Origin of the sequence: Chryseobacterium sp. G0162 (genome assembly GCF_003815715.1) — a bacterium.
Taxonomy (GTDB): Bacteria; Bacteroidota; Bacteroidia; order Flavobacteriales; family Weeksellaceae; genus Chryseobacterium.
This window is the reverse complement of sequence record NZ_CP033922.1, coordinates 5,148,038-5,205,708: the sequence shown is the minus strand read 5'-3', so window position 1 is coordinate 5,205,708 and position 57,671 is coordinate 5,148,038. Positions and strand designations below refer to the sequence as shown.

General features: G+C 35.0%; 49 protein-coding genes and 1 tRNA gene (1 of these 50 cut by a window edge). 21 read left to right on the top strand and 29 right to left on the bottom strand.

Translation table 11 applies throughout. From position 1 onward, the window contains the following. Positions 1–499 precede the first annotated feature (499 nt). Positions 500–1,495, bottom strand: a complete 996-nt coding sequence (locus EG344_RS23360) for a YhcG family protein (RefSeq protein WP_123911667.1) — start codon at positions 1,493–1,495, stop codon at positions 500–502. A 28-nt stretch (positions 1,496–1,523) separates the two neighbouring features. Between EG344_RS23360 and EG344_RS23355 the strand changes: the two genes are divergently transcribed. Together EG344_RS23355 and EG344_RS24570 are read left to right on the top strand one after the other, a co-directional pair. Then, positions 1,524–1,883 (top strand): hypothetical protein, encoded by a 360-nt coding sequence (locus EG344_RS23355; protein WP_123911666.1) that lies wholly within the window; start codon positions 1,524–1,526, stop codon positions 1,881–1,883. Between the two features lie 95 nt (positions 1,884–1,978). Further along, on the top strand, positions 1,979–3,550 hold the full coding sequence (locus EG344_RS24570) for a recombinase family protein (RefSeq protein WP_123911885.1): 1,572 nt from the start codon (positions 1,979–1,981) through the stop codon (positions 3,548–3,550). On the opposite strand, the gene EG344_RS23345 is transcribed toward EG344_RS24570, so the two are convergent. The 3 genes from EG344_RS23345 to EG344_RS23335 all read right to left on the bottom strand — a co-directional run bounded on the left by EG344_RS23345 (position 3,510) and on the right by EG344_RS23335 (position 5,175). Then, positions 3,510–3,584 (bottom strand) — tRNA-Arg (locus tag EG344_RS23345). The two genes, EG344_RS24570 and EG344_RS23345, sit on opposite strands and share 41 nt — an antisense overlap. Before the next feature lie 446 nt (positions 3,585–4,030). Further along, the gene (locus tag EG344_RS23340) at positions 4,031–4,708 is read right to left on the bottom strand and encodes an alpha/beta hydrolase family protein (protein ID WP_228412810.1); all 678 of its coding nucleotides are present in this window, start codon (positions 4,706–4,708) and stop codon (positions 4,031–4,033) included. 233 nt (positions 4,709–4,941) lie between these two features. Beyond that, entirely contained in the window at positions 4,942–5,175 is a 234-nt protein-coding gene (locus EG344_RS23335) for a hypothetical protein (protein ID WP_123911664.1), read from the bottom strand. 316 nt (positions 5,176–5,491) lie between these two features. Between EG344_RS23335 and EG344_RS23330 the strand changes: the two genes are divergently transcribed. Continuing rightward, positions 5,492–6,127, top strand: a complete 636-nt coding sequence (locus EG344_RS23330; protein ID WP_123911663.1) for an NAD(P)-dependent oxidoreductase — start codon at positions 5,492–5,494, stop codon at positions 6,125–6,127. A 54-nt stretch (positions 6,128–6,181) separates the two neighbouring features. Here the strand turns inward: EG344_RS23330 and uvrA are convergent, their stop codons facing one another. Beyond that, positions 6,182–8,974 (bottom strand): excinuclease ABC subunit UvrA, encoded by a 2,793-nt coding sequence (gene uvrA / locus EG344_RS23325; protein WP_123911884.1) that lies wholly within the window; start codon positions 8,972–8,974, stop codon positions 6,182–6,184. Between the two features lie 639 nt (positions 8,975–9,613). Between uvrA and EG344_RS23320 the strand changes: the two genes are divergently transcribed. Together EG344_RS23320 and EG344_RS23315 are read left to right on the top strand one after the other, a co-directional pair. Beyond that, positions 9,614–11,425: a TonB-dependent receptor plug domain-containing protein gene (locus EG344_RS23320; protein WP_123911662.1), complete on the top strand. Its 1,812-nt coding sequence runs from the start codon at positions 9,614–9,616 to the stop codon at positions 11,423–11,425. 71 nt (positions 11,426–11,496) lie between these two features. After that, the gene (locus tag EG344_RS23315) at positions 11,497–12,213 is read left to right on the top strand and encodes a DUF2490 domain-containing protein (RefSeq protein ID WP_123911661.1); all 717 of its coding nucleotides are present in this window, start codon (positions 11,497–11,499) and stop codon (positions 12,211–12,213) included. On the opposite strand, the gene EG344_RS23310 is transcribed toward EG344_RS23315, so the two are convergent. The 12 genes from EG344_RS23310 to EG344_RS23255 form a co-directional block, all read right to left on the bottom strand. Next, positions 12,210–14,144, bottom strand: coding sequence for a M48 family metallopeptidase (locus EG344_RS23310; protein WP_228412809.1), 1,935 nt, complete (start codon positions 14,142–14,144; stop codon positions 12,210–12,212). The two genes, EG344_RS23315 and EG344_RS23310, sit on opposite strands and share 4 nt — an antisense overlap. 132 nt (positions 14,145–14,276) lie before the next feature. After that, the gene (locus EG344_RS23305) at positions 14,277–14,723 is read right to left on the bottom strand and encodes a phosphohydrolase (protein WP_123855698.1); all 447 of its coding nucleotides are present in this window, start codon (positions 14,721–14,723) and stop codon (positions 14,277–14,279) included. 80 nt (positions 14,724–14,803) lie between these two features. Continuing rightward, positions 14,804–15,139 (bottom strand): YegP family protein, encoded by a 336-nt coding sequence (locus EG344_RS23300; protein ID WP_123911659.1) that lies wholly within the window; start codon positions 15,137–15,139, stop codon positions 14,804–14,806. Between the two features lie 153 nt (positions 15,140–15,292). Then, complete coding sequence (locus EG344_RS23295; protein ID WP_123911658.1) at positions 15,293–17,068, bottom strand: acyl-CoA dehydrogenase family protein; 1,776 nt, start codon at positions 17,066–17,068, stop codon at positions 15,293–15,295. Positions 17,069–17,184: 116 nt separating this feature from the next. Further along, positions 17,185–18,363 (bottom strand): thiolase family protein, encoded by a 1,179-nt coding sequence (locus EG344_RS23290; RefSeq protein WP_123911657.1) that lies wholly within the window; start codon positions 18,361–18,363, stop codon positions 17,185–17,187. Positions 18,364–18,412: 49 nt separating this feature from the next. After that, entirely contained in the window at positions 18,413–18,727 is a 315-nt protein-coding gene (locus EG344_RS23285) for a four helix bundle protein (RefSeq protein ID WP_262697515.1), read from the bottom strand. A gap of 77 nt (positions 18,728–18,804) precedes the next feature. Further along, on the bottom strand, positions 18,805–21,198 hold the full coding sequence (locus EG344_RS23280; RefSeq protein WP_123911655.1) for a 3-hydroxyacyl-CoA dehydrogenase/enoyl-CoA hydratase family protein: 2,394 nt from the start codon (positions 21,196–21,198) through the stop codon (positions 18,805–18,807). 53 nt (positions 21,199–21,251) lie between these two features. Then, on the bottom strand, positions 21,252–21,704 hold the full coding sequence (locus EG344_RS23275; protein ID WP_123860527.1) for a MarR family winged helix-turn-helix transcriptional regulator: 453 nt from the start codon (positions 21,702–21,704) through the stop codon (positions 21,252–21,254). A gap of 165 nt (positions 21,705–21,869) precedes the next feature. Further along, positions 21,870–22,793 carry an ABC transporter ATP-binding protein gene (locus EG344_RS23270; protein WP_123911654.1) on the bottom strand — a complete coding sequence of 308 codons (924 nt, stop codon included), beginning with the start codon at positions 22,791–22,793 and terminating at the stop codon, positions 21,870–21,872. A gap of 86 nt (positions 22,794–22,879) precedes the next feature. Next, a complete protein-coding gene (locus tag EG344_RS23265; RefSeq protein WP_123911653.1) occupies positions 22,880–23,257 on the bottom strand; it encodes a GxxExxY protein in 378 nt (125 codons plus the stop codon). Positions 23,258–23,965: 708 nt separating this feature from the next. After that, a complete protein-coding gene (locus EG344_RS23260; protein ID WP_185145577.1) occupies positions 23,966–24,937 on the bottom strand; it encodes an iron ABC transporter permease in 972 nt (323 codons plus the stop codon). 20 nt (positions 24,938–24,957) lie between these two features. After that, entirely contained in the window at positions 24,958–25,521 is a 564-nt protein-coding gene (locus EG344_RS23255) for a TlpA family protein disulfide reductase (protein WP_123911651.1), read from the bottom strand. Positions 25,522–25,553: 32 nt separating this feature from the next. Between EG344_RS23255 and EG344_RS23250 the strand changes: the two genes are divergently transcribed. Both EG344_RS23250 and EG344_RS23245 read left to right on the top strand, forming a co-directional pair. Beyond that, a complete protein-coding gene (locus EG344_RS23250; protein WP_123911650.1) occupies positions 25,554–26,678 on the top strand; it encodes a ferredoxin--NADP reductase in 1,125 nt (374 codons plus the stop codon). A 56-nt stretch (positions 26,679–26,734) separates the two neighbouring features. Continuing rightward, positions 26,735–27,292 (top strand): vancomycin high temperature exclusion protein, encoded by a 558-nt coding sequence (locus EG344_RS23245; RefSeq protein ID WP_378170560.1) that lies wholly within the window; start codon positions 26,735–26,737, stop codon positions 27,290–27,292. On the opposite strand, the gene EG344_RS23240 is transcribed toward EG344_RS23245, so the two are convergent. Continuing rightward, positions 27,289–29,892: a BamA/TamA family outer membrane protein gene (locus EG344_RS23240; protein WP_123911648.1), complete on the bottom strand. Its 2,604-nt coding sequence runs from the start codon at positions 29,890–29,892 to the stop codon at positions 27,289–27,291. The genes EG344_RS23245 and EG344_RS23240 overlap by 4 nt on opposite strands. Here EG344_RS23240 and EG344_RS23235 point away from each other — a divergent pair. Then, entirely contained in the window at positions 29,878–30,603 is a 726-nt protein-coding gene (locus tag EG344_RS23235) for a TrmH family RNA methyltransferase (RefSeq protein WP_123911647.1), read from the top strand. The genes EG344_RS23240 and EG344_RS23235 overlap by 15 nt on opposite strands. Before the next feature lie 102 nt (positions 30,604–30,705). On the opposite strand, the gene EG344_RS23230 is transcribed toward EG344_RS23235, so the two are convergent. The 5 genes from EG344_RS23230 to porQ form a co-directional block, all read right to left on the bottom strand. Next, complete coding sequence (locus tag EG344_RS23230; RefSeq protein WP_123911646.1) at positions 30,706–31,203, bottom strand: phosphoribosyl-ATP pyrophosphatase; 498 nt, start codon at positions 31,201–31,203, stop codon at positions 30,706–30,708. 3 nt (positions 31,204–31,206) lie between these two features. After that, positions 31,207–31,515 (bottom strand): phage holin family protein, encoded by a 309-nt coding sequence (locus tag EG344_RS23225; RefSeq protein WP_047496002.1) that lies wholly within the window; start codon positions 31,513–31,515, stop codon positions 31,207–31,209. A gap of 80 nt (positions 31,516–31,595) precedes the next feature. After that, positions 31,596–31,946: a YtxH domain-containing protein gene (locus tag EG344_RS23220; protein ID WP_123911645.1), complete on the bottom strand. Its 351-nt coding sequence runs from the start codon at positions 31,944–31,946 to the stop codon at positions 31,596–31,598. 95 nt (positions 31,947–32,041) lie between these two features. Continuing rightward, on the bottom strand, positions 32,042–32,716 hold the full coding sequence (cmk, locus tag EG344_RS23215) for a (d)CMP kinase (protein WP_123911644.1): 675 nt from the start codon (positions 32,714–32,716) through the stop codon (positions 32,042–32,044). A 73-nt stretch (positions 32,717–32,789) separates the two neighbouring features. Beyond that, the gene (gene porQ, locus EG344_RS23210) at positions 32,790–33,782 is read right to left on the bottom strand and encodes a type IX secretion system protein PorQ (protein ID WP_123855715.1); all 993 of its coding nucleotides are present in this window, start codon (positions 33,780–33,782) and stop codon (positions 32,790–32,792) included. A 167-nt stretch (positions 33,783–33,949) separates the two neighbouring features. Between porQ and pyrH the strand changes: the two genes are divergently transcribed. The 3 genes from pyrH to EG344_RS23195 all read left to right on the top strand — a co-directional run bounded on the left by pyrH (position 33,950) and on the right by EG344_RS23195 (position 36,577). Next, on the top strand, positions 33,950–34,657 hold the full coding sequence (gene pyrH / locus EG344_RS23205; RefSeq protein WP_123911643.1) for a UMP kinase: 708 nt from the start codon (positions 33,950–33,952) through the stop codon (positions 34,655–34,657). Positions 34,658–34,786: 129 nt separating this feature from the next. Continuing rightward, a complete protein-coding gene (gene frr / locus EG344_RS23200; protein WP_123911642.1) occupies positions 34,787–35,341 on the top strand; it encodes a ribosome recycling factor in 555 nt (184 codons plus the stop codon). 174 nt (positions 35,342–35,515) lie between these two features. Next, complete coding sequence (locus EG344_RS23195) at positions 35,516–36,577, top strand: 3-oxoacyl-ACP synthase III family protein (protein ID WP_123911883.1); 1,062 nt, start codon at positions 35,516–35,518, stop codon at positions 36,575–36,577. Between the two features lie 69 nt (positions 36,578–36,646). On the opposite strand, the gene EG344_RS23190 is transcribed toward EG344_RS23195, so the two are convergent. The 6 genes from EG344_RS23190 to EG344_RS23165 all read right to left on the bottom strand — a co-directional run bounded on the left by EG344_RS23190 (position 36,647) and on the right by EG344_RS23165 (position 43,592). Then, positions 36,647–37,441, bottom strand: coding sequence for a hypothetical protein (locus EG344_RS23190; protein WP_123911641.1), 795 nt, complete (start codon positions 37,439–37,441; stop codon positions 36,647–36,649). A 138-nt stretch (positions 37,442–37,579) separates the two neighbouring features. After that, entirely contained in the window at positions 37,580–39,037 is a 1,458-nt protein-coding gene (locus EG344_RS23185; protein ID WP_123911640.1) for an LptF/LptG family permease, read from the bottom strand. A 108-nt stretch (positions 39,038–39,145) separates the two neighbouring features. Beyond that, positions 39,146–39,793 (bottom strand): LolA family protein, encoded by a 648-nt coding sequence (locus EG344_RS23180; RefSeq protein ID WP_123911639.1) that lies wholly within the window; start codon positions 39,791–39,793, stop codon positions 39,146–39,148. A gap of 110 nt (positions 39,794–39,903) precedes the next feature. Continuing rightward, positions 39,904–40,386, bottom strand: coding sequence for a hypothetical protein (locus EG344_RS23175; RefSeq protein WP_123911638.1), 483 nt, complete (start codon positions 40,384–40,386; stop codon positions 39,904–39,906). Between the two features lie 41 nt (positions 40,387–40,427). Beyond that, a complete protein-coding gene (locus tag EG344_RS23170; RefSeq protein WP_123911637.1) occupies positions 40,428–40,889 on the bottom strand; it encodes a hypothetical protein in 462 nt (153 codons plus the stop codon). A gap of 96 nt (positions 40,890–40,985) precedes the next feature. Next, complete coding sequence (locus EG344_RS23165) at positions 40,986–43,592, bottom strand: FtsK/SpoIIIE family DNA translocase (RefSeq protein ID WP_123911636.1); 2,607 nt, start codon at positions 43,590–43,592, stop codon at positions 40,986–40,988. 517 nt (positions 43,593–44,109) lie between these two features. Between EG344_RS23165 and EG344_RS23160 the strand changes: the two genes are divergently transcribed. The 10 genes from EG344_RS23160 to EG344_RS23110 form a co-directional block, all read left to right on the top strand. Continuing rightward, the gene (locus EG344_RS23160) at positions 44,110–45,798 is read left to right on the top strand and encodes a hypothetical protein (RefSeq protein ID WP_123911635.1); all 1,689 of its coding nucleotides are present in this window, start codon (positions 44,110–44,112) and stop codon (positions 45,796–45,798) included. A gap of 23 nt (positions 45,799–45,821) precedes the next feature. Further along, the gene (locus EG344_RS23155; RefSeq protein WP_123911634.1) at positions 45,822–46,322 is read left to right on the top strand and encodes a hypothetical protein; all 501 of its coding nucleotides are present in this window, start codon (positions 45,822–45,824) and stop codon (positions 46,320–46,322) included. 123 nt (positions 46,323–46,445) lie between these two features. Further along, positions 46,446–47,090, top strand: a complete 645-nt coding sequence (locus EG344_RS23150) for a cysteine hydrolase family protein (protein WP_123911633.1) — start codon at positions 46,446–46,448, stop codon at positions 47,088–47,090. A gap of 69 nt (positions 47,091–47,159) precedes the next feature. Then, the gene (locus EG344_RS23145; protein WP_123911632.1) at positions 47,160–47,741 is read left to right on the top strand and encodes a Crp/Fnr family transcriptional regulator; all 582 of its coding nucleotides are present in this window, start codon (positions 47,160–47,162) and stop codon (positions 47,739–47,741) included. A 285-nt stretch (positions 47,742–48,026) separates the two neighbouring features. Beyond that, entirely contained in the window at positions 48,027–49,223 is a 1,197-nt protein-coding gene (locus tag EG344_RS23140) for a serine hydrolase domain-containing protein (RefSeq protein ID WP_123911631.1), read from the top strand. Positions 49,224–49,482: 259 nt separating this feature from the next. Further along, a complete protein-coding gene (ccsA, locus tag EG344_RS23135; RefSeq protein WP_123911630.1) occupies positions 49,483–52,758 on the top strand; it encodes a cytochrome c biogenesis protein CcsA in 3,276 nt (1,091 codons plus the stop codon). A gap of 493 nt (positions 52,759–53,251) precedes the next feature. Continuing rightward, positions 53,252–54,118, top strand: a complete 867-nt coding sequence (locus EG344_RS23130) for an SPFH domain-containing protein (RefSeq protein WP_123911629.1) — start codon at positions 53,252–53,254, stop codon at positions 54,116–54,118. 84 nt (positions 54,119–54,202) lie between these two features. Beyond that, positions 54,203–54,391, top strand: a complete 189-nt coding sequence (locus tag EG344_RS23125) for an Arc family DNA binding domain-containing protein (RefSeq protein WP_068943158.1) — start codon at positions 54,203–54,205, stop codon at positions 54,389–54,391. 164 nt (positions 54,392–54,555) lie between these two features. Then, complete coding sequence (locus EG344_RS23120) at positions 54,556–55,944, top strand: T9SS type A sorting domain-containing protein (RefSeq protein WP_123911628.1); 1,389 nt, start codon at positions 54,556–54,558, stop codon at positions 55,942–55,944. A 338-nt stretch (positions 55,945–56,282) separates the two neighbouring features. Beyond that, a protein-coding gene (locus tag EG344_RS23110; protein WP_123911627.1) for an aldehyde dehydrogenase family protein crosses the window boundary here: on the top strand, positions 56,283–57,671 show its 5' portion. Its footprint extends 162 nt past the window's final position; the window shows 1,389 of its 1,551 coding nt (coding positions 1–1,389); its start codon is at positions 56,283–56,285; its stop codon lies off the right edge, out of view.

Here is a 57,671-nt window from a genome sequence, read left to right as displayed (position 1 = left end):
TTGAATTTCCCGTACTTATATTTGTGATTTGTTCTTATCTTTTATCCTTCCTTTCCCTGCAAACCTTTTAGGTTTTGTTTAATATTTTTCAAAAGAAAAACCGGAAAAAAGAAAGCAGATATGAAGTGTTGACAATGAAAAAAGCCAAAAGGAAACGGAATAATTGGAGGGTACCTTCAGGGAGGAAGCCGTTTATGCCGTAGTCTTTTGACTGCATGAGCGATGGCTGGCAACAATACCTTAGCTGCCTTTTTACCGGTTATTTTTGGAAATGTTAGAACTCTCAATAAAAATCCAGTTGGATCAATGAATATAAAGTCTTATTATAAAACTAAGGTGTTGCAATGTAAGATCTACGGTGGGAGTTATTTGGACATGATTTACCCAATAAAATCACTAAGTATAAGTGATTAGCTATGTACTTTTTTCAGCACAATCAAATTGTACTGATTTTCCAATATAATCTGAAAGGCTTAGCTTTGTTATATACTTGTTTTATTTAGCTGAGGTTATCCAGTTCAAGTTTTAATCGATCTGCTTCGATAAGCTGCTTTAATTCTTTCTCATCGGGGAGATATGTTCTGTATTTACTTGCGAACAATTTTTCATTTTCAGACATAACAGAATATTTTACCACTGTTTCATCTTTTTCCGTACATAGAATGATGCCAATAGTTGGATTATCATCATCACGTTTTTTAAGATCATTATACATCCTAACGTACATATCCATCTGTCCAATAGCTTCGTGGGTTAATTTATGTGTTTTTAAATCGACAAGTACGAAACATTTAAGATAGTAATTATAAAAGACAAGATCTATAAAGAAGTCGGAGGTATCGGTAACAATGTGCTGCTGCCTTGCAACAAATGCAAAACCTTTCCCTAGCTCCATTAGGAATTGTTGAAGGTGAGAGATGAGTGCTGATTCTATTTGAGTTTCTGTCTGTGCGGTATCATTTGGTAATCCTAGAAATTCAAATATGTAAGGATCTTTTATGAAAGATGAAACTTCTTTCCCATCATTATTCTCTGGAAATTTTAACAACCTGCCCAGATACTGGCTGTCAATATTTCGTTGCAATGTTCTGGTATTCCAGTTTCCTTCAATGGAGTGATCGATGTACTGAATTCTGTGATCAGGGTTGTCAATTCTGCTTATAATCCTGTAATGAGTCCAACTCAATTCGGTACGCACTGCGTTCCAAATTGGGAAAGAGTTAAAGAATGCCCTCATATTGTTCAGGTTTCTTTCATTGAACCCCTTGCCGAACTCAAGAGATAGTTGGTTTGCTAAATTTTTAAGTAGATATTTTCCATAACCAGCACGTTTTTCACCATTTTGTTCATCCTGGACAATGAGTTTTCCTATTTCCCAGTACATCTTTAACAATATGGTGTTAGTAGTTCTGTAAAGGCTTGATTTTGAATCTGCAATAATTTTAGCAATTGAATGATAAAGTTCTTGATTTGGCTCCAGGTGCTGTTCTTTCATAGTCTCAAATGTACAAAAATTAGATGTTTTGGATAAAAAAAACTGTAGTCAATTAAATGCAACAGACTGCCATCAAATACATTTTGAAGACACTTGGAAACTTTCAAGTATAGGAAGAAAAGTCATTTACTGCCAAACAGATGCTTTTACTTTCATAACGATACCTTCTCTAAATTATGTATTCAATTTTATGTTCCAAAACAAAAATGTGAATATGGAAAAATTACAAATAAGTACAATGACAAATGAAGAAACAATTGAGCTTCTTAAAACTGATGGTGTGTACGTTACTGTGGAGGAAGCGAAAAAGATTTTAGTATTTTTATATTTAATTGCCGGTCTTGTAACTAGTGAAAAATTCAATTTTGAAATAATACTAGTCGATTAACTTCCTTAATAAATCTTGTTTTTACTATTAAGTTGATTACAAACCTTGTAAATACTTTTCGATATCTTTAGGTGAAAATTTTTAAACTAATTATTATGAGTAATGTTGCTTTATATATTCGTGTATCAACTGATGAGCAGGCAGATAGAGGTTACTCTCAACGTGATCAGGAAGAACGCTTAAAAAGGTATTGTGAAACTAATAATCTTAAAATTGATAATCTTATTTTTGAAGATCATTCAGCAAAAAATTTTAATCGTCCAGGATGGAATGAGCTTTTAATTTATCTAAAGAAGAAAAAATCTAAGATTGATAAAGTCTTATTTACTAAATGGGACCGCTTTAGTAGGAATGCAGGTGATGCATATCAAATGATAGGTATCCTTAAAAAACTGGGAGTAGAAGTGCAGGCTATAGAACAGCCATTGGATCTTTTCATACCAGAAAATAAAATGATGTTAGCAATCTATCTTGCTGCACCAGAAGTAGAGAATGACAGAAGAGCACTGAATACATTTTATGGTATGCGAAGAGCTAAAAAGGAAGGAAGATGGATGGCTAGTGCTCCTTTCGGATACATTAATAAAATTACTGAGGATGGCAAATATAAGTTTATTGAGCCTAAAGAACCTGAAGCTTCAATAATACGTTATTTATTCAATGAAATAGCAAAAGGAATTGAAGCTCCTGAAACTATACGACGACAGCTTTCAGAAAAGGGAGTAAAAATTTTGAGTAATCAAGCTTTTCATGTTGCGATAAGAAATCCAGTGTATTGTGGTAAAATATTTATAAAGAAATACCGGGATGAAGAAGCTCACTATGTAAAATCTTTACATGCTCCTCTTATAAGTGAGACACTATTTAATAAAGTTCAGCTCATTTTAGAAGGCAATAAAAGAAAAACCCGAAAGTATATAAAATTTAGTTCTGCTGATATTTTTCCATTGAGAGGTTTTTTGATTTGTCCGAAATGTGGAAAAAATTTAACGGCCAGCGGTTCAAAGGGAAGTCAGAAAGTATATTATTACTATCATTGTAAATCATTTTGTGGATTTAGGCAAAGTGCTGAACTTACCAATAATCTTTTTGTAGAGGAACTAAAGAAATATGAGTTTCTTCCTTCAGTTCAAAAAATTTTACAAAATATTCTACTAACAGCCTATAAAAAGTATAATAACAAAGCCGGCGATAGAAGAAAAAGAATAATTTCTGAAATAGAAACTTATAATGCTAAGATAGCTCTTGCACGAGATAAATTATTAGCGGAAAAGATTGAAGATGACGATTATATGATTATTAAAGCACAGTCTAAACAAAAAATTGAAATTCTTGAAAATGAACTTCATTCTTGCTTAGTTGCGACTCGTAATCCCGAAAAAGTTGATGATCGCTTAAACAAGGCTCTATCAGTTATATCTAACTTATCATTATTATACCAATCAAGTAGTGTAGAAGCAAAAAGAAAAATAATTAGTTCGATATATCCAGAAAATCTTGAATTTACAGGAATTGAATATCGAACTACCAGAGTAAACTCTGTATTAAGAAGTATATCTCTTGTAACCAATGGGTTAGGTAGTATAAATAATAAAAAAAATGATCAGAAAACAGCTAATCCCTGTCTGGTAGCCCCACCAAGAATCGAACTTGGATCTAAAGTTTAGGAAACTTTTGTTCTATCCATTGAACTATGAGGCCTTAGGAAATAAAATTACAAATTATTCTTGTATGTATTTCAAATCAATATGTTTGTTTTTTACCATGATTACACAAATATTTGTACTCTTCTTTTAAATTTCGAGATTGAATAGGGTGATACTTTTTGTAGTTGGAATCTTTATAATAAAAGAATCTGCCCGTTAGGGGCAGATTCAGTAGATAATACATCTCATTTTTTTAATTAGACAACAATAAAAAGCACAGCCGACAATGCTGTGCTTAAATTTTTATTTCAAATTTAATTGCAATTTCAAGAGTAGTAAGAAAAGCAAATAAAGTTTCCACTTCGATGTTTATTACATAGTAAATGTAGTGATATTTTTAATACGAAATGTGAATTTAATGTTAAAATTAACAAGTTATCCACAATTTGTTGTGGATAAGTCTGACGTTATTCCACAAATTACTATAAGATATGCTTATTATTACTGCTCATTCAGGTATTTCAGAACAAAATCATTCAATGTTTTTTTCTCTTCATTACTGCCTTTATTATCCATATGACTATGGTTGATGGAAGTGGGCTGAATGGTCATATGATATTTTTTCTGCTCTTCTTCCGTAGGTAAGACTCCTTCATCAGCAGGATAATCATTGGAACGCAATGAATAAATTTTAGGAATACTTGTTCTTGGAAGGAACATTCTTCTATTATCCATCGCAATAATTTTATACACAAGATTAGGATGCTGATTTCCAAATAAAGCCACCATATCACCACCATTAGAATGGCCGATCAAGGTAAGGTGTTTATAATCCAGATCCGGATTCGTTTTTTTAAGCTCATTCAATACATATAGTATATTGTCGGAACCATTTTGCCAGAAAGGTCTTCTTACGATTTGTAGGTTTCCTTCTACTGGGAGGGGAGCATCTGTAGTTTGTTCATGTTGAATACTTATTGTAAAATACCCCTTTGAGGCCAACTTTTCTGTCAAATAAGAATATACAAAATAATCACCACCTTTATTAAAACCATATCCATGATTAAAGATAATCACCTGCTGATTCGGTATTTTCTTCTTAGTTTTAGGAATATAATAAGCAACAGGAATCTTACGGTTTCTGCTTGGGTCTAAGAAAGTGAGTGTATCCCGCTTCACTTCATATTCATTTTCAGAACTTATACTTTTCTTTACTGAACAATTTATAAGAAGGAAGAGAGCAGGTAGAGGAGATATTATTTTTCCAAATTTCATGATAGAATGGCTTAATCACAAAAATCTGAATTTTTTCTGATATAATTGAATGGTTTTGAAGTCTTTTTTATGAATATAAATTTTAAAACATACAAAGAGCAGTAAAAACTGCTCTATATTTTATCTGATAAATATTTTTAAGAATATACACAACCGCATCCTGTTTCCCATGGCATACAGTCGCGTTTAGGCTCATGGCAGTTATCATCAGGATTACCTCCACCTGAAGATCTATAGCAGATTCCTCCGCTGCAATAATACGAACCTGAAACAGCAGGACACTTTCCTTCCATATCACAATCTGCATATGGAACATCTCCGCCACTTATCAATACAAGATGATTCCTTTTTAATTTCTTTAAATTTTTCATAGTATTTGATTTTTAATTTGTTAAATCATAAAATTATGAAATATATAATACTCAAACAAGTGATTTAATTGATTGTGAATTAATAGATAAATTTATTTTTATTTGAGATAACTGGAAATTGAGTATCTTTATTTCATTAAAATCTTATTCTAAATATCATCCGATATCAAGCATTATTCTAAAGCTTGAAAATAACAGGTCCAGAATTACTGAACCCAATACTTTATTATTTAAATCCAGCTTAGTTATGAATAAACAAACTACTCATGATTAAAATAGTTTGGATCATAACCATCATATTTAAAATAAGATCATTATGAAAACAAATACAATCGCCGTTATTGGTGGAACCGGAAAATCCGGAAAATATCTGGTACAAAACCTTCTTGAAAAAAGATATCCGATCAAGCTTTTATGGAGAAAGCCTGAAGACTTCAAAATGCAAGATCCTCTGATTGAAATAGTAAAAGGAGATGTGAGGGATGAAGAGGCTGTACATTCATTAATCGAAGGCTGCAATATTGTGATAAGTACACTAGGGCAGCCCAAAGAAGAAAAGTCAATCTTTAGTGATGCTACAAAAAATATCATCCGAACAATGAATCATTATGGAATCAAAAGATATATCGTAACCACTGGATTGAGCGTGAATACTTCAACGGATCAAAAAAATGACCGGGTGAAAATGGCTACCGAATGGATGTATCAGAATTATCCTGAAACCACTTCAGATAAGCAGAAAGAATACCAGCTGCTTTTAGAAAGTGATCTAGACTGGACTTTGGTACGCTTACCTCTGATTACTATAACAGACAGGAGTTGTAATACTGAAATAAGCCTGATCGATTGTAAAGGTGAAAATATCAGAGCTGCCGATCTTGCGGAGTTTTTGGTTTCACAGATTGAAAATTCTAATTACATTAGGGAAAGTCCATTTTTATATAATATTTAAATAGACCTTTAGGATAATAAAAAAACAGAGAGCTTAACGGCTCTCTGTCTGTATTTATTTCTCAAGTTTTTCCTTGATGTATTTTGCGGTATAAGACTTTTTATTTTTCGCCAGGTCCTCAGGGGTTCCGGCAAAAACTACCTCTCCACCATGTTTTCCAGCTCCTGGGCCAATATCAATAATATAGTCAGCACATTTGATAATATCCGGCTGGTGCTCAATAACGATCACTGAGTGTCCAAGTTCAATCAGTGCCTGTAATGATTTCAAAAGCTTTTGGATATCATGGAAATGAAGCCCGGTAGAAGGCTCATCAAAGATAAATAAAGTTTTATCTGTAGTAACTCCCTTCACAAGGAATGAAGCCAGTTTTACACGTTGTGCTTCACCACCGGAAAGGGTAGAAGAGCTTTGTCCCAACTGTAAATACCCCAATCCAACTTCCTGTAAGGGTCTCAGCTTGGTTACAATTTTTTCTTCATTATTATCTTTAAAGAATTCCAATGCTTCATCCACCGTCATATGAAGAATATCAGAAATATTTTTCTCATCGAATTTTACTTCAAGGATCTCATTTTTGAATCGTGTTCCTTTACAAACTTCACATTCAAGCTCAATATCAGCCATAAACTGCATAGAAACATTGATGACTCCTTCACCTTTACATTCATCACATCTTCCACCATCTACGTTGAAAGAGAAGTGCTTCGGTTTGTAACCCATCATTTTAGCAACCTTCTGCTTAGCAAAAAGATCACGGATGTCATCATATGCTTTCAGGTAGGTTACCGGGTTTGATCTTGAAGATTTTCCGATAGGATTCTGATCAATCAATTCAATATTTTTGATGAGCTTTTTGGGGAACTCTACAGAATCATAGTCTCCTTTTTTACCACCCATTCCCAGCTGAATCTGAATGTCGTTGGTAAGGATTTCCTTCATTAAAGTAGATTTTCCACTTCCGGAAACACCTGAAATAACGGTTAGACTTTCCAAAGGAACATCTACATCAATATTTTTAAGGTTATTCTGGCGGGCTCCTTTAATATGGATCCATTCTTTTGCTTTTCTACGTTTCTTCGGAACTTCTATTTCGAGTCTTCCTGTAAGGTATTCTGAGGTAAGCGTGTTGGCCTTTTTCAGATCCTTATAATCTCCTGCAAATACGAGTTCTCCACCAAGATAACCTGCCTCCGGTCCAATATCAATGATATAATCGGCGGCATGCATCACATCTTCATCGTGTTCCACTACAATGACAGTATTTCCTAAATCACGTAGATTTTTCAATACTTCGATGAGATTTTCAGTATCCTTGGAATGTAATCCGATAGAAGGCTCATCCAATATATAGATGGAACCTACCAAAGAACTTCCTAAGCTTGTTGCCAGGTTAATTCTTTGACTTTCTCCTCCTGAAAGGGTATTTGAGGTTCTGTTTAAGGTTAAATATCCTAACCCTACTTTTAGTAAAAACTCCAGACGGGTTGTGATTTCGTACAATAGACGTTTGGCAACTTCTTTATCGTGGTCAGATAATTTTAGACTGTTGATTAACGGAACAAGTTCATCTAACGGAAGCTCAATCATTGATTGAATGTTGTGTCCGTCTACTTTTACCCAGCTCGTTTCTTCACGCAATCTTAATCCTTCACAAGTTGGGCAAAGGGTTTTTCCTCTGTAACGGGAAAGCATGACACGGTACTGGATTTTATAAAGGTTTTCTTCAAGCATTTTGAAGAAATTGTTAATACATGGGAAAGTACTTTTACCATCACCTTTCCAAAGGAAATTTTTCTGCTCCTTGGTCAATTGATGATAAGGTTTATGAATAGGAAAGTCTCCTGCCTTTTTGATAAAGTCTTTTTTCCATTCACTCATTGTTTCTCCTCGCCAGCAGGCTACAGCATCTTCATAGATGGATAGTGTCTTATTAGGAACCACTAAATCTTCATCAATTCCAATTACTTTTCCATAGCCTTCGCATGCCGGACATGCTCCATACGGATTATTGAAGCTAAAAAAATGAACATTGGGTTCAAGAAACTCTATTCCATCCAATTCAAATTTATTGGAGAACTCTTTTACCTTTTCGGTGTCTGTATTTTTTAAAGAACAGTAGCCATGGCCTTCATAAAAAGCCATCTGAATAGAGTCTGCCAATCGCTGTAAAAAGCTTTCATCTTCTTCATAGGAAAAACGGTCGATTACCAAATTGATCTTCATTCCTTTTTCCGGGGCAAATCCGAAGCTTTCAAGATCTTCAATTCCTGCCAGATTTCCGTTGATTTCAAGTCTTGTAAAACCGGCAAGTTTTAAAACATTTAAAGTTTCCTTAAAATTATCAGCATCATATTCCAATGGAGCAGTCAATAAAAAGGAAGTATCTTTTTTAGAAGCCTTAATGAAGTCAACCACATCAGAAACCGAATCTTTTTTCACTTCTTCCCCCGAAACAGGAGAAAATGTTTTTCCAATCCTGGCAAATAAAAGCTTCATATAATCATAGATCTCTGTAGAGGTTCCTACGGTAGAACGTGGATTGGATGAAATTACTTTTTGCTGGATAGCGATGGAGGGTGCAAGTCCTTTAATATCATCAATTTTAGGCTTTTCTAATTTTCCTAAGAACTGACGGGCATAAGAACTTAAACTTTCCACATACCTTCTCTGTCCTTCTGCATAAATGGTATCAAAAGCCAGAGATGATTTACCACTTCCTGATACTCCGGTAATAACAATCAGTTTGTTTTTGGGGATCAGGACGTCTATATGTTTCAGATTATTAAGATGGGCATTCTTAACGAAAATCTGTTTTTTTATGTCTATTTCTGTAGTATTAGCCATATTTTGTTTATTCATAAAAGTAACTGTACAGTGTTGTAAACTGCCAGTTTAATGGTGTTTTCTGGAATATTCCAGGATGTCATCAATTGAACTTTCAAAACTATTTTCTATTCAACTGACAGAGACAACATGTTTGCAGAATGCTGCCCAAAATAGAGTTGAAAAAGAATCTTCTCACCGTAAAATTAAGACCCACAAAATTACGAATTTTTTAGCGAAAATTACATGATTATCCTATTACTAAAATTGTATATAAAATAAAAAATGAGAATGATGATCCCACAATATTACACTCAGAAAAAGAAGATTTAAAATGTTTTTTGTGGAATTATTTTCTTTTTGCCCTTTGTTGTTATTGAATTTTAAACAGTTTTTGATCTTTTAACACGTTTTTTTGCCAGGGTATTGTTTTATATTTTAAAATTATTTAAAATTGTATTCATAAATATGTAATATAGGAATGAGAAAATTATTCAGAGATCTAGTTACACATTTAATGAGAAAAAGATAGAAACTCTCCCTCAAAGAACATAGACGCAGCATTTCAGGCCGCGTCTTTTTTTATGACAAGTATCATTTGCCTGTCTTCCTGAACTCCCTTACTTTTGAACCTTGTTAAAAGAAACTACGGAAACGATTATGATCAAAAAGATAGGAAGTGTTTTTTTTCTGGGATCTCTGCTTTGGGTACAGGCTCAGGAAAAAACTACAGATATTGAAAAAATTGAATTTCAGGGGAAGTTTATCTCTACACCTTATAAAAGTGCCAACCAGAATATTACTGTAATCACCAAAGAAGATATTGCCAATGCCCCTTCAAAAAGTATTGATGAAATTCTTCAGCAGGTTCCGGGGATGGACATCAGAAGGAGAGGATCCAATGGAGTTCAGAGTGATATCAGTTTCCGTGGAAGTTCCTTTGAGCAGGTTTTATTATTATTGAACGGAGTCAGAATCAATGATTCACAGACAGGGCACAATTCTATGAACATTCCGGTGGATCTTGAAGATGTGGAAAAAATTGAGATCATCAAAGGCCCTGCTGCCAGACGTTTTGGGCAAAATGCTTACGCCGGGGTTATTAATGTGATTACCAAACCGGGAGTAGGAAAGAAGGTTAAAATAAGTGCAGAAGGTGGAGACTATAGTTCTTATAGATTAGGCTTTAATGCCCAGATGGGAAATGAAAAATTTTCCAATACCCTGCAGGCTAATTCTTCAGGATCTCAAGGCTATATGTATAATACGGATTATGAAATCAGAAATGTATTCTATCAGGGAAAACTGAATATTAAGAATGGTGATCTGAGACTTCAGGCCGGTTTTTCTGAAAAGAAATTCGGAGCTAATGGATTTTATGCTTCCAAAACTGCGATTGATCAGTATGAAGAAATGCAGGCATCTATTGTAAGTGTTGCCCATCAGCAGACTTTTGGAAAATTAAAGATTAATTCTAATGTATATTGGAGAAGAGGGCAGGATATGTACCTTTACAAAAGACAAGACCCTTCTTTTTACAGAAATATGCACATTGGAAATAATGTAGGAGGTGAAGTCAATTCCAGCTATCAATGGGGATTGGGAACTACAGGAGTAGGTGTGGAGCTGAGAAAAGAGTTCTTGGTAAGCAGTAATCTAGGAAATCCGAACCGTTTTGTTTCCCAGGTTTTCTTTGAACATCACTTCTCATTATTAGATAAAAAATTAAACATCAGTCCCGGAATCTCATGGGCAAACTATTCTAAAGAGGGTAATTTTTTCTATCCTGGATTGGATGTAGGATATAATTTCAATCCTAACAGCAAAGTCTATGGGAACATTGCCAAAGTACACCGTATTCCTACTTTTACCGATCTTTATTATGTAAGTCCGCAAGAGCGTGGTAACCCAAATTTGCTGCCTGAAAATGGTATTTCATCTGAGGTAGGTTACCAATATCAGGATAAAAAGATTTTAGCCAAAATTAGCGGGTTTTTAAGAGATTCAAAAAATTCTATTGATTGGGTAAAAAAAGATATCAATGATAAAACATGGGCTGCAGATAATGTAGGAAACATTAAAATCAAAGGAATAGAAGCCGAAGTAAACTACAAAATGAACGATTGGCTGAAGGTGATGGCAGGATATACTTATATTGATGGTAAGTTTCAGAAATCCAATGAATTCGTTTCAAAATACGTTATGGATAATCTGAGACATCAGTTCATTGGTAAAATGGAGACAAAATTCCTAGGTGCTTTCACAAATGAATTGGTTTACAGGTACAATCAAAGGATGAACCTGGGAAGCTATCAGCTGTTGGATGAAAAATTAAGCTTTAGCAAAAAAGATTATTCGGTATATGTTCTAGTGAATAATATTACCAATACAAAATACACGGAAGCATTTGGAGTAGAAATGCCACAAAGATGGTTTCATATAGGCTTTTCTTATACAATTAACATGAAGTAAGTGTTAAATCAATATTAATTAAAGTTAATATTAACAAATTGTTAAAAAAATTACATTTGCAAAAATTTTTTATGAAACGTTTTCTAGGTTTAGGGCTACTTCTTAGTCTATCTTTATTCAAAGCTCAGGAACATATTTCCAGCTTCAATGCAGTAACGCTAACCTATAAGTTTCATCCTAAATTTTTCATCTACGGAGAAGGGCAATTAAGAGGTAATGAAGATTATACCTACCCGGATTATTATGAAATAAAAGGGGGATTAGGGTATAATCTTACCAAGAATCATAAACCTTTTGTAGGACTGGGAAGGTATGTCAATTATAAGGACCACAAATTAAGCAGGGAAGAGTTCAGAGTATGGCTTCAGGATATCATTGATATCAAAAAGGGTATTGTGAAGTTTGAAAACCGTTTCCGTGCTGAGAAAAGCTGGTTTTATGAACCACAAACGGATCAGACATCCCAAAGAATGCGGTATCGTTACCGTCTGAATGTAAGTGTTCCTTTAAACTCTAAAACGATCAAAAAAGGAACTGTTTTTGCCAATGCTTATGATGAAATCTTCCTGGTATCCCCAATGAAGCCCACTTTTGCCAGAAACAGGGTGTATGGTGGTTTTGGCTATCAGATTGATGACTATTTTGGAATTTTGAGCGGATACCTTTGGCAACGTGAATTTGAAGCAAAAGGAAATAAGAATTTACATTTCATCTACCTGGCATTGAATATCAATATTGATGGTACAGATCACGAGGTGAAAACATATGATTTCCCAGGGGCAGACTAAGAGGCTCTGTCTAAATCTGACTGTAAATTTAATAGATCCTGTTTTGTATTAAGGTAATAAGTAGTTAAAAGACCCTGATATTTTTCAATCAATAAGTATACTGAATCTACCTCATTCTGAAGATATCGGTCATTATTGAAATAAATATATTCAGTATTTACAAACTGCTGAAGAAGGTTATTTTCTTCATCCGTCAGGAATTCTTTGTAAGCAGAATTTTCCAGAAGGTTTCTGATCTTTTGTTTAAACGGTTTTTCTGCCTTCAAAAGCTTTGCTCTGTGTTTACGAATTTCTTCAAAAGGTAAAGTAACCGTCATGAATTGTAAGTATCCGATAAATTCATTAAGGCTTTCTTGAAATTCATCAAATTCCTTGTCTATTGCTGACATTTTTTTGTATTGACGTATTAAATCCATTCGCTGTTCATCAGTGCATATATGATAATAATGCTGGAAAATAGATTTGTCGTTTGTATGAAGCTCAGCAGTTACCTGGGTAAGTTCTTTTTCAAGTTGTGGGATAATGTTTCCAGCCTCTTTTGCTTTGTGTAAGGTACCGTTATATCTGAACGTTTTTATTTCTTTTGGTTGAGAAACTAAATATTTTAAAGTTTGAAGATCTTGCTCTATCCCTGCTTTTTCATACACAAGAGAAACTTTTTTATCACTGAAAAGGTCATATCCATGTTGAAGCCCGGAATCTGGAATAATAGCTTCAATATTTTCTAAAATAGGGTTATGCCTTTCATAATATCCATTAAAACAAGAAATCAGATGCTGATAATTATTGTTTTCCAGATAAAGCGCTGTAAAAGTTTCGTCATCAATAACTTCTCCAACATTTTTAATATTTAATAATGTGAGATACTTTGAAGTTAAAGTTTCGCATATACTTTCATAGCCTTTTATTATTTCTCCGGCAGGTCTGTGATCTCTGCTTGTATTTTGGGATTCGTTCCTTTTGATCCTTTCTACTCTTTTGGCAATATCGGGATGAGATGCCCATTGGTCTTCAATCTCAATTCTGGATTTATTATATCGGGTCAAATCTTCTAGATCTATTTGTGGAAGTCCGTTTACATAAGGATGATTATTTCTTTCACTGAAAATTTTCATTAAAGAAACCTGGTTTTTATAAATATTTTTAGGAAGATATTTCTGATTGTTCTCAATATAGAAATTGAGCGTATAAGTAAGAGCAACATCACTCAATTCTAATCTTAATAACGATGAAATCTGCTCTTCAGGATTCGTTATGAACGTTGAGATGGCATCGGCATGATATTCCATTTCTCTTTGAAGCGAAGCATGGTTTTTAAAAAGAAAATTTGAAATACTTTTAAGAATATATTGAAATGCATTGATAAAACTCACTGAGATGAGACCGAAAATTTTAAAAAATACATTGCCTCCTGAAAACTCTATAATGAAATTTTCATAATCTTTATTATTGTAAACGGTTTCAAAAATGATTTTTTCGGCCTGATTCACATAACCACCTACTTTCATACTTCTTTGAGAAAAATGGCCAAACTCATGAGCAAGAACCGTTCTCAATTCTCCGGCACTTGTTGAATTAATAAGTCCCATGCCTATAGTAAGGTTTTTCTTTACAGGAAGAAACATACTCCAGAAAATAGAATTATAGCTTACACTGGCATTTACCTCCGGTGAAAGAAAAACTTTCTTGGGAGCCTGAACTTTTGTTTCCTTTACAATTTCGTCAATCATGTTAAAAAGTTCGGGCTGATGGGAGCGTGTTACTTCTATCAGATGACGTGTACTGTAATTATTTTTTCTGAAAATAAATCGGATAAGAAAGATAAATACAAAAACACCTATACTAAATAATCCTACCGCGCCAAAAATAGTAAAATAATTAACTTTAATACTCAATAGCTGGATGGCACCATAACCTAATAGGAAAATCATTAGGAGAGAAGTTAGAATAAGTATTAAATACATCAGAAAAAAAACTGAAACTGATATAATAGCAGAAGTCAGCTTAGATTGATAAGCAGGTGAAATTTTGGGCAGGTTATTAGTCATTTGTGTGTTTTTTAATTAGTATTTCTCTATAAGATAACGATAGGCTTTAAGATATTTATTAAATCTTTTAATGTCTTTAGGAGTAAGTTCGCGGTTTACTCTTCTAAGATCCATATTATCGCGAAGATCATTAATTTTTACTGCAACCGCAAGAAGGGATCTTTCTGTTCTTTTAATGAATTCATCGTAGTCTTCCTCCGGATCGAATTTGGTAAGGCAGCTGATGGCGAAAATAATGTATTCGGGAAATCCTTCTGCTCTTAAATAATCAAGGCTGAATTCCAATGGATGATCTTCTACAACATCATGCAGCACACCAACGATTTTTTCATCAATTGTTTTACCATATTCCATGACACGCATAACGTGTGCAATATAAGGAGCGTGGTATTTATCAGTTTGTCCTTTATGAGCCTTATCGGCAATCTTTATAGCTTTATTGAGTAGTTCTTCTTTTGTCATTTTTCTATGAAAATAGAGTACAAAAATAAAAAATGCCTTAAAAATATAAGACATTTTTATTAAGATTATTTAGTAATATTCTAGAAATTTGTTTCATCCTCTACAGAAGCATTGGGAGCGTTATTTTTTACAGATTCTATTCCATTTTCCATCCCGTTATCAGATTCATACATCTGGCTGGTTCCGATGATTTGCCCATTTCCGGCTTTAAGGTTAAAATAACATCTGCCATCTCTGGCGGTATTCCTTTCAAATTTGGCATCTTCCTGAGAATTGATTTTTACAGAACTGACTCCGTTCTCACAGGACGGTTTTGTACTGTATCCCTGGCTTGTTAAAATTACTTGGCCGTTTCCGGCTTTAAGGTTGAACTGAAAATCTCCGTTGGTTCTTTTAGAAATAATAAATTTTCCCATAAGTTTGTATTTTGGTTAAAGGTTTTAGTATCATAAAGTTAGAGAAAAAATATTGAAATCTGAATTTTTTTCAAAATTCTCTTTTGTGAACGAATAAATAACAAAAAACGCCCCAAAATGGGACGTTTTGAAATCAAATTTATGTTATAGAGACTAATAAGCTCCTTTTTCGATATAGTGAGCCGCTACTTTTTCAGTTAATGCTACTACATTCGGATGATTAGTATACTTAGTGAATCTTCTTAATCCTGAAAGCATCATTCTCTGCTCATCTCCTTCAGCAAAAGAAATGATTCCCTCTTTAGCTGCTACAATGATTTTCTCAACCGCTTTGTAAAGGTTCAATTGAGCCATAGCTGCTTCTACAGAATCAGGAGAGAAGTGTTTTTGAGCTCTTAATATTGCAGATTCTGCCATATAGATCTGGTTAAGGATCTCAGAAGCATTCAGTAATAAGTGTTGTTGCTTTTCAATGTCCATCATATATTTTTGAAGAGCTGCTCCGGAAACCATTAAGAATACTTTCTTAAGATTAGCGATAATAGCTTTCTCTTCACTCATGAATTCTGAATAATCAGGAACTTCAAATGAAGGAATACCCATCAATTCTTTGCTGATAGCCATTGCAGGAGATAAAAGGTCTAATTCACCTTTCATTGCTCTTTTAATAAGCATTCCTACTGCTAATAATCTGTTGATTTCGTTCGTTCCTTCATAGATTCTTCCAATTCTCGCATCTCTCCAGGCAGATTCCATAGGAGTATCTTCAGAGAATCCCATTCCACCATAAATCTGAATTCCTTCATCGGCAGTATTTTGGGTAAGATCAGATACAAAAACTTTAAGAATAGAAGCTTCTACAGCAAATTCTTCAACCCCTTTTAATTCAGCTTGTTGATGATCCATTCCTCCGGAAACTAATTCTTCGATTTTATCTTCAACATTTTTTGCTAAACGGTATGAACCTGCTTCACTTACGAAAACTCCGGTTGACATTTCAGCAAGCTTCTTTCTGATCGCTCCGAAAGTAGAGATCGAAACTCCGAATTGTTTTCTTTCATTTGAATATTGAATAGAATGATTCAAAATTCTTCTTTGTCCGTCAAGATTTGCTGCAGCCAATTTAATTCTACCAACATTTAATGCATTCAAAGCGATTTTAAAACCATTATTTCTTTCACCCAACATATTTTCTACAGGAACTTTCATATCATTGAAGAAAACCTGACGTGTAGAAGAGGAACGAATTCCTAATTTATGCTCTTCTTCTCCAAAAGTTAAGCTTTCAGGGTTTTCCAGTTCAGAACGGTTGATAACGAAACCGGTGATGTTTTTATCATCATCAATTTTAGCAAATAAAGTGAAAGTATCAGCAAAACCTGCATTGGAAATCCACATTTTTTGTCCGTTGATGATGTAATGTTTTCCATCATCTGACAATTTTGCTCTGGTTTTCCCTGAATTGGCATCAGAACCCGCATCCGGTTCAGTCAAACAATAAGCACCGAATTTTGTTCCGTTCGCTAAATCCGGAAGATACTTCTTTTTTAATTCCTCAGTTCCATAAAGGAGAGTAGGAAGTGTTCCTATTCCTGTATGCGCTCCATAAGCTGTTGCTAATGATCCATTTCCACCTGAAACGTAATCACAAGCCAACATTGTACTCACGAATCCCATTCCAAGACCTCCATATTCTTCAGGGACAGTAATTCCAAGAAGTCCCATTTCTCCTAATTGACGCATTTTCTCTTCAGTCAATGCATAATCCTTTTTCTCAAAACGATCATGTTGTGGAACAACTTCTCTATCTATAAATTCTTTCGCAGAATCGCGAAGCATTTTTTGTTCTTCGCTCAGTTCTTCAAGACTGAAAATTTCATTTGCAGGAATTTCCTTGATCAGGAATTCACCTCCTTTTAATGTAGCCATATATTATTTTGTTTTTTTTAATTGATTATTTTGTATCAAAGTATTCATGTAGAATATGTTCATGATTTTATGCTTGTAAGTCATAAATACATTTTACGTAAATACATCAGTACGCTTTAAAGTAGTTCAAAGATTGAAGCCGCTCCTTGTCCGGTTCCCACACACATAGAAACCATTCCGTATTTGTTTCCACGTTTTCTCATTTCGTCAAGAAGTTGTACGGTCAATTTTGTTCCTGTACATCCAAGTGGGTGACCAAGAGCGATTGCTCCTCCGTTTACGTTTAAGATATCAGGGTTTAAACCTAGCTCTTTTTTAATAGCCACTGATTGTGATGCGAAAGCTTCGTTTAATTCGATCAAATCAATATCCTTTAATTCAAGACCAGCTTGTTTCAATGCTTTTGGAATAGCATAGATAGGACCCATTCCCATAATTCTTGGCTCAAGACCTGCTGCTGCATAAGCTACTAATCTTGCTTCCGGCTCAAGACCTAATTCTTTTACCATTTCCTCGCTCATTACCATGACGAAAGCGGCACCATCACTCATCTGAGAAGAGTTTCCGGCAGTTACGCTCCCTCCGTTAGCGAAAACAGGTCTAAGTTTAGCTAAACCTGCTAGCGAAGTATCAGCTCTTGGACCTTCATCTACCGAGAAATCGAATTTCTTCGTCTGAAGCTTCTGATTTTCATCAAGGAAATTATATTCTACAGGGATCGGAACAATCTGGTTGGCAAATTTTCCCTCCTGGTTAGCTTTTAAAGCCTTCATATGAGATTCAAATGCGAACTGATCTTGTTCTTCTCTGGTAATATTGTACTGTTTTGCTACTTCTTCAGCTGTGTAACCCATTCCCCAATAATAATCAGGGTTTGTTTTAGCGATATCAGTTTCTGGAACCGGCTTGTAACCACCCATCGGGATATAAGACATAGATTCTGTACCTCCTGCAATGATACAATCTGCCATTCCAGCCTGGATTTTTGCAGAAGCAATTGCAATAGCCTCACTTCCTGAAGCACAGTATCTGTTTACAGTTACTCCCGGAACTTTATCTGTATTTAGACCCATCAGGGAGATCAGACGGGCTACGTTTAATCCTTGCTCTGCCTCAGGCATTGCATTTCCTACAATAAGGTCATCAATTCTGTTTTTATCTAATTGCGGAAGCTCAGCCATTAACTTTTCAATAACTGTTGCTGCCATAACGTCAGGACGTGTAAAGCGTAGGGAACCTTTTGGTGCTTTTCCTACTGCTGATCTAAATCCTTTTACGATGTATGCTGTTTTCATTTTTTTTGTATTAAAGTATTTATGTAAAATGTATTTATGATTAAAATGTTTAAGTATTAAATTTTTGCTTCAATTTCACCAACATATTTTGTATATGCTTGATTTCAGAATAAGTAATATTAAAATCATCGTTTTTAAAGAACCCCAAATCATTAGCAATTAATATCTGGGTTTCAAATTCAAATGAAGAACCTAATGCAATATTCAAAAAATGTGAAAATTGAGCATTTGTATCTCGACCTGCGCCTTCAGCAATATTAGAAGAAATTGAATATAAACTTCTTCTTGATTGTGATGTCAATCCGAACATTTCATCTTTTGGAAAATTATTTGAAGCCAGGTAAAATATTTTACAAAGTTTCATTGATTTTGTCCAAACTTCTAAATCTCTGAAATTGTGCATCGTTAATACATTAATACTTTTTACATTTTACAAAAGATCTAGTTTCTAAGTGGTTTCCCATTTTGTAACATATACTGAATTCTTTCCAAAGTTTTTCTTTCACCACAAAGCTGAAGGAATGTTTCTCTTTCAAGGTTCAATAAGTACTGCTCGGTAACTACTGTAGGTTCAGATAAGTTTCCACCTACCATTACATTGGCTAATTTGTCTGCAATTTTCTTGTCGTGCTCGGAGATATATTTTCCTGTTAACATCTGATCTGTTCCTACGTAAAACATTCCTAATGCATCTCTACCCAAAACTTTTACTTTTTGCTCGATAGGTTGAGTATAGCCTTGTTCCGCTAATAGTTTTGCAACTTTTTTAGCTTCAGCAATCTGTCTGTTTTTGCTTACGGAAACAATATCTTTCCCTTTTTCAAGGATTCCCATATCGTAAGCTTCGTATGCTGAAGTAGCTACTTTACCCATAGCGATATTCATGAATGCATCACGAAGTCTGTTGTTTTTAACATCGTCACTGTGGAATTCTCTAGAAGTTCTTAAAGTAAGTTCTTTAGTACCACCACCACCAGGAATTACACCCACTCCGGTTTCTACCAGTCCGATATAAGTTTCTGCGGCTGCAACCACTCTGTCTGCATGCATTGTCATTTCACATCCTCCTCCTAAGGTCATTCCGTGAGGAGCAACGACTACAGGAATAGAGGAGTAGCGTACTCTCATCATTGATTTCTGGAAATAAGCAATCGCCATATTCAAATCATCCCAATCCTGCTCAATTGCCATCATAAGAATCATGGCAAGGTTAGCTCCTACAGAGAAGTTAGCTCCTTGGTTTCCTACTACTAATCCATCGTATTCTTTTTCTGCCAAATCAATAGCTCTGTTTAGCCCATCTAAAACCTCGCCCCCAAGAGAATTCATTTTGGAACGGATCTCGAAGTTGATGATACCATCACCTAAATCAAGGATTGCAGCCCCTGAATTGCTCCAAAGCGTTTTGTTTTTTCTGATGTTATCAAGGATAATGAAAGCATCCTGTCCAGGGATTTTGTTGTATTCTCCTGAATTTTTATCAACATAAATGCTTTGTCCTTCATCATTAACTTTATAGAAAGTTTCTACATTTTTAACCCAGTCAGAAACTTCATAACCTGCGTCTTTTGCTAATTCAATACCTTTTTGAACACCTACAGCATCCCAAATCTCAAATGGACCATTTTCCCATCCGAAACCTGCTCTCATAGCGTCATCTATTTTATAAACTTCATCAGAAATTTCAGGAACTTTATGAGAAACATAAGCGAATAATGCACCTAATGATTTTCTGTATAGTTCACCTGCTTTATCTTTACCTCCGATCAATACTTTGAATCTGTCAATTGGTTTATCAATAGACTTTGTTAATTCTAGAGTAGGGAATGAAGATTTGCCTTGAAGTTCGTATTCTAAAGTATCAAGATTCAATCCGTGAATTTCAGATTTTCCATCTGCGTTTTTCACTTTTTTATAGAATCCCTGTTCAGTTTTTGAACCCAGCCATTTATTATCCATCATTTTTTGGATATAAGGAGGAAGAGCAAATACATCATTAAAGTCATTAGCTTCAGCACCGCTTTGGCGAACACCGTTGGCTACCATAACTAAAGTATCAAGACCTACCACGTCAGCAGTTCTGAAAGTTGCCGATTTTGGACGTCCAATTACAGGACCTGTTAATTTATCAACGTCAGAAACAGTAAGTCCTAATTTCTGTACATTGTGAAGTAGATCCATCATAGAGAATACCCCGATTCTGTTAGCAATGAACGCTGGAGTATCTTTTGCTAAAACGGTAGTTTTACCTAAGAATTTAGCCCCATAATTCATGTAAAAATCTATGATTTCCGGATCTGTATCGTTTGTTGGAATAATCTCAAGAAGAGGAAGATATCTTACCGGGTTGAAGAAGTGAGTTCCTGCAAAGTATTTTTTGAAATCCTCGCTTCTTCCTTCTGTAAGGAAATGAATCGGAATCCCTGAAGTATTAGAAGAAATTAATGTTCCCGGCTTTCTGAACTGTTCAATTTTTTCATAGACAGATTTTTTGATGTCAAGTCTTTCAACAACTACTTCAATAATCCAGTCTGTATTTTTAATTTTTGGTAAATCATCATCGAAGTTTCCAATTTTGATTCTGTCTGCAAACTTTGGTGAATAAAGAAGTGCAGGGCTTGCTTTTTTAAGTTTTTCGAAGTTTTCAGCAGCAATTCTGTTTCTTACTGCCTTGTCTTCTTTGGTCAAACCTTTTTTCTGTTCAGCTTCAGTCAATTCAAAAGGTACAATATCCAAAAGTGACACTTCCACACCAATGTTGGCGAAGTGAGCTGCGATACCGCTACCCATAATTCCTGAACCAAGAACTGTTACGTGTTTGATTCTTCTTTTCATATCTATTTTTTTATTATTTATAAGGTTATATGAACCGTACAGTTCATGATAATTTATTTTCTGTTATTGAGCAGCTCATTGGCTATTTTCATGATCTCAGTCATCACATCTTTGAAAGCATCCATCTTTTCCGGGCTGATCTTTTCCATCACCTTTTTATTAAAGTTGACTACTACTTCTTTAGACATATTTCTGGAGTTTAAACCTTTATCGGTAAGTTTGATAATCACCTCTCTTTTATCTGTGGTGGTTTTCTCCTTATAGATATATCCGTTATCTTCCAAAAGTTTAATAATTCTCGTTAGGGAAGTGGGTTCAATGGCCATTTTAGGTCCAAGATTCGTACTTCGTGTGCCTTCTTTGGGATCAATTTTAAGAAGGGTGAGGGCTTGCACTGCTGTGGAATCATGTTCCTGAGCCAATTCTGTGTACATTTTAGAAACAGCCAACCAGGTCTGCTTTAAAATTAAATCTACGTTTTCTATTTTTTCCTTATTATTATCCATCATTTTTGCGCTAATGGTTTTACCCAAATTTAGTAAATATTATGCATGCATAATATTTATTAACGTTAAATTTTGTTAATAAGTTGATAGTAAAAGAGTTAAATTGTATGATTTGCATAATACTATGCATGCATAGTATGTGAAATAATTAAAGAAAACTGTTGATTAGTAAATGTTTTCAATGAAATTTATGATTTCTTCGAAGGATTCGCATTGTTGTTTCTGAGAATCGTTAGTAATTACCCAAAAACTGTTCTGAAATTCAAAATGAAGAGAAGAAAGGTCTTTTGAGAAGTTTTTTTGAAGCAAAGAATAGAGCATTTCCTTCTGAACGGGCGGTGCAGAGATATGTGGCGGAATAAAACTCTCATGTATTTGAAATAATGAAACATTGGTAAGCTCATCATGCTGAAGCAATACGTCCTCCACAATTCCTGAATAAAGCTGTTTGTCTTTTACATACCATATTTTATCAGCAAACTCCTTAGCCAGACGCCAGTCATGTGAAGAAAATAAGATAAGTTTGTTTTGTTCCTTTGCCAGCTTTCTCAGAGTTTTCAAAATAATGATCTTATTTTTCTCATCTAAATGGGTGGTCGGTTCATCCAGAATAATAACAGGAGAGTTTTGGGTAATAGCACGTCCAATAAATGCTTTTTGAAGATTTCCATCTGAAAGATTTTTAAGGAGTGTATATTTGTATTGTCCAAGCTCCAGTTCCTCAATAATGTGAGCAACCTCTTCACGATCTTCCTTCTTCAATTCAAAATAAAAAGGGTAGTAGATGTATTTTCCCAATGAAATAAGATCTTCTACCGTATAATGCTGTGGAATAACCGATTTTGAAAAAACAATAGCAATATTCTCTGCAATTTCCTTTACAGAAAGTCTTTTTACATTCTTATTATGAATTAAGATTTCTCCATCCAGTAATGAAATCTGATGAAGAATAGATTTGATTAAAGTCGTTTTTCCTACACCATTATTTCCAATCAATAAGCATACATCACCAAGCTTTAATTCTGCATTAGCATTTGAAATTAATGTTTTGTTGTATCCGATATTGGCTTGTTTGATTTGTATATGCATGCTTGATGTTGGTTAAAATGCAAAGTTGCAGATTGTAGTACAAAAATACTGTTTTAAGGCGCATGGAATTTGACTTTGTCAAATTTTTATAAATTATTTACTATTCTTGAAATTCCATTTTTGAAAACATCAGATTGAAAATTGAGTAACATACCCAGTTTACAATTGGCCATTTTTAAATAAGTTAGAAGTTGAGCTTTATGAACAGGGCTGATATAATCAACAGTTTTTATTTCTAAGATAACTTTGTTTTCTATAATCATATCAAGCCTGAAAGCATTTTCAATTTTCAAATCCTCATAAATAATAGGAAGCAGTTTTTGTCTTTCCACTAAGAATCCTGATTTTGTTAATTCATAGAACATACATTCCTCATAAACATTTTCGAATAATCCTGAACCAATCTTTTTGTGAATTTTTAAACCAGCATCAAAAACAATTTTTGATAATTCGTTTTCTGTCATTTGTTGTGTGTTTTTGTAATTATAAATATAAGGATTGTTGGATAAATACATATATAGAAAAGATTTATCATATTTTAGAAAATTAGATTTTTTTTGCAAGCATGGGAGTGTGTTTTTGTTATTATATATGTTTTGATTAGAGTTTTCTTGTTGGGTAATCGCAAAGACGCAAGGATTTATTATGCGTTACGTGTATTTTTAAGGCGCAAGAAAATCAAAGATTTTCAGCAAGCGTGATTGCATAACTTAATAATATATTTTAGATATATACATTCAATTTTATCGTAGATAAAATATTTTGTGCCTTAAAGCATGATGCTGGTAAATAGTTTTGAGTCTTTGGCGTTAATCCAACAAAAAAATCAGACTTTACTCTACTTCAAAACGACTATCAATACCAAATAGGTTTCTATGCGTACAATTTTAGATTTAAATATATATTACAGTATTCAGTTTTATCATAGATAAAATCTTTTGCGCCTTAAAGTACGGTGATGGTAAATAATTTTGCGTCTTGGCGTTAATCCAACAAAAAAATCACACTTTACTCTACTTCAAAAGGACTATCAATACCAAATAGGTTTCTATGCGTGCAATTTTGGATTTAAATATATATTACTGTATTCAATTTTATCGTAGATAAAATCTTTGCGACTTAAAGCATGAAGCAGGCAAAAAACTTGCGCCTTCGCGTTTCCAATAAAAACATTAAACCTTATTCTGCTTCAAAAGCATCAGTAAGATCACAGGAATTCCAAAGACAGAACTTATCACATTCAATGGGATTTGAGTTTTTTCCGCAATGACAGAGAAGAACAACATAACCAGCATTCCCAGAAACATATTTAAGATCCACTGCTGCCATAATTTGGAAGGGTTATAGATCAATCGGCAAAAGTGAGGAACAATAATTCCTATAAAGAGGATAGGTCCTAAAAAAGCAGTAATAGATGCTGATAGGAGAGAAGAAGCTATAATGATTAAAAGTTTTAAATGCTTCAGATTAACTCCCAAACTCTGTGCATATGAAGTTCCTAATGAATTTCCGATTAACGGTTTTATGGATTTAAAACAGAAAAACAGTCCTATCAATACTAAAATGAATAATACATAGATTTGATTTCTGGTGACCATATTATTGGCTCCAAAAGACCACAGGATGTAGTTTTTAAGGCTTTGATTCTCCGCATAAAACTGTAACAGTGAAACGATGGCTCCCGCAAAAGCAGATACCAGAAACCCGAAAATAATCAGGTAAGATTTGTCCTGAAATTTATTGGACATGGATAACAGAATCAGCATCAATAATAAACTTCCTCCAATCGCTGATAAGCTAAGGAAACTGTTTTGGAGAAATTCCGGAAGCAAAATATTATGAGAAAAGAAAATATAAAATGCTACTGATAAACTGGCCACAGAAGTAATTCCCAGGATATCAGGTCCGGCTAGTGGATTTTGAAAATATTCCTGCATCAGAAATCCTGATGTCGGAATTGAGATTCCTGCTAACAGCATGACAAGAACCCTGTTAATACGGATTTCTGCAATTTGACTCTGTGCAGAATCCTGGAAAAAATCCTGAAGATTTAAACTCAAAAATCCTGTGTTCAGATTAACGATTGCTCCTCCAAGGATGGCAATGGTCAATAATAAACACAGGATTTTAAATCTTTTTGACATGATTCAGAAAGATGTATATTTTATTTTAGAAACGCATTGATTTTAGAGTTCAATACTTCCTCTGTCATCATTCCTAAATATTCGTCTGTTTGATTTCCTTTTCTCATAAAGGTAAAAGGAATTGAACCTCCATCCCATTGCTTGAAATTATTGGAAAAGAAAGTCGGATCTAATTTTTGCCCATCCAGTAAGATAACACTAGCTCCAAGATTGTGTTCTATCACAAAATCTTTCACTTTGGTATCCCAATCAGCTTTGTCATCAAGGTTTACAAAGGTGAACTTTACAGGTTTATCTTTTAATTCCTGCATTTTATTTTTAAAACTTGGGATTTCTCTGATACAAGGTCCACACCAGGTTGCAAAAAAATTAGTAACATAGAGGGTATCATTATTTTTAGCTAATTGCTGACCTACATTTTCAGGAGACAGTTCTTTGGGAATATATGTGGCCGGTTGATCCTTTGTGTTTTGTGCTACAGCAACAGAATCGGTAACACTAGTACTGCCTTCAGCTTTTGAATTTTCTTTCTTACAGCTGTAAAGTGCAGCCAGAATTAACGTTGATAAAATTATTTTCTTCATAAATTATTTTTTATCTATTTTTGAATTGAAGTATGGAACAACAAATCTATAAAGGGAAACTAATACAGTTTCATCCGTTAAAAATAGCGAAAAAGGTAGAGCTGACCAAAAATACTTTTTCTCTGGAGTTCGTTATTCCGGAGAGTTTGAAAGAAAACTTTAAGTTTGATGCCGGGCAGTTCGTTAGTGTAAAATTTCAATCGCATGGAGAAGAAGTGATTAATGATTATTCGATGACTTCCGCTCCTTATGAAGAAAAAATATGTTTGGGAATAAAAGTGAATGCTCCTGATGGAGCTACTTCTCAGCTTTTTCAAAACTACAATGAAGGTGATGAATTAATGGTAAGTGAACCTGCCGGAAGATTTACCATAGTATCTAAGCCCAGTGAGTTCAGAACAATAGTTGCTTTTGCTGCCGGCATTGGAATTACTCCTATTTTAAGCCATTTTAAAAATATCCTTCATAACGAACCAAGAACAAGATTATTTCTGTTTTTTGGAAATAAGAGTTCAGAAGACCTGATTTACAGAGATCAGCTGGATACCTTTGCCCGAACCTGTGGTGACAGGCTACAGATCTTTTACTTCTTTTCACAGGAAAAAACTGCCGATCAGTTTTTCTATGGTAGGCTGGATGAAAAAAAATTAAATTTAATTATCAATCAGATCCTGCATTTGGACGATACTGATGAAGAATCCACGATTTGGGATGCTGTGGATGAAGTATTGATTTGCGGAAAAGGGGAGATGATTAAAACCTTAGCAAACGCCTGTTACCATCACGGAATTCCAAAACGAAATATTCATTTTGAACTTTTTGAAGAATATAATGATGATATTTATCCTGTAGAAAAAGAATTTCCGCTGATTGAAAATATAGAGGTAGAATTTACGATGCTTGGGAAAAAATATACTACCCAACTTCCTGATAATAAGGATAGAATACTACAACAGCTTTTGCTTCAGAAATTCCCTGTTCCTTATTCATGTAAATCCGGAATTTGCGGAAGTTGTGAATGTTCTTTGGAAGAAGGAGAAGTGGAACTGTTGGAAAATGAATATCTTACCGAAAAAGAAGAAATACAGGGGCATATATTAGCTTGCATGTCAATAGTGAAAAGTAAAAAAATAAAGCTTAACTTTGATCTTAGTTGAGAATTATCAGGAACATATTTAACTTAGGATTTATATCATTGGAATTAGGAATTTTAATGATATGTTTCTGTAATGTGTGGGTTTTTGGACTCACGAATGGCCGTACCTATACCAAAATTTCAAAAATTCCGCCAAGGGAAGTGGCTCTGGTGCTTGGAACTTCTCCAAAGATGAGATCAGGCCTTTCTAATCCTTATTTTACCAAGAGAATGGATGCCGTTGCCCTTCTTTACCATCATGGAAAGATCAAGAAAATTATTGTAAGTGGAGAGAAGAGTAAAGGTTACAATGAACCTGCTGCAATGAAAAACTATCTGATCTATCAGGAAGGTGTTCCGGAGGATATTATTGTTGAAGATCCTAAAGGGTTTAATACCTACAAAAGTATTCTTCGTTGTAAAGATGTTTATAAGAAGAAAAATGTCATTATTGTTTCTCAAGGATATCATAACCTTCGTGCTTTATTTTTTGCAAGAAATAATGATATGAATGCACTGGGGTTTGATGCACAGGATGTCACGAAACCTGAAAGTTTCTACAGAAATCAGGCGAGGGAAATCCTCGCCCGTGTTATTGCTGTAGTGTATTTTATTTTGGGAGTTTCTCCGGATTAGAAAGGATATCCGAAAGCAAAGTTAATTGTTGGCTTGAAAGGCTGTAGTGTTTTGAATCTCCATCGGTCTCCTTCAGGTTTATTCGGATCAAAGATTTTATAAGCAAAATCTAATCTCAGGGTAATATATGCCACATTTATTCTTAGCCCAAATCCACTACCAACACCCATTTGACTTAAGAATTTATTAAATCTGAACTGATCCTGATGGGCATCATTATGATTACGAAGACTCCATGTATTTCCTATATCTGTAAACAGGGCTCCCTCATACATATTATTAAATGGAATTCTGTACTCAATATTGGTCGTCAGTTTTACATCATTGGTCATGTAAGCACGTACCCTCTCATCTACCTGAGAATCAGCAGGACCTAGTCCTCCAAAGGCCACCCAGGCTCTGATATCATTGGAACCACCGTTAAAATAAGACTTAATAATAGGCATGTCATCTGAGTTTCCATAAGGAATACCCACTCCGATAAACTGACGGAGAACTAAGGTTTGATTGCCGTTGAATTTAAAATATTTCCTTGTATCAATATCAAATTTTACAAATTGAGCATAAGGGATTCCAAAGATTGTTTTTTGCGGTGCTGAAACAACACCTCCATCATTACTTTTCTTATTGAACAGACTTAAAATATTACCAGCAAGTTCAACTTTTCCATTAAAGTAAAATGCATTTGGATAATCCTTCTTTCCAATTTCATTATAAACAAAATTATAGATCATAGAAGAAATAAAGACATCCTGGGTTTGTCTTTCTTTATTGATAAGACTTCCTCTGAATGTTGTCAGTAAATCTAAGCCTTGTGGATTAAGAGTAGCTCGGTAGCTATCATCATTAATGATTTTCTGAGATACGTCATCTTTTGTAGTTTTTCCGGATTGTATATCTGCTTCAAGATCAATCCCGTAATGAGCAGAATAGTTAGCAACTATTTCTTTTCTGACCACTTCATCGTTAACGAAGTAATCATAATAAGCATTTTTATTTTTCGTTAAACTGATCTGAGTATTAAATAACGTCAGTTTATGGTATACTTGTTCATTGACGGTTGCCTGATAGTTTAATCCGGTATTAAAGTTAACTCTTCCCAATCCAATATTATTCTGTATGGATGCTCCCAATAGAATAGATGAAGTAGGAGTATATCTTTTAGGGATAAATTTATAATAATTAAAAGGCAGTAACAATCTTGGGAAGTTTAGAGATGCCTGAGCTGATATTTCATAGGCTAATACTCTTTTATCAGTATTCTCCGTACTTGCAATAGACCCAAATGTGCCTGAAAGACTTGTAGAAAGGTTTTCTGCTCCTTTAAAAAGATTTCGGGTAGTAAGGTCTACAGAAGGAGAGATTCCAAGATTCAGGATCTGGGAATAATTAAGATCCGTTCCTACTTTCAGTTCATACTTAGGAAGCGGCTTCAATATATATAAGACATCTACAATACTGTCATTAGGGGAAGTAACGCCCCCGCGTCTTAGAGAGTCTCTTGCTTTTACGATGCTAAAATTGTTCATCGTTAAAAGGTTTCTCTTGGTTACGTCCAGTTTTTGTTGATCGTATGTCTGCTTGCTGTCTACAATGATGGTTCTCCATAATGAAGATGTCTTATATTTATCATTCATTTTATGGAATCTTATCCTTCTTAAACTGTCTTTTACTGTATTTTTAGGATAATCACTAGCTTCATCTACGATGGCAACATCAATATTTCCAAAAGTAGCTTTCTTATAAGGACGGTCTAAAGAATCTTTATGAATTTCCAAAGTAAGAGGAACCTGCTTTTTGCTTTTTAAAGAGTCAGCAACGAAATAGACCTCGTCATTGGTACTGTTGAACTTATAATATCCATATTCTCTCATTAAGTCAGTAATCCTTGTTACTTCTTTTTCAAGAACAGTTTGGTCAAGAATCTTACCTGATCTTACAAGCGTTTTATTCAGATGCGTATTGTAAATCTGTTTGATACCCTGGTCCGGAATATTAAAAAAGTAATCTTTAATATAGGTAGGGTCATTGTGTTTGATGAAATAATTGACTGTTGCTTTTTTAGATGCAGAGTCTAAACTATGCTTGTATTTCACTTCTGCATCCCAGTACCCTCTGTAGGTCAGCCTTTTTTTGATGGATTCTGCCCCTTTTTCACTTCTGGTCTGATCCAGAATAACAGGTGGAGATCCCCACGTATGCAATAAACGGTCAAAGAAAAGATTTTTCCCGACACTATTTTTCATATTATACTTAATAAATAATGAGTCTCTCAGTTTCTGATCTCTCATTTCACGGGGATACGTCATGTACTCATTAAGGATAGTATCGTATTTTGGATTGGCCATATTGTAAAACATAAGGCCTAAAGGCATAAAAAGAATTTGCTTCTTATTAGGCTTCTGCTGAACATAATCTTTCAGCTCCTCATCAAAAAATTCTTTCTTATCCTCGAATTCAAAATTGTTCTTAGTAAGCAGATAATCACCATCTGGAACCTTTTTTGTGGTACTACAAGCATAAAGGAGACCAACAAATGTTGCAAATGAGATAATTTTATAATATTTTTGAGGAGAATTCTTATAATGCTTACAGCTCATACAATAAAAGTTTTACAATCTTTAGATAAAAAGAAGTTCAGACAAAAATACAATTTGTTTTTGGTTGAAGGTAATAAAATCATTTGTGAACTTTTCAATTCTAACTTTAAAGTTAAAGAAATATTCTCAACCGATCCACAAAAATTGGACCGTACTGATAGCCCTATTACTCATATCTCTGAAAATGAGTTAAAAAAAATCAGTTTTCTTAAAACCCCAAAAGATTCCGTTGCGGTATGTTATCTGCCAGAGGAAGAATCATGGGCAGATAAGAATATACAACTTGTTTTGGATGGTATTCAGGATCCGGGAAATTTGGGTACCATTATCCGATTGGCAGACTGGTTCGGAATAGAACAGATCATTTGTAGTGAAGATACCGTAGATTTTTACAATCCAAAGGTGATCCAGGCAACAATGGGATCTTTTACAAGAGTAAATATCGTTTATACAAACCTTGTTGAATATCTTTCTAAAACCGAAAATGTAAATATCGGAACGGATATGGATGGAGAAAACATCTATACCTTCGAGAAGCCTGAAAAAATAAATCTGATTCTTGGAAATGAAGGAAATGGTATGAGACCGGAAACAGAAAAATTACTGCAAAAATGCATCAGCATTCCAAGGTTTGGAAAATCCCAGTCTACAGAAAGCCTGAATGTATCAATGGCAGCCGGGATTATTTTAGGACAGCTATTTTCTAAATAGATTTTAGACTTCAGATATCAGATTTCAGACATTATCCGCGTGGGAAAATTGATTACCCAATTGATAGATCTGAAATCTGATATCTAAAACCTATAAAAGTTTCTATATCAATTGTTCCATGCTGGAAACACTTTTATTTTTCTGGTATTCTTCCAGTTTTTTTCTGACAAACTTCAAAGCAATAGGAGCAAGGTAAATTAAAGCAGCTCCTACCAACTTATTCTTCCAGTTAGAACTTTTCATGTTCTTCTTGGCGTAATTCCCTACAATGGCTGTAACCCCCAGTTTAACAATGCTGTCTGCAATGTTTCCTTTGAAAGCAGAACTTGCAAGTCCTACAGCGGTATTCTTACTGATCAGAAGATCTTTTACTTCAGAAGTAAGCTGCTTGGCAATGACATCCTTTCTCAAAACAACTTTTTCATCACCGTCTTCGTCTACTTTTTCCTGGAGATACTGATCGCTGAGACCGTTGGTGAATGCACTAAGACTTTCTTTTGTATTTTTAAAAGTAAGAAGATTTTCAAGATCATTAATTTCACCTTGGAGCAGTTTTTTCTTTCTTCTTAGTTCTTCTATGCTTTCGTATTTTCTGCCCATAGTTTAATGATTTAAAAATTTAATAACCTGATCTGCAACGGTATTCACAATTTTGTTTTTAAATGCAATGACAAAAGCCATTACCAAAGCATAAAATGCTGCAACGATTAAGAATCCGTATGAATAATTATCCAATGCTTTCCCAATAAGAAAAGCAATTCCGAAGTTGAAAAGGATAATAAAAAAAGCAAAAGCAACAAGCAGTACTACAAAGTAGGTAATGAGCCCGGCAGAAAGAGAAGACTTTTCAGTAGCTTCAATTTTCAGAAGGTCTATTCTCTTCGAGGCATATTCTTTAATAGTTTCTATCATTGTTTTTTTTTAAAGTTACAAAAAAAGGAACTTTCGCACAAAAGTTCCTTTCTGTAATTTACTTAAAAAAGATAAATTACTTATGATTTAAGATCATTCAGTTCCGCTTCTACATCCTTTACTACGTCTGCAGTTTTAGAAACAATCTGATCTTTGTATTTGTCATACCCGTCTTTCATAGTATGTGCTACGTTGCTAGCTGTTTCTTTAAAAGTAGAAGAAATATTGCCATACTGGTCTTTCACTTTTTCAGAAACCTCTCCGTACTTGTTTTTAGCCTGATCTTTTAAATCATTCGCTTTAGTCTTGATTTTTTTTCTGGTTTCTTTTCCTTCTTCTGGTGCATATAACATCCCTAAGATTACACCTGCTGCAGCACCTGCAAGAAGTCCCGCCAATATACCTGCTGTATTTTTTCCGTTTTTAGACATTTTAAGTTTTTTAATAGTTAATAATAGATTAGTTTTTACACTAATAAAACTTACAATTTGTATACCAAAGGAGGCTTTCTGCCTATTAAAAATTGTTAAATCTTTTCGATGTAAGAAAGAATCAGTTCTATGGTTTCTTCTTTAGTAAGCTCAGAATTATCAATTACCGTAGCGTCGTCAGCCTGCTTCAATGGGGCAATTTCACGCTCGCTATCGATTTTGTCTCTTTCAATCAGGTTTTGCTTTACCTGCTCTTTATCAGCTTGAATTCCCAGTCCTTTTAATTCGAGAAATCTTCTGTTGGTTCTTTCATCTATACTGGCAGTAAGAAAGAATTTATAGTCCGCATTTGGCAGAACTACTGTCCCAATGTCACGTCCGTCCATGATGACTCCTCCTTTTTCTGCTATAGAACGCTGAGACTGTAATAAATAATCTCTTACTTCTTTTTGTTTGGCTACAAGACTTACATTATCAGAAACTTCATTGGTACGGATTTCCTTAGAAATATCTACATTATTAAGATAAATAACAAGTGTTCCGTCATTGTTTTTAAATTCAAGGTGAATCTGATCTAAGGATGAAAATAAAGTTTTCAGATCAATGCCACCTTCTTCATTCAGACAATGTTGCAGAGCAAACCAGGTAACTCCTCTGTAAAGCGCTCCTGTATCCATATGAATAAGTCCTAGCTTATCAGCAATGATTTTGGAGATAGAACTTTTTCCGGTAGACGAGTACCCATCGATAGCTATTACAGGTTTTTTCATACTGCAAATTTCTAGATTTTTTTTAGAAAATCAAGAACTAATAAGAAATTTTAAGAGGTATTTAAGAGTTTTTCTATTCTCCTCTATGGCTGGAAAGATCCATGGAAATACCTATCTGATTGACGTTAGATGAGTTATGGTATCTTATGTGGGCATAATCTATACGGAATTTTGAAACTTTAATTCCAAATCCGCCAGAAAGTCCTGAAAAGTTTCTCTGATCTGCCACAGCAAGTTCATTTCCTCTTTTTACATTATATCCCAATCTGATATTAAAGTTTTTTTCGGGAAATAATTCTGCTCCTAAAGAGAAGTGATCGGCAATTTTTCTGCCTGCATTCACTTTCTGCCCATCCTTATTATATTCTGATGAAATATTAAACTCTTGAAGGTCGTGTGCAGTAATGGTAATGGCAAGAGGAAAGTTTTTCAATATTCTTGTATATCCTATATCCACTCGGAACGGAAGATTTTCACGGGTTCCATTGAATGATTTCAGTTGGAAACCGAAGTTTCTTAATACAAGAGACAGAACTTCTTTGTTCTTTTTATTATGATATGTAATTCCGGCAGTTCCTGAGATTGCGGAAGAGGTATAGTTGTCTATTTTTGAGGTAACGAAATTTAATCCTCCACCAATGGTCCAGTCTTCTTCAAACTGGTAAGCATATCCGGCACCAATAGCTACATCAGAAGCCTTATATTCTCCGTCCTGAAAACCACTTTCATCAGTTCTCGGGATACTTCCGTAGCTCATATACCTTGCATTGATAGTGGCCATGTGGCCATTTTCAAAGTCTTTGGCATACGCAATGGTTCCGTATTTGGAGTCGGCAAGATAAGCGGTAGCGTTTACAGAAAGCTGCTTGTCTGAATCTTTATTTAACAGGGCCGGGTTTGCAATAGCAAAGGAAACATCATAATCTCTTATCGAAATTGCATCTCCACCCAAGGCTGCCTGTCTTGCAGATACAGGTACATTTAAGAACGGATACACATTTGTTCCTGTTTGCGCATAAGAAACAATTCCTGATAGAAATAATGAAAAAATGATAATTTTCTTCAACTCAATTTATAATTAATGCAAAAATAATCCTTTTTCGTACTTTTCAAAATATTTCTTACATTATTTCTAATTAAATATTTTTCTTTTATCAATATTTTTAATGATTATATTTGCAAAATCAAATTTTGGAGAAACAACTCTATTAAAAAGTTTATTAAAAATAAAAGATGAAATATAAAAGAATCCTTCTAAAACTTAGCGGTGAGGCCTTAATGGGGAACAGACAATACGGTATTGACAACGAAAGACTGCAGGAATATGCTGCCGAGATTAAAAAAGTAGTTGAAAAAGGCTGTGAAGTAGCGATCGTCATTGGAGGAGGAAATATTTTCCGTGGTGTAGCTGGAGCTGCAAAAGGAATGGACAGAGTACAGGGAGACTACATGGGAATGTTAGCTACTGTAATCAATGGTATGGCATTACAAGGGGCATTGGAGGATGCTGGAATCAAGACAAGACTTCAGTCTGCGATCGAAATGGATAAAGTTGCCGAGCCTTTCATCAAAAGAAGAGCCGTAAGACACCTTGAAAAAGGGAGAGTAGTGATCTTCGGTGCAGGTACAGGAAATCCTTACTTTACAACAGATACAGCGGCAACATTGAGAGCAATTGAAATTGGCGCAGATGTAATTCTTAAAGGAACAAGAGTAGACGGGATTTATGACAGTGATCCTGAAAAGAATGCTGATGCTGTAAAATATAATTCCTTATCTTTCGATGAAGTATTTGAGAAAAACCTTAAGGTAATGGATATGACTGCCTTTACTTTGAGTCACGAAAATAAATTGCCTATTATTGTATTCGATATGAATAAAGATGGGAATTTAGTAAGAATCGTGGATGGAGAAAATGTAGGTACCCTGGTTGATTTGTAATCAGGTGATCGGGATAGGTAGCAGATAATAACTAAAGAGTTTACTATCACTCATTGTTTATTATTAATTACTCATCATTTTACTCATCATTTATCACTAATGTGCAATTTATCAAACTTTAATATAATAATGGAAGAATTAGATTTAATATTAGAATCTGTAAAACAGGACATGGACGCAGCGGTAAAACACCTTGACCACGCATTTCAAAGAATCAGAGCAGGACGTGCTTCTACAGCAATGGTTCAGGATGTAATGGTTGAATACTATGGAGCACCTACTCCTATTAACCAGGTTGCCAATGTTTCCGTTCCAGATGCAATGACCATTTCTATTCAACCTTGGGACAGAACAGCGATCAACGCTATTGAAAAAGCTATTATCAATTCAAACTTAGGTTTTGCACCTTCTAACAATGGAGAAAACATTATTCTTAATGTACCGCCTCTAACAGAGGAAAGAAGAAGAGAATTGGCAAAACAGGCTAAAAGCGAAACTGAGCAGACAAAAATCGTTGTAAGAAATGCAAGACAGGAAGGTTTGAAAGAACTTAAAAAGCTAGATGGTGTTTCTGAAGATGTTGTGAAAGGGGTGGAAGAAGAAATCCAGACTTACACAGATAAGTACACAAAGCTTTGCGATGAGCATCTTAAGACAAAAGAAGCTGAAATTATGAAAGTATAATTTTCAGTTTTGAAAATAATGAAAGAGGATTCCAAACCGGAATCCTCTTTTTTTATTAAAATATTTACAAATTAATTAGAATTATCTAGATGTTATAATATATTGATAAGTATTATCGTTATATTTATCGAATTATTCCTGAAGTACTATAAAAACAGGATGAATAACATAAAGATGATGACCAGAATTATTGGAGTGGGGAATTATATCCCGTCAGAAACAATTACCAATTTATTTTTTGACAAGCATATTTTCCTCAATGAGGATGGAGCTTTATTAAAAGACAATAATGCCTCAATAACAGAGAAATTAAAAAAAATTACAGGCATTGAAGAAAGAAGATATGCCAAAAGTACACAAGTCACTTCAGATTTAGGACTTAAAGCAGCTCAGGCGGCTATAGAAAATGCAGGAATAGATCCTGAAACACTGGATTATATTATATTCGCTCACAATTTTGGAGATGTGCGTTTTGGTACTGTGCAGTCTGATACAGTTCCGAGTCTTGCTGCCCGGGTGAAGCATTTATTGGGGATACGGAACAACTTCTGTGTTGCATATGATGTTTTGTTTGGGTGTCCGGGTTGGATTGAAGGAGTAATACAAGCCAATGCCTTTATCAAAGCAGGTATTGCCAAGCGTTGTTTGGTGATTGGAGCTGAGACGCTCTCCCGTGTGGCGGATATTCACGACAGAGACAGTATGATCTATGCTGACGGTGCAGGAGCAGCTGTTTTGGAAGCTAATATGGATGATGAGTCTGGAATAAAATCTCATTTGTCTGCATCTTTTACCTTCACAGAAAAGGACTATTTATATTTTGGTAAATCTTATAACAATGAGAAATGTCCGGATACCAAATATATTAAAATGGATGGAAGAAAAATTTACGAATTTGCCCTTCTGCATGTTCCTGAAGCTATGAAAAAATGCCTGGATAATAGTGGATATTCAATTCATGAATTAAATAAAATTATTATTCATCAGGCTAATGAAAAAATGGATGAAGCCATTGTTAACAGGTTTTATCAATTGTATAATACTCCAACCCCGAAACACATCATGCCAATGGTAATTCATAAACTTGGCAATAGCAGTGTTGCAACTATTCCATCCTTACTTGCCATGATTTTAAAAGGTGAATTAGAAGATCATGAGATTAAAAAGAATGATGTTGTTTTGTTTGCTTCAGTAGGAGCGGGGATGAATATTAATGCTTTTGTCTATCAATTTTAATCATTTATAAATAATGTTTTAACAAAAAAGAGGCCCCAAATTTGGAGCCTCTTTATTGTATTCAATAATTTATTTACAGTTTTCGTTGTAATCTATAATGACTTCTTCTACAATTTCCGGAATGTTTGACATTACATCGTCAATCTGACTTTTGATTAATCTGCCGAGACCGGATCTCTTCTTTTCATCATTCTTCAGGGAAGCATAAGCACCGCTGGTAACCTTGCCTTTAGCATAGCTGCAGTCTGCAATAATTATTTTTGCTTTAGCCAGGGTGAGTTCTTCAATTTTACCTCCTTTCTTGCTATAAATATACGAAGGCATTTCTCTCATTCTCTTGGTTTCAGCTTCAGCAACAGCAATCTGACTTCCGGCTGAAAAGGTAGTAGGATAACCGTATAGCTTATATACTTTGATTTTTCCGTCTGTTACAATTTCAGCAAACTGTGTGCTTTTTGTAAGGTTGTTGAAGGCTTTGAGGTTACCACTTAAACCTCCCGTTGCCGTATTAAACCCTTCTTTAGTATTGGTATATTTGATATTTTCGAAGTGTCTTTCGATATTGTTATTATCAATGGCGACATATTCTTTGATGTCATCAGTATCCAGTGTTTTGAACTTCTGTTTCTTTTTAGATTTATCAATATCAGATACAGCAACAAATTTTACTTTTTTCTGATTATCCCAGGGAGACATAGCATCTCCGTTTAATCTTACAATTCCTTCTATTTTTTTGCCACTTTTGTCGATGATATACCCATATCTTTCATCACCTCTTAATTCATAATCTGTATTGTTGTCCTCCTGTGCGTAAGCATTAAAAGAAACCAGTGCAAACAGGCTTAAAGCCAGTACTTTTTTCATATAGTTATAGTTTTATTTTTTTGCAAATATAGCTTTTTTTACTATAGTTTAGGGGTAGGAAACTGGAAGAGGGAGGTAATTGTGGTTTAATCTTTTAAAAAACAAAAAGGCCCGGATTTTCCGGACCTTTTTTTGAAATTATTGATATCTCTTATGTTCTTTACTTTTTGAGAATCTTTTCGTAATCGGTTTGAATAATGCTTTGTATTTTTCTGCATCAAACAATTGTGAATCTGTAAGTGCTTTGAAAGTCATCCACACTCCAAACGGAAGAAGAATGAAATTGGGAAGCCACGCCGCTAAATAAGGGTTCATTTTACCACTCCAGGACATATTTTCCACCCCAACATTGATCACATAGAAAATGATGAAGATAACAATCGCTATAATTACCGGAAGTCCCATTCCCCCTTTTCTGATGATAGAACCTAAACTTGCTCCAATCAGGAAGAAAATAAGACAGGTTACCGAGTAAGAGATGTATCTCTGCTGGTAAATAACAACCTTACTGAAATATTTTACATTCGTACTAAATTCATTCTTTTTAGCTTCCAGTGTTGATTTCAGATTGTCAAGTCTATTGTAGGAACTATAGATCATCTCAAGCTTTTTATCACTCTTTACGGTATCCAGTTTTATTTGTGCTTTTGGAGCTACCTTAGGTTTATTGGCCTGATCCATATAAGCAATTACGTTATTGGTTTGGTTTAAAACATCCGTTCCAATGTTTTTAAAGAACACTGCATTTTCCTTTTTACTAATGGCAACGGTTTTATTAAGCTCGCTATAAGTTTGAAAACGGTAGTCATCTGTAATTTGCTCTTTTTCGATAGCTTTGTTGATAAGCTCACTAATGTCGAAATGATTCACGAGTGTGTCGAATTTAATTGCCTGGTCAGGTTGTTTTTTTCTTACATCTTCTCCCTTTCCTGCAAAGTTATCTTCAAATACGTATCCGTTATAAAGGATCAGCTTTAGAAAGTTTTTGTTGGTTGCCGGAACAAATTTTCCTTTTTCAGCCACAACAGACTGTTGGTTTTCGTAAGTATTGGCTTTTTTATGAACAAAAACGCCTTCAATATTTTCTCCGTTTTCACCATAGATCTTATCAAACTTCACCATGTATCCCGGGATCTGGTCAATAAACTGTCCGGGAGTAAAGTTGATGGCCGGTTTTGTTTGAGCAATGTTAAAAAGCATATTCTTTGCCTTCCTCTGGAAATCCGGAATGATATTGTTGGAAAAGAAAAACAACATGATGGCAAGAACCGTGGTAATTCCTAATAGAGGAGCCATTACTCGGGTAAGAGGTATTCCTGCTGCTTTCATAGCTGCAAGTTCATAGCGTTCTCCAAATTCTCCGAATGACATGATACTCGCCAGAAGAATAGTGAGGGGGAGAACCATACTGATAACGTTCACCCCAAGGTAAAAAAGAAGTTTAAGGATCTGCCAGTAGCTTAATCCTTTTCCCATAAACTGCCCTAATTGAACCCAGATAATGTTTACAATGAAAATGAAAAACAATACGCTGAATATAAAGAAAAACGGTCCAAAGAAGGTTTTTATGATATATCTGTCTAGTATTTTTAACATGCGCCAAAATTAATCAAAAAGCCGCAAACTTGCGGCTTTTATATTTTGTTATTTTTTTTCAGAAGTGAAATAATCAAAAAGTGAATTTACTTTTTTGATTATCAACTTTTAAAGTTCTGTAATGACATAGTTTTTGAACTTATTTTTGTCAAAAACGAACATATTAGGATCCAGATCCTGATTCTCTTTGTATTCTTTGATCGCAATCACTGCAACATCTTTGTTGTTTCCGTGTTGCTCAAGTTTTACCATTTGTTTTTTTGCAGAGTCTACAAAAAGATATACAAATTGAATTCCGTTGGCTTTTACCGGAGTAAGCTTAATGAAATCTGTGTTTACTCCATTTACTGTTTTCTTACCGTTATAAGTTACGTTGTATTCGTTTCTGTAGTTCGTAAGATAGTTGATAGGGGAGAACATAGCACTGCTTCCGTTAGGTTTTGCAATAGTGACTTCCATATCATCAGCGTTGATATTGTAGATTTTATTTCCATCGAAGATCTGTTCTGTATCCATGATCTTCAACTTGTATTTATCTCCCGCAGTATAGTAAATACCGGGCTCTGTTTTATTAACCTGCCCGTTCAATCCGCTTCCAAAAGAAAATTTGAAGTAAGAATTCTTTTTAGAATTGTAATTGGCTGTAATGTCATCCAATATCTTTTTAGCTTTTGCATCTATTTTCTGAGCATTCGCCATACCTACTGCACCTACCACAAAACTTCCCAATATAACTTTTGAAATAATATTCTTCATTTTTCTTATTTAATAATCTTTAGATAATTTTAAACTTTCAAGGGTAAAGTAATAACGCTTTTTCCTTGTATTTATGCTATTCTTCCAAAAACTGTTCCAAAAAATACTTCTTATTTTTGATACTCAAGTAAAAAATTATGAATTGAATTTTTTAAAGCTTTTTTCAGATTTTTTCTCTCGGACCCTCCACCCATATTTTTAAAGCTTCCGGTACTCATATAATTCTGGTTATTGACATTAAAGTTTACTTTTGTTGTCAGTTCTGCACTAAATAGTTTGAACTCCCATGTAATATCCAGTATTTTTGAATCTATCTGATCTGCACTGGAATCATTACCATTAATTAAGTTGATTTTGGTTTCTTTCGCCATTTCAGATACAGCCTCTTCGAATGTCTTTTTTACATCAGGCTGAATAAACATACCTGCATGAGGCCCTTCTACATTAAAGTTCTCAACACTGGATGTATTATAAGTAAAAACTAATGTTTTCTCTTTAAAATACTCCTTGTTAAGGGTATTGGAAGCAGAACTCTGAGCAGACAGGCATACTACAGCTGAAGTAAAGAACAGCCCAAATAATAATTTTCTCATGTAAAGTTTTATGGTTAATTTAATATGTATTGTGTTGCAAATTATCTGGTCTCAGGCCTTTCAACATACCTTTCAAAGTTTTCAGGGAGAATATTGGTTACAGTTAATTTATTAGAAGTAATGGTAGGTTCAATTTTAATAACTTTAGTGTTTGGATTGATTTCAACCGGATGTTTACTTCTCATATTTACCATATCTATGTGAAGAGCAGTGAACTCATGTTTTCCATTCTCTAAATCAACAATAACATATTCTTTTGGTCTGATCTGCCCCAGAGATTTACCATCAAGTACAATGTTTAATCTTGCCGTATTATCCATTTTGTGGAGAGCACCTGCTCCATTATAAATAAGTACTTTGCCGTTTCCGAGGGTATTATTGTCAATGACTTCCATTTTTACAGAAGTATATTCGCTGGGAACGGATCGTAAAGCGCATGAAGATAGTGTAAGGGTAGAGGCAAAAAGACCCAATTTGATAGATTGTTTTATTGTAATTTTCATGATCATAGTTTGAACGAATATTATATAATATTTCCCGGGCAATATTGTTTAAAAATACCCGGGATTATTTTGTAGAAGAATACTTTTTATGATTGATTAGTTTCTTAGATCTTCAAGGAATTGCTCCAAAGAATGAAGGTCACTAATAATAACTTCTCTTGCTTTCGCTCCATTAAATCCACCTACAATACCACTTGCTTCCAGCTGATCCATGATTCTTCCGGCTCTGTTGTATCCTAGTTTCAATTGTCTTTGAAGCATTGAAGTAGATCCCTGTTGTGTAGAAACAATGATTCTTGCCGCTTCTTCAAATAAAGCATCCTTTTCATTAGGATCAAAAGAACCTACAGCAGAACTGTTGGCATCTTCTGAAACATATTCCGGTAGAAGGAATGCAGATGAATATCCTTTTTGTTCACCAATATATTCTGCAAGTCTTTCCACTTCGGGAGTATCTACAAAGGCACACTGAAGTCTTAAAATTTCATTACCATTGAAGTACAGCATGTCTCCTTTACCAATCAACTGGTCTGCTCCGGGAGAGTCGAGGATTGTTCTTGAATCGACACTTGAGATTACTCTAAAGGCAGCTCTTGCCGGGAAGTTAGCTTTAATCATACCTGTAATTACATTTACAGAGGGTCTTTGGGTAGCAACAATAAGGTGAATTCCCACGGCTCTTGCCAGCTGTGCCAATCGGGCAATCGGTAATTCTACCTCTTTTCCGGCAGTCATGATTAAGTCTGCAAATTCGTCTACTACCAATACGATATAAGGAAGGAAACGATGACCGTTTTCAGGGTTTAATTTTCTTTCTGCGAACTTTTTATTGTATTCTTTCAGGTTTTTACAGAACGCATTTTTAAGAAGGTCATATCTTGTATCCATTTCAATACACAGAGAGTTCAGGGTATTGATTACTTTATTGGTATCTGTGATGATAGCTTCTTCCGCATCCGGTAATTTCGCTAAATAATGTCTTTCAATTTTTGAATATAGAGAAAGCTCTACTTTCTTAGGGTCAACCATTACGAATTTCAGTTCGCTTGGGTGTTTCTTGTAGAGTAGGGAAGTAAGAATAGCATTAATTCCGACAGATTTACCTTGTCCTGTTGCTCCCGCCATCAATAAGTGAGGCATTTTGGAAAGGTCAGCCATGAAAATCTCATTGGAAATCGTTTTTCCGAAAACCACCGGAAGATCCATGTCTGTATTCTGGAATTTATGAGATGCAATGACAGAACGCATCGAAACCATTGTTGGGTTTTTTCTCGGTACTTCAATACCGATTGTTCCTTTTCCTGGCATTGGAGCAATGATTCTGATTCCCAATGCGGAAAGGTTCAATGCAATATCGTCCTGTAACTTTTTAATCGCTGCAACACGAATTCCTGCTTCCGGAACAATTTCGTATAGCGTAACTGTTGGACCGATCGTTGCTTTGATCTCGGCAATTCCTACGTTGAAGTTCTTCAGAAGTCCAACGATTTTGTTTTTATTTTCTTCTAATTCTTCTTTGTTAATGGAAATTTCTTCGTTACCATAGTCTTTTAACAACTCAACAGGTGGCATCTGGAAATTAGCCAGATCTAATGTATGGTCATATAAGCCATGCTTATCTACCAGTTCCTGGGATTTTTTATCGGAATCATCCAAAACATCAATTACTGGTGCTACTTCTACATTAAATTTAATGTTTTCCTGTGTAGAGGCTGGTGATACAGGAACTACAGGTGCCGGAGCGGTAACAGGAGCAGAAGGCCTGATGTCAAAAGCTTCCTCCGGGCTTGAAACCGGAACTGTTGGTTTTGCAGAAAGGTTTAAACTGACAGGTTGAGAAGCCTCCTGAGGCTCATTGTCAAATGATGTATGATTAGGAGTAGATATTGTATCAATAGTATTTGTGGCAGAAACTTCCGGGAATCCCTTTGGAATATTTACCGGTTCCGGTTCCTTACCCTTATTGATTGAATTATTAGATGTAGAATTGGTAATATCACTTACCGTAACATTAGGTGTTGTATGTTCTTCGATTTCTATTTCGTCCGTTTCTTCTTTTAATTCTTCATCAGCTTCAAAATCTTCATCAGAGTCAGGCATCATTGATTTTACTTTTCCAATGGTGTTCTCGTTGATCTTGTTTAGTTTTGCTTTAATAGAACTTGGGCGAAGATTAAATTCAAGAATAAAATACAAAAGGATACTTGCAGCCAATACAGTCCATAATCCTACAGATCCGATAATAGCATTTAAGTAATCCATAATCTGGTATCCGTAAACACCTCCCAGAACTCCTTGTCCTTTGGTAAGTGCTCCCATAAAAATAGGAAGCCAGCAAATGAAAAACAGGGAATGACCAATTGTTTTCCATGGCTTGAAAGTTTTCTTTTTAAGGATCAATGTTCCAACAACAAGAAATAAAAAGGCTATAATAAATGAGGCTATACCAATACTTTCAAATATGAAAATGTTTCCAAACCAATCTCCGGCCTTACCGAAAATATTTGATGATTTTATACTTTTGTCCAGCATAGTTCCTGCCTGGCTTTGATCAGATTTCCAGTTCATTAAATAGGAAATGAATGATAAAGCGAGAACAGCGGAGAACAGTATAAAAGTAAGCCCGAAAAATATGCGTGGCTTAGATAAAATCCTGCCTTTTTCAGGCGATTCAGTCGGTTTTTTTTGTGTCTTTTTATCCATAAATATCAATGTGGCAAATTTAATATTTTTTCAATACTAAAAAGAATCTTTTTCTTCAAAAAACATTTTGTAATGCTCACTTTTTACTACAATTATTTAAAGCTGATTAAAAAATATTTTGTGTTATAAATATTGGCTGAAATAAAAATAAGGTTATTTTTTTTGTTTATCCAAATACAGAGCTGTTAAATTATATTAATTGATCGGTATTTCTTTTAGAATGTTTCAAAAACATACTTGAATTTAAATTTAAAATATATAAAAAATATTAATTATTTCAATCAAATTACCTTTCTTAAATTGAAAAAAATATTTCATATATTTGTGATCTGGTTGAAATTAATAAGTTTTTTATGTTGTATGCTTTACCATCTTAATAGATAGTATACATAAGGAAAAAAAACTGTATAAATTTTACTTTTTAATCAACTTCCATATTCCATCCTTCTTAGTGAATTGGTGATTCTTTACTTGATTTGCTGATTTGAAAATAGATACAAACATTAAAAATAGATCAATGAGAAAAGAACTGCTCTTAGTGTTCTTGTTGGGTAATTGTATGCTATGGGCGCAATCTCCGGGTGGTGTTTCCAGTAATTTACAGATATGGGTGAAAGCCGATGCGGGTACAGCTACAACAACTGACAATACACAAGTTTCCATCTGGGAGAATCAAAAAACAGGTGGAGTAAATGGTATAGCCAACCAGGGAATCCCAGGTTATTATGCAGATCCTGGAGTAGAAGCTATACCGGTTTATCGTTCTGCTACATCAATTCCGAGCTTTAATTTTAATCCTGCCATAGAAGTTGTCAGTACTAATGGGTATAGATCCGGATACAAATTTCCATCAGGTTTTCCTGATGATATTACAAAATCACTTACTTCATATACCCATCTTACCCGAACAGCATCAGCCACCTACCGAACCGTTTTTGTAATGAATGGAACTACCCGAAGTTCCAATCCTACAGATATTGCGGGCGTATGGCAATCTCCATTTTTTGGAACAAGAACCAATCGTCCAGAGTTTTATAATGAAAAAGAATCCGGTGACGTTTTTTTTGGAACAAATGCTATCAACACCATAGAAACTAATGTACCCAGTATTCAGTCATATTATAATGATATCGTAGGTGAAGATGTGAAATATTTTTTTGATAACAATGGTCTTGCCTATGGCGGTCCATCAAATGATGTTTCTTCTATATACAATTATCCGGGGTTGGTCCTTTTGATGGATAATGATGGTGGATCAGGTTCGTCATCGCTTGCTGGAGACCGAATAGGAGAATTTATTTTATATTCAGAAACACAAACTCCTATAGAAAGGCAGAGAGTGAATTCTTATCTTGGTATCAAGTATGGAATTACGTTAGAACAGCCCCTAAATTATCTGAATTCTGATCAGGCAGTTACATGGGATTCTAGTTTGAATGCTGCTTTCAATAATAATATTTTTGGAATTGCGAGAGATGATATGTCGGTTCTGAACCAAAAAGTAAGCAATAGTATTAATGAGGATAATAATAGTATGCTTATAGCCGCTACAACTAATGATTTTATTGTACCAAATGCTGATGTAAGCAGAACACCTTTTTCTAAAGATAACACCTTTTTGGTAATGGGGGATAATAACATTCAGGATCTGCCATTAGTAAATTTTGGGACAACTTCAGGAAAGATTATTCAGAGAAGTTGGTTGGCACAGAAAATGAATGATCAGGACCCAACATGGTTACAGGCAGACCTTTCAAGATATACTGATATATTACCAACAGATAAAATATTTATGCTGGTAGCCGATGACGCCGGATTTACCCAAAATGTAAAGTTGATTCCAGCTACAGGTTTTGTAAATGGCAAAGCTGTATTCAATTATTTGTTTCCTACTAATCAATATTTTACTTTCGGAACTAATCTTCAGACCTATTGTACTAAAGAACCTGCTGCGGGGACGCCTGATAGTATGACAAAATTTGGAATTACAGGTCAAACAGGGATGCAGGCAAATTGGCCAGGCATTATTCCGAACGGATTTATTGCTCTAGAGTCAAGAAATAAAGGTCTTGTTATTACCAGGACCACAGCTGCAAGTATTGCTATTCCGGTAGAAGGAATGCTGATATTCGATACTGCTGATAGTTGTTTTAAGTTATATAACGGTACGTCATGGAATTGCATTGTAAGATCTTGTAATGAATAATAGTTTAGATTTAAAAAGAGAAAATGAAAAATATAATAGTACTCACAGGATTTTTATTTACTAATCTTATGTTCGCTCAAGTAGGTATTAGTAAAGAAACGGTAGATGGAGATGGAATTCTAGATTTTGCGGCTAATACGACTAATGGTATTATACTTCCCATAGTAGAAACATTGCCTAATGATGCTGGAGCCGGAACGATTCTCATGGATAAAAATGATAAAATCATAAAAATGAAAAATAGTTCCGAATGGGTTGCCCTTAGTGATGCCGGTTCTATTGATAATGTTACTTTCAATACCAATGCTGAAGTACCGGGACCTAATAGAGTAATTATAGGGAATTCTACAACAACGGTTGCCGGAGTATTGGTGCTAGAGTCGGCTGATAAAGCTTTAATACTACCCAAAATAGCAGATCCCCATATTAATGTTAAAAGTCCTTATCCGGGAATGATGTGTTATGACACGGTGAGTAAAACTATGGCGGTATTTGATGGATTGAAATGGAGCTATTGGAAATAAGATAAAAGAATGAGACCGGGGGATTTTCCTTCGGTTTTTTATTTGTCGATGATATATGTTTTTGAACTAGTTCAAAGGTTTGATGTTTGAGGTTGGATAATTTTGTGTCATAAAATGTAATCAATGAAAAATATATCGAAAAGCGTACTGACTCTATGTCTGACTCTATTATCACTGATATTAACTAACGCACAACAAAAAAGAAAAATGGAAAACACCGCATTATTAATTATCGACGTACAGAACGATTATTTTCCCGGAGGAAAAATGATATTAGAAAGAGCTGAACAGGCAGGCAAAAATGTTCAGCAGGTTTTGGGATATTTCAGGGAGAATAATCTTCCTGTCATCCATATCCGCCATATTGCAACCAATGAGGGAGCTGTCTTCTTTTTGCCAGGGACATCAGGAGCGGAAATTCATTCACTGGTTTCACCTTCAGTTGATGAGAAAGTGATTGAAAAACATTTTCCTAACAGTTTCAGGGATACGGATCTATTGAAATCCCTTCAATCAAAAAATATTAAAAACCTTGTCATTACGGGAATGATGACGGATGTCTGTGTGGAATCTACGACAAGAGCTGCTTTTGATTTTGGTTTTAATAACACGATTATTGGTGATGCTACAGCAACAAGAGATAGGGAGCTGAACGGGCAGGTTGTAAAAGCATCGGATGTTCAACAGTCTTTCCTCGCAGGAATATCTGCACTGGGTGGTCTTTACGCGAATATCATCAATACAGAGGATTTCTTAAAAGGAAAATAGAACTCGCCAACTTATTAATGAATAAAGATATCAGGAATATTGGTATCTTTATTTTTGATCAATATTATCATGTTCAATTTGCTTTATAAAAATGTCAGCCGGTATATTGCTCTTTCTGAGGAAGAGTTCAGTCAGTTTTCTGCTCCTTTCAAGTTGAAAAGCTTTAAAAAGAAGGATGCTGTTCTGAAAGAGGGAGATTATTGTCTTTTTGAAGGTTTTGTTCTGAATGGCTGTTTCAAAGTTTATTATCTGAATGAAGCCGGATTTGAACAAACCTTGTATTTTGCTGAAGAAGGCTGGTGGATCACGGATATTGACAGCCTGATTAACGATGTTCCGAGTATTTTGAATATTGAGGCTCTTATGGATAGCGAAATATTGGTGATCTCAAAAAAAGATAAGCAGTATCTTTATGAAACAATGCCTCAGATTGAAAAGCTTTTCAGGATCATGAATCAGCAGTCGTCCGTGGCGTTACAGAGAAGGATTTTGTCTTTAACAGGAAAAACAGCAGATAAGCGCTATCTTGAATTCTTACAGAAATACCCTGGACTTGAACAGAAGCTTACCCAGCAACAGATCGCATCCTATCTTGGAATTACCCATGAATTTTTAAGCAAGATCAGAAAAAAGGTTTCCTTGGAGAAATAGTTTGTGATTATATTTTGGGTAATTATATGCAATTGTACACTAATGCGGTTATCTTATTACTATGACTCTGTCATTCTGAATACAGACTGAAGGTCTGCGAACGTAGTTCAGAAGTGAAATGAAGAATCTAAGCGATATTATGAGATTCTTCCTTTGTCAGAAATCGAAGATTCGACGTAGTCAATGACAATGATGTAAAATTGTATATAGCCACTATATTTTTTTTATCCGAATTAACAAAATGAGTACATTGTAAAGAAAAACAATTGGACTAATTTGTTGATAATGAAAAATATAGAAAAGTGCTCATTGTTGCTGCTTATCGCTTTTTCGTTTTTTATATCTGCTCAAAAACTGAATAGTGATATTGGGGATAAAATTCTTAAAGTTGAAAATTCTTTAAGCCCATCTGTTATTTCAGGAAGTGATAAAGTTCCGTCTTATAACATTCTTGACCGGATGAAACAGTTCCATGTAAAAGGAGTAAGTATTGCGGTCATCAATAATTATAAAATAGAATGGATCAAGGGGTATGGATATGCGGACGAAGAAGAAGGACGAAAAGTTGATGTCAATACATTATTTCAGGCTGCCTCAATAAGCAAAACCATCAATAGTTTAGGATTTATGAAGCTGGTACAGTTGGGCAGCATAGATCTCGATAAAGATATCAATACTTATCTCAAAAGCTGGAAATTCCCTTACGACAGCATTTCTAAACGTAAGATCATTACTTCGCGAAATTTATTAAGCCATTCAGCTGGATTGGGGGGTTCGGGATTCATGGGGTATGAAAGAAATGGGCCAATTCCTGATATTGTACAAGTTCTGGATGGTATTTCGCCTGCCAATTCTAAACCGGTCCGTTCCATAAAGGCTCCCGGATTGGAGTTTGATTATTCCGGTGGTGGAACAGTGGTTTCTCAATTGATTCTTACCGATACCTCAGGAAAAAGCTACGAAGAGTTTATGAAGAAAGAGGTTTTTGAACCTTTACAAATGACGCATAGCACATATTCTTTGAAAAATGATACTTTAAATATCGCTTTAGGGTATTATTCCGATGGAAAGAAAGTAAAAGGAAAATATCATTTGTATCCGGAATATTCGGCAGCGGGACTCTGGACAACTCCTGAAGATCTTGCCAAATATATGATTGAGTGTCAACTGGCTTTAAAAGGTAAGTCTGAAAAAGTTTTAACTCAAAAGTATATGGAGGAAAGGTTTACTCCGGTTGTGAATTACAAAGAAAGTAAAGTAGCATTAGGGGTATTTCACCGATACAAAAATGGAGTCTATTACTTTAATCATAATGGGGGTAATGAAGGTTTTACCTGTGCCTCTTATGGAAGTCTTGATAAGGGATATGGAGTAGTCGTGATGACCAATACCAATAATCAGGAGTTTATGCTTGAAATTTGCAACAGCGTGGCCAGGGTTTATGATTGGGATCGTTTTTTTGTACCTCGGTTTACAAAGTAGAGAAATTTTGATAGATTGTTCCTTTTGGGTTTGTTTTTACAAAAAATAAGGTTATTGAAATAGAAGTCTTCAATCATTAAGATAGGTATTATGAATCCGTATTTTTTCGGGGTTAGAAATTGATTTTTTCATAATAACTCCAATATTATTAAGAACGATTCAAAATAAGGAAAACGGGCTTCAAAATGATAAAAAACAGCTTTTTTTCAGCTCTTTATGGTTTATCATCCTTATTTTTGCATGTCAAGTACATATAAACATGAAGAAGCTCCAGGATATTATTATCTCAACCAGGACAATGGCTGTATTGTTACTGGTTTATGCATTCGCAATGGCCTATGCAACGTTCTTAGAAAACGACTACGGAACTCCTACAGCAAAAGCATTAATTTATGAGGCAAAATGGTTTGAACTCATTATGGTGCTGCTTATTGTTAACTTCATAGGAAATATCGGAAGATACAGACTATGGAAAAAGGATAAATGGCCGGTTTTAGTTTTTCACCTTGCCTTTGTATTCATTTTTATTGGTGGTGCCATCACAAGATACATCAGTTTTGAGGGGCAAATGCACATCAGAGAAGGGGAAACATCCAACGAAATTGTAACGGATAAAAACTTCCTTAAAATCCAGATCGAGGAAAAAGGAGATGTCCTAAACTACCAGGATATTCCTTACCTGATGTCTCCACTTCACAAAGATCTTAATGCTACTTACGATTTCCACGGAAAAGAAGTAAAGATCTTTGCAAAAGAATATATTCAGAGAAAAAAAGACAGCTTACTAGCTGAGCCTAACGGAACTGAATACCTTCACTTAGTTTCCACAGGAACAACAGGAAGACAGAATATTTATATCAAAGCAGGAGATACAAAATCCATTAATGGAACTTTGGTAACTTTCAACAGAGCCATTGATGGAGCTGTTGAATTCAAAAATGAAGGGGGTAAATTATTCATCAAGACTCCAGTAGACGCAAGCTACATGACCATGGCAACACAGGCTACCGGAAATACTGTAAAAGATGAATTCCAGCCTTTAGCATTGAGAAGCTTATACAGCATCAATGAATTAAAGCTTGTAGTACCTGAAGGCCTTAAAAAAGGAAAACTGATGGCTATTGAAGGGGACAGAAAGAAAGATGCTGCCGTTCCGGATATGCTTCAGATTGAATTGCAAGGGCCAAAAACAAAACAATTGGTTGATCTTTCCGTTGAAAAAGGAAATCCAAATGCTTACAAGCAAATTACGATGGATGGGTTAAACATTATGGTTGGATTCGGGCCTAAAGTTTATAACACTCCTTTCGCATTGAAATTAGATGATTTCGTGATGGAAACCTATCCGGGAAGTAGCTCTCCGAGTGCTTACGAAAGTCACGTGAAAATTGTTGATGAAGGAAAAGAAACCCCTTATAAAATCTATATGAACCACGTTCTAAACTATAAAGGTTACCGTTTCTTCCAGTCAAGTTTTGATCCGGACAGAATGGGAACTGTATTATCTGTAAACCACGATTTTTGGGGAACTTTAGTTTCTTATATTGGGTATGGATTATTATTCTTAGGAATGTTTGTCATCTTCTTCTGGAAAGGAACACACTTCTGGAAATTAAATAAAATGCTGAAAGATGCTAACAAAAAGAAAGCCGCAGCAGTACTTTTACTATTCTTAAGCTTAGGGTTAAATGCTCAGAAAATTGAAACACATGGAACTACTGACGGAAGCAGAGACCATGTACATGTAGAAGGTGACGGGCATACACACGCAGCACCGGCTCCTACAGCTAAAACAACCGAGGATACTGAAATAAAACAGAACTCGTTAGCCTCTCCAATGGGGAAAATGAGAACCATTTCAGCTGATGAAATTATTTCGAGAAATAAAATAAGCAAAGAACACGCAGAGAAATTCGGCTACCTTTTGGTTCAGAACTTCGAAGGACGAATCATTCCAATGAATACGCAGGCTTTAGAAGTTTTAAGAAAACTTTACAAGCATGACAGCTTCAAAGGAACAGACGGAAAATCTCTGGATGCTAACCAATGGTTCCTTTCTATCAATACAGATACGGAAAGCTGGACATCAGTTCCTTTAATCAAAGTTGATGAAAAAGGAGGAAAAGCACTTCTTGAAAAAACAAAAGCCAATGAAGAGGGGTATACTTCTTTACTGAATTTATTCCCAGTAGATAAGAGAACAGGAATGTTAACTTATATTCTGGAAAAAGACTATAACACAGCTTTTGCCAAAAAACCGGGTGACCAGTCTGAATACGACAAGCAGGTAATTAAACTTAATGAAAGAGTTCAGATTTTCAATGAATTTTTCAGTGGCCAGTTCTTAAGAATTGTTCCTGTGAAAAATGATGCTAATCACACTTGGCATTCATGGCTGGATCAGAAATTTGAACCGGACATGGAGTCTCAGCAAGTAATGGGACCTTATTTTTCAGAAGTAATCGGAGCACAAAGATCCGGAGATTGGACTAAGGCAGATTCTGAATTGGCGAAGCTTTCAGACTATCAGAAAAAATGGGGAAAAGCCGTAATTCCGGATCAGTCTAAAGTAGATCTTGAAGTATTCATGAACAATGTGAATATCAACTTCAAATTATTGATTTTCTATACCATTATCGGAGGACTTCTTCTAATTCTTGGATTTGTAGAATTATTCAAACCGAATAAAATATTAAAAAGAGCCATTAAAGTAATTATTGCAATTGGTTTAATTGGATATATATTCCATTTCTTAGGTCTTGTAGCAAGATGGTATATTTCAGGACATGCACCTTGGAGTAACGGATATGAAGCGATTATCTTTATCTCATGGGTTGGTATTTCGGCAGGTTTAGCTCTGTATAGAAATTCAAATGCTTTGATTCCTGCATCAGGTTTCATGGTAGCCGTTATCATGATGGGATTTGCACACGGAGGATCTGCACTTGATCCACAGATTACACCACTTGTACCGGTATTAAAATCTTATTGGCTGATTGTTCACGTAGCAATCATTACATCAAGTTATGGTTTCTTCGCCCTGTCGATGATTATTGCTGTACTATCTTTAGTATTCTATATTATTTCAAGCAAAGAAACATACAAAATTCACCATGATACAACATTGAAGGAATTGGTAATTGTTTCTGAAATGTCTTTAACAGTAGGTCTTTTTGCTTTAACGGTAGGAAACTTCCTTGGAGGGATATGGGCCAACGAATCATGGGGGAGATACTGGAGCTGGGACCCGAAAGAAACATGGGCTTTCATCTCGATCATGGTGTATGCTTTCGTTTTACACATGAGATTAGTTCCGGGATTAAGAAGCAGATGGGCATTCCACGTAGCAGCAATGTTCGCTTTTTGTTCAATGGTAATGACCTATTTTGGGGTAAACTACTACCTGAGCGGACTGCACTCTTATGCTGCAGGTGATCCGGTACCAATACCAGCTTGGGTATACATCGGAATCGCATCAATGATTACTTTAGCAGCTGTATCTTATTTCAAGTTCAAAGCTTTAACGAAGAAATAATCTTTTTACCCATATCAAATTAAAATCCCGGAATTCACTTCCGGGATTTTTTTGTGGGTAATAAAAAGATAAAGTATTGCTTTTTAAGATTACGGATTAAAAATTTTTAACCACAGATTTTTTACAGACGGACACAGATAATACTACATCAATAATAGTAGGTAATTTCATTAAACAAAAGAAAATATTTACAATAACATAGTAATTGATAAAGCATAAACATCGGTGAAAGTTTGTGTCATCTGTGGTTTTATTAATGATAAAGCCTGCTTATTTTTTATTAGCAGAAACACTTCGTTTAAGGAGTTGCTTCATCCGACAGCTCAACGTTCCCATCTTCTCAACTTACAAACTACAATTGCTTCCTGTATAAAACCTCGAACCTCATATCTGGTATTTCAAACCCCTCAAAAAAAATAATTTTTTTATCTACAATTCAAAATTTACTGCTAACTTTATGATATCAAAATAATATCAAATTAAAAATTCAATCATGGAAAAAACATTAAAACCCATGTCGGGTTACCTTACATTAGTGATTTGCCTCATCCTCTTTGCTGCCGCAGTTTATTTCTTTATCAGTGGAGTGGATCAAAGTATTACGTTTGTAGTCATTGCAATGCTTTGCTTTCTGGTTTCTTGCTTTTTCTTAAAAGGCTTAATGATTATTCAGCCTAACCATTCAAGAGTGTTGAATTTCTTTGGAAAATATGTAGGAACAGTTAAGGACAACGGATTGTTTTTTATTAATCCCTTGTATTCATCTCAGAAAATGTCATTACGTTCAGAAAACTTACAGGGTCAGACTTTGAAAGTAAATGATAAAATGGGGAATCCTATCGAAATTGCAGTCGTAATGGTTTGGAAAGTAGGGGATACTTATAAAGCTGCTTTTGATGTTGAACGTTATTCTGACTTTGTAAAAATGCAGAGTGAGGCAGCAGTACGTCATTTGGCAATGAGCTTTCCTTATGATAATTTAGAAGATGATCATGCGCCGATTACCTTAAGAGAAGGAGGTGATAAAATTAATTCTATTTTGGAGCAGGAACTTACGGACCGCCTTTCAAAAGCTGGAATTGTTATTCAGGAAGCCAGAATCTCTCACTTAGCGTATGCATCTGAAATAGCAGGGGCTATGCTTCAGAGACAGCAGGCTACGGCTATTGTAGCAGCAAGAACGAAAATCGTAGAAGGCGCTGTAGGAATGGTGGATCTTGCCCTTAAAAAGCTTTCAGAAGAGAATATCGTTGAGCTTGATGATGAAAGAAAAGCAGCAATGGTAAGCAACCTAATGGTGGTGCTTTGCGGTGAAAAAGCGGCAACCCCGATACTGAATGCAGGAACTCTGTATAATTAATCAAAATAATCAATAATTCCAGGTTTATCAAAGTTGTAAATCTGGAATATAATCCAATGCGTCTTGCATCAAAAACAAGAATAAATGAAATCAGAAAAAGCTCAGAACACTTCGGAAAACAAAGGCAAAAAATCCTTTGTCTTAAGGATAGATGAGTCTACCTATAAACTCCTCGAGAAATGGGCAAATGATGAATTCAGAAGTGTAAATGGTCAGATTGAATATTTGCTTCATCAGAGCCTTGTTAACTCGGGGAGAAAAAAGAAAGAATAAGCTATAAATAACCGGGTTGAAATTAAAAATCCGTCTTCATGTTTTTGTAGGACGGATTTTTTATGTGTTTTTGAAAAATATCTTAGAAAAGCCTTTAGTTTGTGTAATTACCCAAAGTCTTTCAAAATATTGATTCTATAAACTTATCTTTGCAAAAAAATATTTTGAAAAAAACACTAATAACCTTAGCTGTCATTCTTGGGCAGTTATCTTCATCACAATGCTTTAAAGAATTCAGTCCTTCTAAAACCGGAAGGTATACGGCAGGTATAAAAACTGATGGGACACTCTGGACCTGGGGAGAAAAGGGGTATGGAGGACTTGGAAATAATACACAAAGTGCAGCATATTTCCCAGAACAGATTACTTCGGATACCTGGAAGAATTTTTCATTGGGAAGATATCATACATTAGCCATAAAAACAGACGGCACACTTTGGGCATGGGGGTTGAATAATTACGGACAAGTAGGTAACGGAACAAATGTAAATCAGTTTGCTCCCGTACAAATTGGGACTGGCAATGATTGGAGTTTTGTAATGACTGGTGAATACTCTTCTTTCGCTATTAAAACAAACGGTGAGCTTTGGGCTTGGGGAAATAACAGTAGTTATGGATTAGGATTAGGAAATAAGACTGATGTACTTGTACCTACTAGAGTAGGTACAGATATAGATTGGAAGAAACTTTCAAGTGGAGGAAGCCATACAATTGCGCTTAAAAATAATGGAAGTATTTGGGGATGGGGGCTAAACTCATCAGGGCAGGTTGGAGCAGGAAATACGTCTGTAAAAACTCCTATCCAGATTGGTACAGACACAAATTGGAGAGATATATCTGCAGGATACATTAGTTCTTATGGAATAAAGAATGATAATACTATTTGGGCATGGGGCGATAACTATGGTGGGCAAATAGGAAATGGTGGGTGGGGTGCTCAGATTTACACCCCAATTCAGGTAGGTACCGACAATAATTGGAAATCTGTTAAATCAGGTGGATATCATGTGGTTGCTCTGAAATATGATAATACTTTATGGGGTTGGGGATCTAACGGACTATCACAGCTAGCAGGCTATCATGGAACTTTGAATTATAAAACTCCAATCAGGATTGGTTTGGATTCTGACTGGAAAAACATCTACCCAGGATATGCTGCAACATATGCTGAGAAAAATAACAATACCATGTGGGTAACAGGAGACCAGTGTTGTGGAGAGTTTGGAAGTAATTTTTCAAGCGGAAAACATTATCCTTTGGCAATTATTTCAGGATACTGTGCGGAATCTGTACTTGCTACATCAGATTTGCCTAAGAAAAATGACATCATTGCTTTTTATCCTAATCCAGTAAAAGATATGCTTAATATCTCTTTGGATTCAAAAATAGAAGGAGTTGAAGTATATGAAATGAATGGTAAAAAGATTAAAGATTATACTGATGTGAATAACTTTCAGTTAAAAGTTAGCTTTTCTGAACTCCTTCCTGCTGCATATATTGTTAAAATTAAAACAAAAAATGAAGTAAGAACTGTTAAAATAGTCAAAGAATAAGTTTGAATACATGTTCTAAAAAAAAGAAAGCAGAGAATTTTTCTCTGCTTTTTTATTTTATACAACTCTGAAGAGTGTCTGCTCCAAAGTAGAATATTACGAGCCAAATCAAGCCCTTAATGGTAAAGAAAGCAAACCCTGCCCATCCCACACGCTTGAACCACTTTTTAAACTTTGAGTTATTTTCTTGTGAATTTTCCATTGGTGACTGTCAAAAAGATTACCCTACAAAGATAAGCATGTTTATAATTAGTCCAAATAAATAACATATTAAAAAATTAAAGTTTTGAGGTTCGCATAATATTTTTATCTTTAGAGAGAACGAAAAGTAAGATTTTATGTCAAAAAAAGTAAAGGATTTCGGAATCGAAAAAACACTCAAAAACCTTGGTATTAAAGAAGAGAATAAAGGGACTTCAGTGGGCGGTAAATATTTCGCTTCAGGAAAGACGATTGAAAGCGTATCTCCTGCAGACGGGAAATTAATTGCTAAAGTAAAGACTTCCGGAGAAAGTGATTATGACAAAGTTATTGAAACGGCTCAAAAGGCATTTCAGGAATTCAGGCTGATCCCGGCTCCTAAGAGAGGAGAGATCGTAAGACAGCTTGGTTTAAAGTTAAGAGAATATAAAGATGATCTTGGAAAACTTGTTTCTTATGAAATGGGTAAATCTTTGCAGGAAGGACTTGGAGAAGTACAGGAAATGATTGATATCTGCGATTTTGCCGTAGGACTTTCAAGACAGCTTCAGGGATATACCATGCATTCGGAAAGACCTGGTCACAGAATGTACGAGCAATACCACCCGCTTGGGGTAGTAGGAATCATCACTGCATTCAACTTCCCGGTAGCAGTATGGTCTTGGAATACGGCTTTAGCATGGATCTGTGGTAACGTTACCATCTGGAAACCGTCAGAAAAAACTCCACTTTGTGCCATTGCATGTCAGAATATTATGAATGAAGTCTTGAAAGAGAACAATCTTTCAGAAGGAATTTCAAGTGTATTGGTTGCTGACCATGAGATTGGGCAGAAATTAGTAGATGACAAGAGAGTAGCTTTGGTATCTTTCACAGGGTCTACAAGAGTAGGAAGAATGGTTTCTTCTAAGGTAGCAGAAAGATTCGGAAAATCTATCCTTGAATTAGGAGGGAATAATGCGATTATCATCACTAAAGATGCAGATCTTAACATGTCTATCATCGGAGCGGTATTCGGAGCCGTAGGAACTGCAGGACAAAGATGTACTTCTACAAGAAGACTGATTATCCACGAAGAGGTATATGATGAAGTAAAAACAAGATTGGTAAAAGCTTATGGCCAGTTGAAAATCGGAAATCCATTGGATGAAACGAATCACGTGGGACCACTTATTGACGTGGATGCTGTAAATCAATATCAGGAATCTATCAAAAAATGTAAAAAAGAAGGTGGTAAATTCGTTGTAGAAGGTGGCGTTTTATCTGGAAAAGATTATGAATCCGGATGCTATGTGAAGCCTTGCGTTGCTGAAGTAAAGAACTCTTATGAGATCGTTCAGCATGAAACATTTGCTCCGATTTTATACTTAATCAAATACAAGACATTAGAAGAAGCAATTGCTATTCAGAATGATGTTCCACAGGGACTTTCTTCTGCCATCATGACACAAAATCTTAGAGAAGCAGAATTATTCCTTTCCCATGCAGGTTCAGATTGTGGTATTGCGAACGTAAATATTGGGACT

Excerpts from the sequence above, each read along its gene's own strand:
- EG344_RS23360 (WP_123911667.1), bottom strand. The coding sequence starts at position 1,495 with ATGAAAGAACAGCACCTGGAGCCAAATCAAGAACTTTATCATTCAATT.
- EG344_RS23180 (WP_123911639.1), bottom strand. The coding sequence starts at position 39,793 with ATGAAGAATATTATTTCAAAAGTTATATTGGGAAGTTTTGTGGTAGGT.
- EG344_RS23335 (WP_123911664.1), bottom strand. The coding sequence starts at position 5,175 with ATGAAAAATTTAAAGAAATTAAAAAGGAATCATCTTGTATTGATAAGT.
- EG344_RS23330 (WP_123911663.1), top strand. The coding sequence starts at position 5,492 with ATGAAAACAAATACAATCGCCGTTATTGGTGGAACCGGAAAATCCGGA.
- EG344_RS23255 (WP_123911651.1), bottom strand. The coding sequence starts at position 25,521 with ATGAAGAAAATAATTTTATCAACGTTAATTCTGGCTGCACTTTACAGC.
- EG344_RS23320 (WP_123911662.1), top strand. The coding sequence starts at position 9,614 with ATGATCAAAAAGATAGGAAGTGTTTTTTTTCTGGGATCTCTGCTTTGG.
- ccsA (WP_123911630.1), top strand. The coding sequence starts at position 49,483 with ATGAAGAAGCTCCAGGATATTATTATCTCAACCAGGACAATGGCTGTA.
- EG344_RS23185 (WP_123911640.1), bottom strand. The coding sequence starts at position 39,037 with ATGTTAAAAATACTAGACAGATATATCATAAAAACCTTCTTTGGACCG.
- EG344_RS23125 (WP_068943158.1), top strand. The coding sequence starts at position 54,203 with ATGAAATCAGAAAAAGCTCAGAACACTTCGGAAAACAAAGGCAAAAAA.
- EG344_RS23245 (WP_378170560.1), top strand. The coding sequence starts at position 26,735 with ATGATATGTTTCTGTAATGTGTGGGTTTTTGGACTCACGAATGGCCGT.
- EG344_RS23195 (WP_123911883.1), top strand. The coding sequence starts at position 35,516 with ATGATGACCAGAATTATTGGAGTGGGGAATTATATCCCGTCAGAAACA.
- EG344_RS23285 (WP_262697515.1), bottom strand. The coding sequence starts at position 18,727 with ATGAAACTTTGTAAAATATTTTACCTGGCTTCAAATAATTTTCCAAAA.
- EG344_RS23160 (WP_123911635.1), top strand. The coding sequence starts at position 44,110 with ATGAGAAAAGAACTGCTCTTAGTGTTCTTGTTGGGTAATTGTATGCTA.
- EG344_RS23155 (WP_123911634.1), top strand. The coding sequence starts at position 45,822 with ATGAAAAATATAATAGTACTCACAGGATTTTTATTTACTAATCTTATG.
- EG344_RS24570 (WP_123911885.1), top strand. The coding sequence starts at position 1,979 with ATGAGTAATGTTGCTTTATATATTCGTGTATCAACTGATGAGCAGGCA.
- EG344_RS23280 (WP_123911655.1), bottom strand. The coding sequence starts at position 21,198 with ATGAAAAGAAGAATCAAACACGTAACAGTTCTTGGTTCAGGAATTATG.
- EG344_RS23305 (WP_123855698.1), bottom strand. The coding sequence starts at position 14,723 with ATGACAAAAGAAGAACTACTCAATAAAGCTATAAAGATTGCCGATAAG.
- EG344_RS23190 (WP_123911641.1), bottom strand. The coding sequence starts at position 37,441 with ATGAAAAAAGTACTGGCTTTAAGCCTGTTTGCACTGGTTTCTTTTAAT.
- EG344_RS23240 (WP_123911648.1), bottom strand. The coding sequence starts at position 29,892 with ATGAGCTGTAAGCATTATAAGAATTCTCCTCAAAAATATTATAAAATT.
- frr (WP_123911642.1), top strand. The coding sequence starts at position 34,787 with ATGGAAGAATTAGATTTAATATTAGAATCTGTAAAACAGGACATGGAC.
- EG344_RS23235 (WP_123911647.1), top strand. The coding sequence starts at position 29,878 with ATGCTTACAGCTCATACAATAAAAGTTTTACAATCTTTAGATAAAAAG.
- EG344_RS23220 (WP_123911645.1), bottom strand. The coding sequence starts at position 31,946 with ATGTCTAAAAACGGAAAAAATACAGCAGGTATATTGGCGGGACTTCTT.
- EG344_RS23290 (WP_123911657.1), bottom strand. The coding sequence starts at position 18,363 with ATGAAAACAGCATACATCGTAAAAGGATTTAGATCAGCAGTAGGAAAA.
- EG344_RS23170 (WP_123911637.1), bottom strand. The coding sequence starts at position 40,889 with ATGAAAATTACAATAAAACAATCTATCAAATTGGGTCTTTTTGCCTCT.
- EG344_RS23140 (WP_123911631.1), top strand. The coding sequence starts at position 48,027 with ATGAAAAATATAGAAAAGTGCTCATTGTTGCTGCTTATCGCTTTTTCG.
- cmk (WP_123911644.1), bottom strand. The coding sequence starts at position 32,716 with ATGAAAAAACCTGTAATAGCTATCGATGGGTACTCGTCTACCGGAAAA.
- EG344_RS23295 (WP_123911658.1), bottom strand. The coding sequence starts at position 17,068 with ATGGCTACATTAAAAGGAGGTGAATTCCTGATCAAGGAAATTCCTGCA.
- EG344_RS23250 (WP_123911650.1), top strand. The coding sequence starts at position 25,554 with ATGGAACAACAAATCTATAAAGGGAAACTAATACAGTTTCATCCGTTA.
- pyrH (WP_123911643.1), top strand. The coding sequence starts at position 33,950 with ATGAAATATAAAAGAATCCTTCTAAAACTTAGCGGTGAGGCCTTAATG.
- EG344_RS23150 (WP_123911633.1), top strand. The coding sequence starts at position 46,446 with ATGAAAAATATATCGAAAAGCGTACTGACTCTATGTCTGACTCTATTA.
- EG344_RS23175 (WP_123911638.1), bottom strand. The coding sequence starts at position 40,386 with ATGAGAAAATTATTATTTGGGCTGTTCTTTACTTCAGCTGTAGTATGC.
- EG344_RS23315 (WP_123911661.1), top strand. The coding sequence starts at position 11,497 with ATGAAACGTTTTCTAGGTTTAGGGCTACTTCTTAGTCTATCTTTATTC.
- EG344_RS23265 (WP_123911653.1), bottom strand. The coding sequence starts at position 23,257 with ATGACAGAAAACGAATTATCAAAAATTGTTTTTGATGCTGGTTTAAAA.
- EG344_RS23230 (WP_123911646.1), bottom strand. The coding sequence starts at position 31,203 with ATGGGCAGAAAATACGAAAGCATAGAAGAACTAAGAAGAAAGAAAAAA.
- EG344_RS23165 (WP_123911636.1), bottom strand. The coding sequence starts at position 43,592 with ATGGATAAAAAGACACAAAAAAAACCGACTGAATCGCCTGAAAAAGGC.
- EG344_RS23130 (WP_123911629.1), top strand. The coding sequence starts at position 53,252 with ATGGAAAAAACATTAAAACCCATGTCGGGTTACCTTACATTAGTGATT.
- uvrA (WP_123911884.1), bottom strand. The coding sequence starts at position 8,974 with ATGGCTAATACTACAGAAATAGACATAAAAAAACAGATTTTCGTTAAG.
- EG344_RS23145 (WP_123911632.1), top strand. The coding sequence starts at position 47,160 with ATGTTCAATTTGCTTTATAAAAATGTCAGCCGGTATATTGCTCTTTCT.
- EG344_RS23300 (WP_123911659.1), bottom strand. The coding sequence starts at position 15,139 with ATGGGAAAATTTATTATTTCTAAAAGAACCAACGGAGATTTTCAGTTC.
- EG344_RS23310 (WP_228412809.1), bottom strand. The coding sequence starts at position 14,144 with ATGATTTTCCTATTAGGTTATGGTGCCATCCAGCTATTGAGTATTAAA.
- EG344_RS23260 (WP_185145577.1), bottom strand. The coding sequence starts at position 24,937 with ATGTCAAAAAGATTTAAAATCCTGTGTTTATTATTGACCATTGCCATC.
- EG344_RS23275 (WP_123860527.1), bottom strand. The coding sequence starts at position 21,704 with ATGGATAATAATAAGGAAAAAATAGAAAACGTAGATTTAATTTTAAAG.
- EG344_RS23270 (WP_123911654.1), bottom strand. The coding sequence starts at position 22,793 with ATGCATATACAAATCAAACAAGCCAATATCGGATACAACAAAACATTA.
- EG344_RS23225 (WP_047496002.1), bottom strand. The coding sequence starts at position 31,515 with ATGATAGAAACTATTAAAGAATATGCCTCGAAGAGAATAGACCTTCTG.